This window comes from Psychrobacter sp. TPE 89C (assembly GCF_055522395.1).
Window position 1 is genome coordinate 1 of the sequence record NZ_JBVFXW010000022.1, and the last position, 53,541, is coordinate 53,541.

A 53,541-nucleotide genomic window follows, 5' to 3' on the forward strand; every position below is an offset into this window, starting at 1 on the left:
TTTAATCAAACTATATTTGCTGCTGCGGTGAGTCAATGGTTGCATAAATGGCTGTTGAGCCATCTTTGTTAAGCTGCATCACTTTATATGGCATAAATTTATCCTGGTATTCCATACCAGGGCTACCAACTGGCATACCAGGTACGGCAAGACCAATGGCATCACTTGGCGGATTCTTTAGAAACTGCGCCATGTGCTTAGCAGGGACATGGCCTTCAAAGACAAAGCCATCAGTCGTCACGGTAGTATGACAAGAGCGCATTTGCTGTGGTACGCCATAACGATCTTTAAACAAAGACACGTCGGCAACATCATGGGTAGCTGCGCTTAACCCATTGTCTTCTGCGTGGCCGACCCACTCTTTACAGCAACCACAATTGGCATCTTTATAGACAGTGGCTGACACATTTCGCAAAATAGTTGATTGGGTATCTGAATGAGCACTGACAGGTATTATTTCGGCTTGTGGTTGCTCTACTAGAGCGGTTTTTTGCGTAGCGGTAGTTGGCTCAGTCGCTGGTTTTGAGTCAGCAGTAGTCGCGTTAGGTTGACTACAAGCGGCAATCGTTAACGATAATGGCAATACCACAATCGCTGAGAGCACACGGCCAGATATCAGATTATGTGCATTAATAAATCTATTAGTATAGCGTCTCATAAAACCACTCCTGAGCGTCTGTCTGACGAGTAAATTTATAAAAATCAAAGCCGTATTACTGAGCCATGTAATACTGGTATCACTTAAAATGACAATCGCAAAAAGCAGCACTATTAAGCACTGCATCTTTTACGAAAAATCAATGTTGCATTCCGGATCCATCACCTGACATATCCATCTCGCCATCACCTGACATATCCATCTCACCATCACCTGACATATCCATCTCACCATCACCTGACATATCCATCTCACCATCAAATGACATGCCTAACATATCATCGTCTATCCTAGTCGTTAGCATGGTGTACTGGTTCTCATTTAATTCAGGTAACGATCTGATAAAAGCGACCATTGCCCACATTCTATCATCATCGTGCGAAGCGCCCCATGCTGGCATACCTGATGCCATAATGCCGTGTTTGATGGCCCAAAAGGCTTGCTGAGCACCGGCATCTGTTTTATAGCGTTCAACCAATTCAGTATTGGTAAAATTGGGCGGCTTTGGATATAAACTTGCACTAAAATCAGTACTTTCTACCTCAGGAGATAAGTGACAGCCTGCACACATATCTTTATAGTCTGCCCCGCCCGAGCTGATCATTTCTGTTTTTTCTAGGTTTGGAACCGCAATGTCCTGACTAGCATTTGCTATTGAACGAGTACGTGCCGTTTCTAAAAAATTGTAAACCAGCGGACTATGGGCTTGATCAGCACCGATATTTATCACGCCACTAGTCACCACAATAAAAATGCCCACAATAGCGACAAAGACAGTAAGCAGTATTCCTAGTAAAAACTTCATAGGTTTGTCCTAAAAATCCATTTTTGTTAATACCCAATTACTGCTCGACAAAACCATCTAACAATAATATTGATTTTCTACGATCAATGTCTAAGAATCACTTTTACTAGTAACACAGTGCTTTTGGTACATCGCTTTCATTTTTCCCATATTGGTCATCATAGCTTTCATAGCAGGATCCTTCATATCCATTTTACTATGATCCATTTTGCCCATCATTTGCATGTGCTTTTCCATTTTTTCACAATTCATCTGATCTTTTTCAGCATGCATTTTTGGGTCATGTGCCAAAGCAGAGGTTGAAACAACTAAGGCTATAGCAGTTGCTACGATTGATTTAGACAGTGGTATTGATTTGAATAGTGACATGGTAAATCCTTATTTTATTTGGTATGAAGTCGAAAAACTTTAAAATATTAAGTTACTTTAAAGCATACTTTATTGATTCTGACAGAGAGATGACAGCAAGATTACAATTCTGTCATCTTGCTATTTATGGTTTTTAATATTGTCATCAATCCTTTAGTATGACATCAGAGCTGATATTACTTATCGCTACCATATTTGTTAATGAAGTATTTTTCAGACTGTAGATGTTGATCTTTGTGTTCAATCTCACAAGCCACTCTAGCATCGATATAGCTTTTCATTTGGGCGCTAGAAAGCTGAGCATCGTTATGATCCAAGTTTTTTGCAAAGTCAGTAACAGCGTCGCAGTTATTGATGATTGAAGTACTTAGATCAGTAGTATGCGCATTAGCAGTAGTAATACCTATAAGTACAGATACCGACAGCAGTACTACTTTTTTGAATGAGCCGTGAATTTTCATATAAAGCCTCTTTTGCAAGTTGTTAAGTATTTAAGTTATTAGGTCATTGAATTAATGACCTGTAAAGATAATTCATAGCTGCTAGATATTAGGAACAAGCAACTATGTCTCATTCATATAGATTAGCAAAAGAAGACTGACAATCTGATTACGAGCACATGACATTTTTGTCAGTTACAAAACGTTTTTGTCATCTATATTGATTAGGATGTCAAATAATCATAATAACTATAATCGTATTGAGGGGTTACTATGAAAATACTTCTGGTAGAAGATGAGTTGAAGCTTGGCGAGTATATAAAAAAAGGCTTAACTGAAGCTGGGTTTATTGTGGATCATCACCTAACAGGCCTAGATGGCTATCATGCATTGATGACTGAAGAATTTAGCGTGATCCTAATGGATGTGATGCTGCCTGATGTTAGTGGATTTGAGCTGGTGCGCAATTACCGAGCAGCGGGTAAGCATACGCCTGTGCTATTTTTGACAGCAAAAGATGACTTAAGCGATAAGATAAAAGGGATTGAGATTGGAGGCGATGATTATTTGACTAAGCCTTTTGCGTTTGCAGAATTGATCGTCAGAATAAAGAGTCTGTTACGACGCGCCAATCAAGCCGATTATCAAAGTACGATCCTGCAAATAGCAGATCTCAAGATGGATATTGCCAAGCGCACGGTACATAGAGGCGGCAAGCCTATTAAGCTCACGGCAAAAGAGTTTTCCTTACTACAGTTTTTATTAGAGCGCCGAGGTGAAGTGCTACCACGTACCGTGATCGCCTCCCAAGTATGGGATGTGAATTTTGATAACGATACCAATGTGATTGATGTGGCGATCAGGCGTCTTCGTATAAAAATAGACGATGATCATGAAGCAAAGCTTATTCATACTGTGCGTGGAATGGGCTATCGATTAGAGGCGCTGGCTACTGAGGTCCAAAGTGATGCGGACGGAGACGATTCTAAATAGCATGAACCATACACTCAGAAATCGGCGCTGGTCACTGCTATGGCGAACGATTTCCTTATTGACAGTCTTCGTTATTATCTCTCAGGTCATCATCTATGCGTGGGTGCAGCGCTCTGTGAGTGGACACTTTGAGCAAATGGACTCAGAGATTATTACCCATGCGGCTTTTAATCTGCGTAAACGCATGGTTAGTGTTAACGAGCCTATAGAACCATTCACAGTATCAAAGTCTACTGTGTCAAAGTCCCAATCACTCATTGATGACAATCACTTGCATTCCTCTTGGCTGGATTATGATTTAAAAACCTTAGTAGCAGATAAAAAAGGCAAGTTATTATCCAGTGACCCCAGTAACTTCATTCATAATTTGCCAGCCGATTTTAGCTTGTTATCATTATGGCAGGAACATCACGATCAGCAGTTTATGATCAAGATAAACAATAGGCATTACCGAGCCATTATTATTCCAAATCAAGAGATTTTGGCGTTTATTGCCCTACCTACCGATGTGCATCATCAATATCTTCTCCAGTTTAATCGCCAGCTGAGCTTGATACTCACAGCCATCACCTTGTTGTTGGTTTCAGTAGCGGCATTAAGTGTGTATTGGGGGTTTGCGCCTCTGGCCACTATCGTACAAAAAATGAAAGGCATAAACCTGCAAAGGTTAGATGAGAGAGTGTCGGTTGGCGATATGCCGTTAGAGCTGCGGCCACTAGCAGAGTCTTACAATTCGATGATGGTCAAGCTTGAAAGTAACTTTGAATCATTATCACGGTTTTCAGACAATATCGCTCATGAGCTACGTACGCCAATAGCGACGCTGAGTACACAAACGCAGGTCATGTTAACTAAGCCAAGAGAAGGCGACGAATATATCGAGCAGCTACATCATCAGCATGATACGTTAGAGCAGTTATCCGCCATGATTAACAATATGCTGCTACTGGCAAAAACCCAGAAAGGGTTAAGTCACTCGCAAATCAGTCACGTGGATACGGATGGTTTAATCACCAAGCTTGTTGATTACTATGAAATGATTGCAGAAGATCGAGGGATAACTTTTGAGAAATCGGGTGATTTTGAAATGGTGTTGGGTGATGAAGGATTATTGCAACGGCTGTTTGCCAACCTGATATCAAATGCCATTTATTATGCAGCTAGTGATAGTACTATCATGATATCCGCTACCGCCCTCACCTCAACCACCTCACTTAATGTGACTAAAGACGAGGTTCGACCCTCAAAGCAGCAATGGTTAAGGATAACGATGACCAATCGTTTAGACAAACCATTAGAGCAGATTCAAGCCAATAAATTATTCGAGCGATTCTATCGTCATGATAAGACTAGTCATAAGTATGCAGGTACAGGATTGGGATTGTCTATCGTGCAGGCCATCGCTAATGCCCACAAAGGTAGAGTGAGTATTACTATCAAAGAGGAGTATTATTTTGAGGTTAAGGTGGAGTTGTTGATGGCTAGGTATTAACCCTCTTTGTACTATAAAGCTTGGGATTTAGAAACGATAAGTATTGATGGATCAACAAAATATTGAGATAGGTTTGCTTATATTGTGAGAACAATAGCGGTACCCTAGTGAGGGCTTGAAACTTAGGCTGTAGGCTAATGGCATCAACGTTTTAACTCGCTGAAATAGCCATGGTGTACTTCATGGTGTACTTACCATACATATTCTATTGATGATCGGTACGCTATACAGGAGCCGAACTAGCAGCTATTTCTCAGATTATTGGGTCTTCGATAATACCAGGGCGATTTAATTAAAAGTTTGGGTGGTGTGTCAAAAAGTATGCTGATTAAAATTTGAACAATTTTTGAAGCCTTGAAACCCCTATAGAATCAGAGAACTTAGCATAGATTTCTGATTGACTTTTATCGCCAGCATACTTTTTAGAACACCACCAAAGTTTGATTGAATAATAGCTTCAGCCTTTGAGACCAAATATCTTTCGATATTTACTGATAAATAAATCCTTACCTTTTATCATACTCGTTATCCAATCTCCAAACGTACCAATAACTAAAAATGAATTGCCTTTTTTAGGACCTAGCGGTAGAAATAACGGAGATTTTCCGTCTTTCCATGGTTCATAAGGTTTAATTTCTGCTAGTTGCTGTCCTGCTGCTAGTGCTTTGAACGTTTTGCTTAGCCAAGGCACCTGTCGGCCAACAGCTACAATCGTCATTGCATCACCCCCACTCGCCACATCACCTGCTGCAAATACATTAGCAAAAGAAGAAGGGCGTAAATAGTTATCGACTTTCACTCTTCCAGATTTCTCTATATTAATGTTAGGTAGTCTGGCTAATATGTCAGATACAGCATGTGAACCAACGGCTGGAATGATCAAATCTGCAATGACAGTCGTCCCATCTGACAATTCAAGAGTGCCTGAATAGGGATCTGTTAAACTCTCAAGGTTATTCACTCGCACACCAAATTTTACATCAACACCAGCGTCATTAAGTTTTGATGTAAGTTCAGCACCAAACTTCGGTGGCATTTGTAGAAACAGGCTCGCCTCGCTAGAGATTAACGTGACGTGTTTGTCAGGCATGCCATAGCTGATTTCACCCGCCATTTCCGAGCCAACCGTACCAGCGCCGACAATAGCAACAGACGATGCTGCTTTTAACTTGGCATGTAAACCTGTAATGACAGCACGGAAGTCATCGATACTATCGCCCGCAGGTTTGAATGCAGCGCCATTAGTGGAGCCCGTCGAGATCACGATATAGTCAGCATCGACCCGTATGCCATCCATTAATGTGACACCGCTTTCATCGACGCTAGTTACCTTGCCGTGCAACACCTTCCCTACTGAAAGAAGATTATCGTAAGGCATTAAAGCTCGATCCAACAGCGTTGGGTTAACTATGGCACGTATCATCGCGGGTGCATGAACGAAGGCTTTTCGTTGCTCTATGAGCGTAACATCTAGATGATTTTCTAATGATTTGGCCAGTTCAGCGCCTAAATATCCGCCACCGACTATTATAATTTTCTTTGTCATTCTTGATATCTCTTATTTTTTTGGGTAAACAATTTCATGCAAACCTTCTGACAGATAGGTCTGGGTGACACCATCACGAGTAACGATGAGCTCTTCCTTGGCTATGTAACGATAAGCATCTTCTCCGGGCATAAACTGTCCTGGCTCAACCATTACTAATTCTTTAAGGTCGATATTGACGATATAGCTTAAATCGCCTTTTGAGCCTGTCAGCGTCAAGCTTTTTGAGAAAGTGTAACCCATCGTTTGTTCGCTCATGGTGTCATTAATGACTGCCGTGGCTTTAACGTTCTCTGGGTCTGTTATCGATTCAGAAGGAGATATGATGAGATTTTCACGGTCAGTGACCAATGCACCAGTCTGCAATATAGTGTCATCAAAATTCATAATGACTGAATAATCAACGGAGATATCAGGTGAATGCACTTTTCCCCAGTACCAGTTTTTTACCATGCCTGCTAGGCTTTTTTCACCCCAGTTATGATCGTGATAGCCAGTGCCTTTTACTTGGATGGTTTCGCCATCCTTATAAAGCTCACCTTCTATATCACCAGAAGGAACTGCAACCGTCCAAGGCATAGGCGTGTCGGTACCTTCAGAGGTATACGGGTGATTACCTTTGTTGAGCGTTAACTTAGCTCCATAACCATCAATCATGGTATAGAACTCCAAATAGTCGCCACAGTCTTTGCAGTACTCTTCTTCACCAAAGGTCACATCGCATTTTTCATAACTCGTTGTGACATCTGCTTCTGTGTATTTTCTTATTCTAGCGATTTCAGATTGCCCCTTAGGGTAGATGTTTAATCTAATAGAAGGCTGCCTTGGTTTTAACCGAGTGTCATTTAGCGAGTACATAACGACAAGGTAGTCGCCATTATCAAAATGGGCGTCGAAGTACCACCACTCCATGTGTTCTTCTCGATTGGTTACTGGGAAATCGATATGTGTTGCGTCTGCTTTAATATAATCCGTCATTTACGAACCTCTTTTAAGTAGGAATTTTACCTAGAAATATCTTTTGGTTAATGAGTGTGGTTCATCGCTTTTAACTAAGGCTGTTTTTGTCACTAAAGAGCATTAAAACATAGTCAACATGTCGCTCTATAACCTCATCAGAAAAAGCATCTTCGCCTGATAATCGTTCGAACTCAGGTGCAAAAGTGAAGATAGAGGTCGCAGCACCAATAAATAAATACCGTATGTGCAGACCATTACCTTGCGGAATTAATCCCAACTCTTGAGCTTGACGCAAAATACTTAATTCAGCTTCAGAACCTGACGTCAGGAATCGATCGGCCAGCCAGTTCAATCGCTCAGAACCATTTTGATTTGCCTGCACCATGAACCGATTAAAATCTGGAACGATGGCGCAAAACTCTATGAAGTTTCTGAGGAGTACACGAATCATGGCATGAGGTTCTATTCCTTTCAGTGCCATAATTCGTTCTTTAGATAGCCTATCGTATCTTTCAAAAACCCATTCCGCTGTGGCCTTCCAAAGTGCTTCCTTACTTCCAAAATGATGAGAAATAAGGGTGTGATTCACGCCTGCTCGGCTAGCAATCACTCGGACAGAGACGCCCTCAAAACCTGAAGAGGCGAACTCAGATAATGCCGCCTCAAGAATTTTTAACTTAGTCTCTTGGGATCGCTCTTGTTCGGAGCGTTTTTTTATTTGCTTCTCATTTTTAGTGTTCATAGTTACCTCAAGATGACCAACTCACTAAACTAAACGATTGGTTAATATATATTACTTCGAAAAATAAAATTTTAGAATCAACGGTCTATAACATCTAGTTCTAGCCTCATCCAGAAAACTGCCTGTTCTTGGTGATCGGTTAATGCACTCCAAAGAGCGTCTTCACTGATGATGGAACACCTATTATCTGCGCAATCAACCATCAGGTTGCCTTCATGACCGTCTCTCCACTGCTCACTTTGGTAGTAAGTTTGTAGCTCAGACAATAATGTACAGGCTGCCACCCATTTTTTCTGCGCACCTTTTATCTATTCATGTAGCTCATGCTAACGCTCATATTTTTTTGTAGCGTTTGGGCATCAAAAACATTCATTACATTACTCCAGCTTATAATTATAAAAAAACCAATGAAACCGCTCAGATATATTCATAGCAGCGTCATTGGTTGTATTTTATTAAAAGTTAATATGTTAGCCAAATACTTTCATACGATCTTCAACGGGCTGGAACTCTTTGTTGCCTGCTGGCTGCTCAATAGCACCGAACACCATTTGCGCATTCAACTCCCAATCATCAGCAATATTCCATGCCTCAGTAACTTTCTGATCGATGACAGGATTATAATGCTGTAAGTTGGCACCGATATTAATACTTGCCAATGCCGTCCAAATCACGTATTGATGCATAGCACTGGTTTGATGTGCCCAGATTGGGAATTTATCCGCATACAAAGGTGCTGCTTCTTGCATGTTTCTCACAACGCCTTTGTCCTCGAAGAACAATACTGTACCCGCACCCGCTCTAAAGCCTGCGATTTTATCTTTAGTACCTTGGAACTTCTCGTCATCACCGACGATAGCCTTAAGTGTCTCTTCAGTGATGTCCCATAATTTTTTATGATCCTCACCGAATAACACCACGATACGTGCCGACTGTGAGTTAAAAGCGGATGGCGTATGCAAGACTGCATGCTCAACCAGTTTAACCACTTCATCGTTAGAAACAGGCAGCTGATCGCTTAGTGCATAGATAGAACGGCGCTTTTCGGCTAGTTGTTGTAAGTCTTTTAAATTTGACATAATTTTCTCCAGTGATTATTTATGAGTCTAAGAACTAAGTTATACAGCTAAATGGTAATCAACCTTTAAAGCTTTGATGTGATTCAGGCGCTGGCAGACGTTGCATATCAGAGTCGACATTACCAAAACGCTTATGACCGTTATTCCAATCGACAATTGATCTCTTGCTTATTATCCGCGACGAAGTTCCACCAGAGCTATACCATACTGATAGCACGCGCCGCACCACCAGTGTCTGGAAAGATGCTTTGTTCCGTGCTCAGACCCATACCTACGGTCATGACACTGACTTGGTTATTAGTAGTGACTTACTTGTTACTTGAGCTATTTTTATGCAAAATATTACCTTGTGGATTAATCTCAACTCACTAAACTAAACGATTGGTTGATATAAATCAAGTAAATTAAACTAATGTACAATTTAAAAAAAGTTATACAAATTGTATAGATGTACACGGTATACCCCAGAGGAACCAGTTATTTCACCCTTCAAACCTATTAACAGACCACTTAAAACAGACTGCTATAATGGAACCCCTTATAACAGACTATTTTAGGTGTTTATGTTTATCAGAGCGTATCTACGAGCGTCTACCAAAGAACAAGACGCTAAGCGTGCCAAAAGCGAACTCATAGCATTTGCCAACGATCATGACCACAAGATTGCCGCCTTCTATGTCGAAAACAAATTAGGAGCCATCTTGGTGCGACCCAAGCTTATGCAACTGATTGAAGATGCTCATATCATAAGGGCGATGTGATCTTAGTTGAGCAAATTGGCCGATTGGCGCGTTTGAACCAAGCTGATTGGGATACTCTCAAAAGAATGTTATTAGCAAAAAAGCTATCTATCTTAAATAACTTTGATATTGAATGTTCAGTGAGCATCGTAAACGTCAGTCATCCGATGACAGTATGAAATAATAATGACTGGCAGTTCTGATGTAATTCGTTGGCAAAACGAATGTAATTATCCATAAGCTGCTGATTCGCTTGCCTATCAAGTATTCATTGTCGAAAATTCAGATTAAGTAGAACATTTCATTACATTATTCACGCTAGTATTTAACTAAGTTACAACCAATACAATTAGCTTGAGATGCGTTAAGCGACGTTTAATACACGTAAAATAATGGATTAGATATGACCGAAAGAGTAACCAACAAAGCAATTTTCAGTAGTAGAATTTTTTCAATTAATTATGTCACCTACCCTACTAACCACAGCGTTATGAAGCACTGTGATCCCGTGCAAAAAGGCCGTTATTACAAATTAAACTTTGTCTTAATTCAGCCTAAAGTTGGTGGTGTGTTCGAGTGTTCAAACTGCATTATAAACCTGTTTGACAGAGTTTATTTTTTTCGTCCCGATAAGTATGAGCACAGTGTTTCACGAATTCAGTCTGGTAAACGCGTGTTATTGAGTTTTGCTTTGAATATTTAGCCAAAGCTTATTAAAGCTGGGCGAACTGTCAAATTATTTTCCTTAAGATTTTTATTGGTAAAACCTGTTATGTTATACAGTGTTTGATCTGGCAATGTTATATCTGCTTTACTAAGCGCATAGGTCGCCGTCAAAGTGGCAAAATGGTTGTCATACTTAAAGCTACACTCAGGCGACAAGTGCCCCATAACTACCTCTATAGTCATCAATAAACTGAACCATTATCTGGGTGGGCGGCCCGTCTCCGCCTGGACGAAAAAAGCAGCAGCCTTACCTATAATCTTGTTGGCTTGCTTGAGTTCTCTATTCTCGCGTTCAAGCTCTTTGATGCGCTCTTTTTCACTTTGAGCTTGCACTGAGGCAGGAATGGTTTGATCGATGTGCTTTTTATGCCACGATCGTAAGGTTTCAGGTGTGCAGCCAATCTTAGGAGCTATGGTTTGAATAGCTGACCATGTGGAGGGGTAATCGCCAGACGCTTCAATCAGCATGCGAACGGCGCGTTCTTTCATCTCGGGGGTGTAGGTTTGTCTTTTCATTGTCGTATTCTCTCAGAATGTTAAGTCTCCGACAATCCCGGGGCGGTTCACATGACTGGTATCGTCGCATCAACAAGTAGTTTTAGGTACTAGCTAATTATCAGCACTTTTTTTATCCATGTAGACTTAATTTCATTTAAGTCTACTTTTTGAGCAAGCAGTTTATACGGCGTTTTGGAAATAATTATGAAAAGCATGAAGCATTTAGCTAATAAAGAATTAAGGTTGCCGTGGTCAAATAAATCTGCTCATGGTTCCGTAGTCTACCCAATATAACGCTTAAGCATTTTTTCTATTTGACCACTTGCGCCTATAATTAGTGTTTATTTATTTAAAATATTTTTATACCAATCGACAATACCTTCACCAATTTCGTGTGGATGTGACTCTTGTAGAAAATGCTTCCCTTCACCTAAATCTACTGCAGTAATATTTTTCCACGTTTCAGCGATATGCTCACCTAATTCTCGATTAATGATTAGTCCTGGCTCTGCATAAAATAACAACTTAGGCACATCTGAATTTTTGTGGTACTCATTATATGAATTAACAATGTCAGTGGTAAATTTTGGGACGCCATCAAACGAAATTTGACCAGGCCACATAAGCAGTGGTTTACGGCTCTTTTCTTCCAAATAAGGCGCTCGGTAATGGTCCATTTCTTCTTGAGTTAATTCTCTGCCCGCCATCATGGGTAGCATAGCCTCAATAAAGAAGTTGTTTTTAACAATCATTTCATGCCCTTCTGCAGGGTCACGAAATTTTTTAAATAATGTTTCTGTCTCTTTAGTCGTATTTTTCCAATAAGAAACTTGAGACATAGCTTCAAAAAAAACAATCCCTTTTATATTTTCTCTATGCTGATTGGCATAGTTAAAACCTAAAGCAGAGCCCCAATCTTGAATGACTAGAATGATGTTTTTCAGCCCTAAGTTTTCAATAAACGCATCCAAATAGGTAATATGGTCTTCAAATGTATAATCTATATCGGGCTTGTCAGACTTACCCATTCCAATAAGATCAGGAACAACCACACGACCTAAGGCACTTACATGCGGAATAATGTTCCGCCATAAATAACTTGAGGTAGGGTTTCCGTGTATGAGTAAAAAAGTATCTTTAGAATTTTTGTCTCCTTCATCTACATAATGCATTTTAGAATCTAATACTTCTTGAAATTTAGATTCAAAAGGAAACGCTGCTGATATTTGTTTGTTGTTTGACATATTTATTCCTTTTTAAATGTTTTTTTTGCGGTTTAAAACTCTTGCTGCTTTTCTAACTTGCTTCAGTTTTTCTCGTTTTGCTTTATCCCACTTTTCTGTACCTGCACTATATCCGTAAGCACAAATTTTAGTTGCGTTCTTAAATAGAAATTCTTCCTGCTCTTTAGGGTATATATTTCCTATTTCTCTAATAGTCCAACCCACGCCTTTCTCCACATAATAAGCGTTGTCAGAAATTAAAGGTGCTACCAAATCTATAAGTACCTGAAAAGGTAAATAGTGTTTTCTATAAGCGCTATAATAAAGTAAACCCACTATGCTTTGTCTTCTATGCCATGGGTTTTTAGACGTATTCCATTTTTTATATGTTGGCAAAATTAGTGCTGCATCATATTCTACTAATTGAGCATATATTTTTGAAATGCCATCGCTTGTTTCCCATCGATTAATTTTGTCTTGCCATAATTTAATCGTTGGCCAAGCGGCCAGCATTTCATCTTTGTTTTTAATATGCTCCTCCAAGAAATACAAACAAAACATTTCTGCTCTATACACTTTGGTGTTCGTCCAGATATAACTCCATATCGCTAGTTGTTCATAAAAAGACATGTGCTTAAAAGAAAAACCTCTTTCAAAAGCTTTTCTTTGTAAAGGAACGGTTTCACCTGCTTTAGAGGTGATTGTTTCTATTTCTTGAAGGTAGTTTTGCATATTATTTAAAACTCTAATGCAGATTTAAAGAAATTACCAACCGTTTGTGATTTTATATTTTAAATTCACCAACAGCTTTTTCACACCCATTCCAATTGATAGCGACATTAGATTCGTCAAAAAGTAGCTCTTCTGGCTCTAGCAAATTTGGAAAACCACTTATCCCTTCAGTTGGTCCATAAAAATCACCAGATTTCGCCTCTTTATCCATAGCAGCTCTAATAATTCCAGCGGCGCCATCTTCAGCAGACTGTGCTTGGCTCATAACGCCTCCGTTAACATCCATTCCACCTGTTTCAGCTGAAGTTGCTTGAAGGTTGGTTATGGCTACGCCAGGATGCACCAATAATGAAATAATATTTTTAACGTTAGCCTCTAAAAGTTTCTTTTTTAAACCATAGGTAAAAGTGGCATTTGCCAATTTAGTTTGGTGATAACGTTCCCATCTAGCGCCTTGAAAATTTGCGGTTTCTTCAGGTGTGCCATTACCTCCTAAATTACCTCCATTTTTCTCAAAATAGGCAGGTTCTAAAGGTCCACCTAATCTAGCTAACGACGTTTGGTTTATGACTCTAGCTTCACTACTGTTTTTAAGCAAAGGGTATAATTCTTTGGTTAAAAGAAAGTGTGATATGGCATTTGTTTGCATTTGAACATCATAGCCATCTTTAGTCGCTTCATCTTTTACGGCCATAATTCCAGCATTATTGACTAAAACATCGAGAACACTATATTCCGATTTAATTTGTTCAGCTGCTTTTTTTACACTTTCAAAATCTTGCAAATCGCACGCTATTGCTTCAAATTTTCCGCTTGGAACTGCTTCGGTTAACTGCTTATAGGCATTTTCTGATCTTGCACTTGTACGATTAAGCAGTAGGACTGTAGCCCCTTTTTTAGCAACTTCTCTTGCGAATACAAATCCCGTACCACTTGTAGTACCGGTAATGGCAACCACTTTACTTGTCATATCTTGAGAATGTTCTTCAAGTACTTTATTAAGATAGATTGTTTTATTTTGAGTCATGATTATCCCTTAGTTTGTTACATAATACTTCTGAGTGAAAAAATGAATTCAACACATTTACCTGGGAGGAGTTTAAACGACCTTCTAATTCGATTAGCCCAAGGTTAATGCTTGAATGACTATTATTAAGCGCCAAGTACATTAGCCATGTTGAGTCTTAAACTTTTAATACGCCAACCATTTGTCGTTCTAACATAATCATTATACTGGTGTTAAGTTTTTGTTTTGTAGAACAGAGTGATTCGCTTATTTTAAAGATTCACGAATGGATTCTTTCCCACTATATAGCTCAAACGTTTTTCCTTTAGTATTATCGGCGTTTAAACAATACGTAATTGTCGCTGCTACATCTTCTCGTGGAATGATTAACTCTTTAAAACTTTCAGCTCTTGTCGTTCTAACTAAACCCGTTCCATTTTCATTGGTTAAACTACCGGGACGTAAAATCGTATACTCTAAACCACTTTCTATTAAATAATAATCCGCAAAATACTTTGCCACCAAATAGGGTTTTATTTCTGATTCAAATTCGTCAGGGTCTTGTGCGCCTAAACCACTTACCATTACAAAATGTTGTATACCTTCCTTTAAAGAATAATCAACTGCTTTTTTTGCTGCCCATAAATCTATTAAAAGTGTTTTATCGTCGCCTGTATTACCGCCAGAACCAGCACTAAATACTACTTTATCGCAGTCCTTAAAAGCGTGTTCAAAATCAGTTTCAAGATCACCAACAACAACCTCTACACCCATATTTTCTAACTTCTCAGCTTGTTGTTTGCTACGAACCATTGCGACAACTGGGCGATCCTGATTGTGAAGCAACTCAACCACTATTTTACCAATCTGGCCATTAGCACCAATAACGAGTATTTTTTTCATTTTTTATACCTTTAAAGCAATTTTTTTAAATTGACCTGCCAAACGATATATAAAAAGGCAGGATCAACTCACATTAGATTAGAAGTCTTGAATTGTTGGTCTGATAATAATTTCGTTAATATCGACATCATCTGGTTGTTCAATCGCATAGGCGACAGCTTTAGCAATAGATAACGCTGGAATAGCGACTTTATAAATATCTTGAACAAATTGAGAGGTGGCTTCATCCGAACTACCGAATTTTAATTCAGAATCAATTAAGCCAGGTGATAATAGCGTTGTACGTATATTGCCACCCACTTCCGCTCTCAATCCTTCTGTTATCGCTTTAACCGCAAATTTTGTACCGCTATAGACAGCCGAACCCGGTGAAACTTTATGTGCAGCAACGGAAGCGAGATTAATAAAGTGACCACTATTTTGTTTGGTAAACACGGGAAGTGCAGCGGCGATACCGTAAAGTACCCCTTTGATATTAATGTCGACCATGCGATCCCATTCATCAACCTTAACCTCAGCCATTGGGGCAATCGACATCAAGCCGGCATTATTGACCATGACATCTAAGCGTCCAAAAGTCTCAATCGCCTTGTCGACAAGCATTTTAACCTGATCGGATTTGGTGACATCCATCGTGACATATTCAGCTTCGCCACCCTCAGCACGAATATCATTTACGATAGCTGCTAGTTTTTCACTACGACGCGCACCCAATACGACTTTAGCGCCTTTTTGAGCAAGAAAACGCGCAGTTGCTTCACCTAAACCACTGCTTCCACCCGTTATAACAATGACTTTATTTTCAATATTTGTATTCATTAGAGATATCCTATTTATTATTCATTCCGAAATGAACAAGCGCTTTTTCTGCAATTTCAACACCATATTCTTGAACAAAGTGTCCTGCTTCTGCAATTTTTAAGGGCTCAGGGCAGCCTTTAATAAAGCTTCTTAAGTACTCCATTGGGCCTTCGCCTAAAGCTGTATCTTTCATGCCAATCGCCATGAAGCTTTGACCGTTCCACTCTTTTGACCAAAACTCTCTTGCGCGTTTTCCAAGCTCAACACCATCCATTGTTGGCTCGACAGGCACCATGGCAGGAAAACGTCTAACGCCTGCTTTATAGCTATTATCTGGAAATGGCGCATCGTAAGCTATAACATCCATGATAGACACTGCTGGTCCTGCGTCACAGGCAAATAAACCACCTACAGGTATTTCAGGGGCATTTGCGCAGAAATCTCGCCACTGATAAAACCCTTCAGGGGCGGTTTCACCCACCGATATTGCCGTGTTCATAACAATCAAATTTTTAAATCGGTCTTGCATATCCATTGGGATCGTTAAGCCTAATAAGCCGCCCCAATCTTGACAGACCAGTGTGATATTTTTCAGATCAAGGCGTTCAATAAATTGCATTAAACTGTCACGGTGAAAATCAAAGGTATAGACCGATTCATCTACTGGTTTATCTGAGCGACCAAAGCCAAAAAGATCAGGTGCAACAACACGATGGCCTGCTCCTGTGAATATTGGGATCATTTTTCTATATAAGTAGCTCCATGAAGGCTCACCGTGTAAACATAAAAAAGTGTTTTCAGATGAGGAATCACCCTCGTCGATGTAGGCCATGCGTAAAGACTCAAAACCAGCTAAATCATCAATGTAGTTAGGTTGGTAAGGAAAGGCCGGTAATACAGAGAATCTTTCTTCTGGTGTTCTTAATGCTTTAATCGTCATAATATTTCTCCTGAAAGTAGTTTACTTGAGTTTGCTTAAGTTAATGTTATCAATGCTAAAATTATTAATTTATAAGTTACTGGGTTTTGCCTAAAAATAGCGATTTAAAAGACAGTCCAGATACGCGCATACTGCCAATGATGTAAACAAAGGCGGTAATAAGATCTATGACTGAAATAAAGATAAATACCTTTGGAGCCAAGCCTAATGAAGCGGCATATGTAACAATGATAAAGCCGACCATTCTTACCAATCCGTTCCAAACAATAAGAGGTGCACGGGTTTTAATGTCTGAAGTAGCCCAAAGTAACGCAGCGCCCATAAGCATAAAAGATACGCCCAATACCACTGTGATAATTAACGTGTCTGCTTGAGGTGCCATCAGCGCTGAAATAATCATGCCTAGTGCGATTGGAAAGTTGAATAGCGCCGTAATTTGTACGAATTTTTTAAACATTTTTAGTTCACTTATTTTACACTTATGAAGCGATCGCTTCAGAATTGAGTTGATTGTGAAGCGATCACTTTGTAATGTCAATAGGGTAAATTGACATTTTGAAGTGACTGCTTCAAAATAGGGTTAATTAATATTATTTTTAAGGGCCACAGAATGAAAGCAGGACGAAAAAGAGCGTTTGATAAAGAGGTCGTTTTAGATAAAGCGATGCGGTTATTTTGGGCCAATGGGTACTCGGGTACTTCTGTTGCTAATCTTTCTTCTGAGCTTGGCATTAATACGTCGAGTTTGTACGGCACGTTTGTCAATAAAGAGCAATTGTTCAAAGATGCTTTGGCACATTATCAAAAACAATATGTAGAAGTTAACTACAGACACCTAGTAGAGCCCTCAGATGCAACATTAAAAGCGCGGTTACAAGCTTGTTTCTATGGACTTATTGAGCTATTCACCAGCGATGAAACGCCCCGTGGATGTTTGCTTGTAAAGAGTTTTAATGAATCAGATAGTGTTGCGTTTCCAGAAGATGCGGTTGTTTATATGAAGAAATTAGGAACAGAAACTCAGCAAACATTGACAGGTTTATTCGCGTCTGACATTGCGAAGACGGATATGCCCCAAGGCCAAACAGCTCAAAAACTGACTAACTATCTTTTATCAGTAAGTTATGGGCTGGCTGTTCAAGCAAAAGTAGGTCTGGTAGAAGATGAATTAAAGTCAGTCCTTGATCATGCTTTGAATTCTATTTTTGGTTACTCTTAATTCAATAATTTAGATTGTTGCATGCATTACAGAATCTATTTTTTAATTAGCCATAAAAAATCAGAATAGACACGATATTTATGAATAACACATTCAAATTTAAGCAATTCATTGTCGTTATGTTACTAACGAGTATTTGGATCCACGTTGCCGAGGTAGCAAGAGCTATTTTAGTCGCATTTCCTATGATGGAGGCCTTCTATGCCGGAAAGTTAGTCGTTGGGCCAATGGCCGTAAGTAATGCTTTGATATGGGGAATATGGGATACGATACTGGCGAGTACCTTGGTATTTATTTACTGGTTGTGCGCTCAAAGCTTTGGTCACAATGTAAAAACAATTGTTATATCAGCCACTGTTACTTGCATGGCAACGCTGGGTGTTTTTTGGATAGGGTCTGTAAACTCAGGATTAGGAACGTGGGAAATGGCAGTTACTTTGGTCCCAATAGCATGGTTTGAAATGCTCATTGGCGAATTTTTAGCCAGTAAATTATATGCGCGTTATCGCTAAAATATAAAGCGAGCTCATATATTTATAAGTCCATATAATGGGCTCTATAGCCAATAGACTATACAAACGAAGATCGACAATATGAACTATAAAGAATTTAATGATTTCTGTCGCGCATTAGAAGCAACCACATATGTGGTCCAATGGCATAATTCTCATGTATGGAAAGTCGGCGGAAAGGTTTTTGCTATCGGAGGATTGGGAAAAGGTGACACCCCTGCATTTATTTTTAAAACATCTGAACTGAATTTTCATTTTCTCAGTGAAATACCTGGCTATAAGCCTGCACCGTATTTTGCTTCTCGTGGAATGAAATGGATACAACACTACGAAAGCATTGATGATAATGATAACGACTTATTATATTACCTTAAAGAATCTTATCGGCTTGTTTCATTAGGCCTGACAAAGAAAAAACAAAAAGAGCTCGGTTTAAACCAAACCCCTTAAAACAGATTTAGATTTGCGCAGATATTCGTTAATTATCGTTTAGGCCAAAATGATTAAAATTAAACACCCTCAAGAGCTAGCGCGTTTACGTCGCCTTGCCCTGTCAGCACAAGGTTTGCTACAAACACAAGCTTTTGGCAGTGGTTTGGCTGGTGCGTGTAATGCAATTAACCATATTGGTTACGTTCAGATTGATGCTATTTCGGTGGTAGAGCGTGCTCATCATCATATTCTTCATTCTAGAGTAGCTAATTTCAAACCCGCTATGACCAATCAGTTATTACTCAATAAGGACATTTTTGAGTACTGGTCTCACGCTGCCGCTTTTTTACCGATTAAAGATTTTCGCTTCTCCTTACCTTATAAACACGCGATTAAAAATGGCCAAATTCATTGGCATAAAGAGCGTGATAGCAAGCTGATGCAAGAATTATTAACACGCATACGTATCGACGGTCCGTTGCGATCTCGAGATTTAGAGTCCAATGCGACAAAACGTGCAGGTTGGTGGGATTGGAAACCTGCGAAAAAGGCACTTGAACAGTTGTATATGGAAGGTGACTTGATGGTTAGCTGCCGTGAAGGTTTCCAAAAAACCTATGATCTAACTGAACGCGTATTACCTTTAGGGGTAAATTTACAAATGCCAACTATGGATGAACTTGCCACACATATTGTTGATCAACAGTTCCGTTGTCTTGGTGTTACCTCGCTGAAAGGATTGACGTATTTACGTCGAGATAACGAACTGCGTAATGCAGTTAAAAACTTGGTCAATGAAAGATTAGCGCAGAACATTTTACAACAAGTGCAAATGAGTACGGGTGAAATATTATTAGTGGAAACCGAGTCGATTGAACGGCCCCTTCCTCGTCTGAATAGTCGAATGTTGATACTTTCGCCATTCGATAATAGTGTCATTCAACGTGATCGGCTCAAGTTGCTTTTTCAATATAACTATCAACTAGAATGTTATGTTCCTGCAGTGAAACGACAGTATGGTTACTTTTGCTTACCGCTACTTTATCGCGATGAATTTGTTGGTCGCATGGATTGTAAAGTGCATAGAAAAACGTCTCATTTAGAGATTAAATCACTACATTTTGAGCAACATAACGTTGATCAAGCGTTAGTCATTACCGCTTTTGTAGACGCCATTATACCATTTTGTAGTTTTCAGCAATGTGACTCCGTTTCTTTAACTGAAGTCTACCCGAAACCGTTAAATGAAAAGTTACAAAGTGCATTAAAATCTATCATTGACGTTAATATAGGACCCATAATATAAGTGCGTTGTTTAAAGATCTTTATTCAAAAAAATTCTATGATTTTTTTGCTCAAGCCTGCAATGAAATTCTTACTGATTTTGATACACAAAAATTTATAACACTGATTTTTTGTGAGCAGTTTGATGGTTATGAATTCAAGCAACGGGTTTCTCATACTACAACGGTTCTACATCAGTTCATGCCAGAACAGTTCGAACAAGCAGCTAAACTTATTCTAACTTTGGTTAAGCACTTTGAAGGCCTTGGTGTTAAAGCAGATAGTTTAGAATATCTGTTCTTACCAGAGTACATCGAGCGATATGGGATTAATGAGTATAGGAGTGCTGTTTCTGCCTTTGAAGTGATCACGCCATTTATCACATGCGAGTTCGCAGTAAGACCCTTTATCGTAAAGTATGAACAGCAAATGTTAGAACAGATGATATTGTGGACTACTCATAAGAATAATAGAGTGCGTCGACTGGCCAGTGAAGGTTCCCGACCAAGATTGCCATGGGGAATCGCATTAATTTCGCTGAAGAAAGAGCCGGCTCCGTTGTTACCTATATTTGACCAGCTAAAAGAAGATGAGTGTGAACTGGTCAGGCGCAGTGTGGCAAATAGTATTAACGACATCGCAAAAGATAATCCTGACTTTGTTATTCACTTTGCTAGGAAGCACTATGGAAAAAGTAAAAACACAGACAGGCTGATTAAACACGCTTGCCGAACGTTGCTAAAAAAAGGAAATCCAGATGTGCTCGAACTTTTTGGATTTAATAGCCGTGATATCAACATATCAGAGTTCTGCCTAAAACAACCTATAATTGAAATTGGCTCTGAACTTGAATTTTCCTTTTCAATTCAAAACAGGAGTTCATTAAGTAAAAAGCTAAGGCTGGAATATGGTATTTACTATCAGAAAAACAACGGAAATTTATCGCGTAAAGTGTTTAAAATCAGCGAGCGGAATATTAGGGCCGATGAAATATATTCGGTAACGAGGAAGCAGAGTTTTAAAGTGGTAACAACCCGCAAGTTATACTCTGGTGCACATCAGGTTTCACTTATCGTCAATGGCAGTGAATTCGAAATTCTGGATTTTGAACTAATAGAGTGATTGTTGTGGTCAATGCCGCTCCTGCTGCTATAGGATCAGCCCCTAAATGTGGCATGGCTGCATGAGTGCCTTATAGTTCCGTTATTGACTGCAATCTCTCCCACAGGTAGGCCTGGCCAGTTATGTAACCCGTAGACGGCGTCCATAGGAAACTTGTCAAACAACCCATCATCAATCATGGCCTTTGCAACACATAAGACCTCTTCAGCAGGTTGAAAGATAAAATAAATGGTGCCGTTAAATTCTTTATGCTGGCTAAGATGCTTTGCCGTACCAAGCAGCACTGACGTGTGACCATCATGACCACAGGCATGCATACAGTTTTCATGAGTGGATTTATAATCAATATCGTTTTGCTCTTTTATTGGTAACGCATCAATATCAGCTCGTATGCCAATAGTAGGACCTCAGCTGTTCTTTAGGATACCGACAACCCCTGTACCACCCAATCCTTGATGCACCTCAACCCCAAAGGATTTTAACTTATCAACAATAAATAATGAGGTATTGAATTCTTTAAAACCAAGCTCTGGTTGACTATGAATCTGCTGACGCCACTGCTTCACTTCACCTAAACTGGATACGGTGTCAGTCTCTCTTAGTCTACTGTTTGTAGCACTTTCACTTGGCTGCCTTGTATCCAAATTAGTTGACCACTACATGTCATATGCCCTGAAAATCTTGCCAATCCCAACCAAGCACCCTGCTCTTTATGATAACCAAGGATTCCTTTAACTATTTTTTCGCACTGTTCGTTATTATAATCAGTCATCACCGGTGCTAATGAAGATTCACGTAATACCAATACCAGCTGATTAATTGCATAAAGCTATGTTATCGGAATAGGCTTGATGCGCTATGCAGACATTAAACGTCTAGGCCACTGTTTGTTTTTATTAAGGTATACTTTTTGATACACCACGGGCACTTCTGCAGAACCAACTAAATAATATACCGACACTGGATTTTATTGCTCCATCATGGGTCAAAGTGCTGCACTTATTCAATGAAACCAAAAACAGAGCAAGAGGAAGCAATGAAAGAGATTAATGGAAAGCGGTTATCCTATCTTTATGAGGCTGTGACTATGGGTACGATCCGAGCTGCATCAGATAAGCTGGATATTGCTCCCTCGGCCATCAGCCGGCAGATATCTCTGTTAGAAAAAGAATTAGCATGCATTCTTATTGAACGGCACCGAAAAGGAGTAACACCCACAGAAGCTGGTAGTATTCTCTTACAGTTTTATCGGGAATCAGTATCCGCTGAAGAAACTTGTGTTTCCAAATTACAGTCGTTGTTGGGATTACAGCGGGGTCATATAAAGTTAGCAATGGGTGATGGTTTTGTTGGGGATTTAATGTTGGGCCCATTATCTGAGTTTGCCTGTCTATATCCGGCGCTAACACTTTCGATCAGTACTGGTGGATCAAACGAGGTGATTCGTCAGGTTGAGGAGGATGAAGCGCACATCGGGCTAGTATTCCATCCTAGCAGTCATCCGCGCATCCGATCACAGGTTATCAGTTGTCAGCCAATGTATATTATTGTTTCGCCCGACCACCCATTGGCCGATCGAAGTAAACCTATGCAGTTAAAGGAGCTTTTGGAATATCCAGTGGGGTTGGCTGAAAGTCATTTTGGCGTGCGTCAGTTACTAGCGATGGCCGAATTTCAACAAAAAATTCGATTTGACCCTATCCTAACCACTGACTCATTCACGGTGCTAAAGAACTTTGCTCGCTCAAATATGGGATTTACCTTTCTACCGTATTTTGTAGTGTCCAAAGAAGTGAAAGACGGACATTTGATAGCAATCCCTATAGACAATACGCTACTGTCAAGCGGTGAAGCTCATATCGTCACTCGATTGGGTCGTCATCTATCCCAAGGCCCTCATGAATTACTACAGCATATGAAGTCATGGATGAAGGCTTTGTAAGCGGGCTACGCGCCAGCAACGTTGAGTTGCTGGACGCTGTTTTGAAATAGCTATTAACATCGAACTGAACGACTTCGCACCTTTTACAGCATAGCCTGGGCTATCATGGCAGAACCCAAGAAAGTGCCTGTAAAAGTAAGCAGCGCAACCACTGCGATTTTAAATCCAGATTTTTTAAACAAAGTCACCTCCATCTGAGAGATTGCAAACCCTGCATAGGCAAGCACAGGCGTAATGAGTTGTAATACGCCAAGCTTTTCTGTTTCTACTAAGACATATTCGCTCATTGGAAACTGTGGCAAAGATATCAAAATGGCCACAATTGATATCCAAGCAATAGCAGGAACATTGACAGGAATGACTTCTTTTAATAAAACGCCAACGATACAACACGCGAACAGAATTAACATGGCAGGTAGAGCAGATATTGGATCAACGCCTTGACCCACCCAATTGCTTAGTAATAGAACGATACAGATAACCGCTAATAGGGATAGAGACTGCTTTACTGATAAAACAGATTGCTCTGGTACCTTTAAACCAAAATCTGTTTGTGTGGCAGTACTGATATCATTATTCTTCTTAAATTTGTTAATAACTTTATATAAAAACTCTGTGAATGGCAGGGCAACAAACAAACTCACGAATAGCCCTGTGGCGTAAGTTAATAGATTAGAGGTCGCTGCAAACGCAGTAATAGTTTCCGCTTGAGCAGGTACCGTTTCTGCGAGCGCTGCTGAACAGGCACCCATCATACTACCACTACCAATACCACAAGCCATAGCGAGCGCTCGAATATCCATGATATCCATAGAAGCAATAATACCCGCCATTAATGAGAAGTAAATCGCGCCAAATAAGGTACCCATTACATAGACACCCATGACACCGATACCTTCGGCGCTCTGTAGTCCATACTTATCAGCAATGAGCGCAATATTTGGTTCACGAGCAATTGAGTGAGTGGCACCAATAGCTTCCCTCCCCATTCCAAATACCAATACCGCAACGGGTAAAGCGATAAGAGCAGTCATTACATTGCCCAATTCTTGTAGTAAAAGAGCGGGACCTGCGGCTATGATTTCTTCAACTTTAGGACCGACACCAACACCAAATTTTGCAATGAAGGGCATGATACTTAAAAGGACGGCGTAGCTTGCAAATTTTGCTCTATCCTTGGAAATTACCGCTTTCATTGAAGGTGTAACGTTGGGGTTCAATAGTAGTGTAAATATGAATGCGTATAGTAAAGGCAGTAAGACTAGTGTACCAATACCAATAGGTATCTTAATGATCCCTATCCATTCTGCAAATAGCGATGTAATAATTACTAGTAAATGCAGTTTCCAATCAAATAAGTGCTTCGTCATTGTACTTGATAGTATAGTGGTATTATTCATAGCAGTTCCTTTTGCATTTGATGATTCCTACGTTTTTTGATTATTTGGTTTATGCAGAAATTTTTGGTAGCTGAGACTCAACTAAAGATACCCATACTTTGATTCCTGTCTCAATAGCATCATCATTAAAATCATAAGCTGCATTGTGTAGTGGTTTGGATGGGCTATTACCATCAACACCTAACCAAAAATAAGCGCCCTTGACGACTTGACTCATGAATGAAAAATCCTCAGAAGCCATTGATGGCTCTACATCAGTGTTTACCTTATCAGCACCCAGCACTTTAGTAGCAGCCTCTTTAATTTCAAGATAGGCTTGGCTGTCATTAGTGGTGACTGGATAGCGAATGTGGTAATCCATCTCGCCTGTGACACCATATAAAGGCGGTAGTGTTGTCACCATTTCTGTCAGCATATCCTGCAGGGACTGGCGTACGTCCATATCAAAGCTACGAACGGTTCCTTTTAGAATGGCGTAATCAGGGATAACATTGGTCGTATCACCACTATTCATCTGCGTGACGCTAATAACACCTGATTTGAGAGGAGATATTCGACGAGAGATAATAGACTGAATATTGGTAATCAATGCCGCTCCTGCTGCTATAGGATCAGCCCCTAAATGTGGCATGGCTGCGTGAGTGCCTTTACCAGTCAAAGTAATCTCAAAGGTATCAAAAGACGCCATCATAGGTCCGTTATTGACTGCAATCTCTCCCACAGGTAGGCCTGGCCAGTTATGTAACCCGTAGACGGCTTCCATAGGGAACTTATCAAACAACCCATCGTCAATCATTGCCTTTGCACCGCCCAAGACCTCTTCAGCAGGTTGAAATATAAAATAAATGGTGCCGTTAAAGTCTTTATGTTGGCTAAGATGCTTTGCCGTACCTAGCAGCACTGAAGTGTGACCATCATGACCACAGGCATGCATACAGTTCTCGTGAGTGGATTTATAATCAATATCGTTTTGCTCTTTTATTGGTAGCGCATCAATATCAGCTCGTATGCCAATAGCGGGGCCTGAGCCATTCTTTAAGATACCGACAACCCCAGTACCACCCAATCCTTGATGCACCTCAATTCCAAAGGATTTTAACTTATCAACAATAAATGATGAAGTCTTGAATTCTTTAAAACCAAGCTCTGGTTGACTATGAATCTGCTGACGCCACTGCTTTACTTCACCTATTAGGGTTTCGTTAATTAACATCTATTTTCTCCTTTAATATAGACAGGTAACACGGTGATATATCGATTGAATCTTTGTTATATTTCCAAACGGAAAACAATAAAATCTGAAACTTGAAAGCTAATTTGAGTAATCTGTTTAAGAAAGCCTAATGCCTGACCTTAAAGCGCCATTAACCAAATGTACTATTGGATTGAATAACCAAATTGAATAGCAGAATCTTTTGCTGTTTCGATCCATACACTTTTGGTCTGTGTATATTCGAGTAAACCTTCGTAGCCACTAGATCGTCCATAGCCGCTCTCACCAAAGCCACCAAACGGCGACATTACATTGATTGCCTTATAACTGTTCACCCAGAACGTGCCCGCATTTACTTGAGCGGCCATCCGATGCGCACGGCCTACATCAGCAGTCCAAACAGCGCCCGCTAAACCAAACCGACTGTCGTTTGCTAACGCTACCGCTTCTTCTTCATCATCAAATGAAATGACAGAAACAACAGGTCCAAAAATCTCTTCCTGTGCAACTCGCATATTATTTTTCACGTTGGCCAATACGGTTGGCTGATAAAAATAACCGTTTTCACCGCCAAAAATTTCACTTGGTTTTCCACCTGCGGCAACAACAGCGCCTTCAGCAATACCATCCGATACTAACGAGTGTACGTGATTGAACTGTTTTTGATTATTGATCGGTCCCACCATCGTGCCTTCCTGCCATGGCAAGCCCACGGGCAACCTACTGGCTGCTGAAGCAACCCGATCCACTACTTCTTGATAGACGTCGCGATGAACCAATAGCCGAGAACCTGATACACAGCTTTGTCCAGCAGCAGCAAACACCGCAGCTTGCGCACCCACTACCGCACGATCAAGATCGGCATCTGGAAAAATAATATTTGCTGACTTGCCACCCAGCTCCAATACGCAAGGGATGACACGTTGCGCAGCTGCCGAAGCAATGAGAGCACCAGTCTGTGGTGAACCCACAAAAACCACTTTTTTGGTTGCCGGATTAGCAATTGCGGCAGTGCCTGTGGTGTGTCCCAGCCCATTAATGACATTGACCAAACCACACGGGATACCTGCTTGCTCAAGAATTTTAACGAGTGCTGTTGAGCTTAGTGGGGTTAATTCAGATGGCTTTAGTAGTACGGCATTTCCTGCACAAATGGCTGGTGCGATTTGCCAGCCTCCGGTAAATATAGGTGCGTTCCAAGGGGTGATTTGAGTCACTACGCCATAAGGTTCATGACGGGTATAGTTCAAGTGAGTGGTTGGTACGGGAATAACCTGTCCCATGATTTTGTCACACCAGCCAGCATAATATTCAAACATCTCTGCAACTTTTGCCACCTCAACTCGGCAATCCCGAATAGGCTTACCTGCAGATATGCACTCTAGGCGTGCCAGAGATTCCGCGGCTTCACGTATTTTCATGCCGCACTTCCACATTAACTGACCTCGTACACTGGCAGTCATTGACCACCATAGTTTTTGAGCGTTAATGGCAGCAGCGGCCGCATCAGCAACAATATCTTTCCCCGCATCACGATAAATTAGAAATGTCTGGCCGGTTGCTGGGTTAATCAGTTCAATACCGTCTCCTTTACCTGTCACCAGCTCTCCATCAATCCAGCTGCCAAATTCAGAAGTACCTAGCAGTTCATTAAGCAATAGTTCAACTTGCTGCTCACCATTTCCTTCTACTATAAAACTCATGATCTACTCTCCCAAGCTGGTATTTTTGATAATGCAGTTAAAATCATCCTGATCAGGTATGTTTTCTTCGCTCTGCGCCCAAATCTCAGCTACCTGTTCGGCCAAAGGTAATTCTAATCCCATCTCACCGATCATATTTTTTGCCAAACGCACATCTTTGCGCATCAGCTGCATCGTAAAACCGGAATCAAAACTTTGATTGAGAATCCAACGAGGGAAGTTAACCTCACTGATTGCGCTACGACCTGAACCAGCGTTCAAACCAGCAATAAGGTCTTCAGGATCAAGTCCTGCCTTGGTGCCCAAAGCGACTGCTTCGGCAGTGGTCACTAGATGCGCAGCACAAAGTAGATTATTGATCAGTTTGGCCGCATGTCCGTTACCAGACTTTCCCATGTAGACCACTTTTGAGCTTAGCGCATCCAAATACAACTTGGCACGTTCAAGTGAACTCCTTTCACCACCAACAACCATCACCATAGTGCCGGCTTCAGCGCCCGCTGGACCGCCACTAACAGGGCAGTCTAATAACTGATGGCCTAACTGATTCAGCTCTACCCATAGTGCACGTGTCACCTCTGGTTCTGAGGTAGAAGTATCAATAATCAGGGTATTGGGCTGAGCACAGTCAATAATGCCATCTTTGCCTTTAACAACTGCTTGTACATGCTTTGCCATAGGCAGAGATAGAATGATGACACTAGATTCAGCACACAGCGCTTTAATGTCTGCAACAACAGTCACGCCGATATCCTTGGCAGATTGACGTTGGGCTTCTCCTATGTCCGTGCCGAACACACTAAAACCCTCGCGGAGCAAAGACTGAGCCATACCGTTACCCATACGGCCTAATCCGATGATGCCTAAAGTATTTTTATTCATACCTGTCCCTTTATTTTTGTATCTTTTGTCAGTTTTATTGTAACCAATCAAACATTAAGAAGAACTACAGTGAATAGAGTTTTGTGTTCTAAAAAAGGCAACACTAACGTCAGCAACGAGACAGTTTTCTCTTCACTTCATTTTGTTATTTATGGAAATTGGTGAGACGTTGCTAAAATAGCTGGCATAGATTTACTTTAACGGATTAATGACTTGGCTTTGGTAACGCTGTCCTTTCGGTCTTGGTGGGCGGATTTTTTGTGTGGATGAGGTTGCCTAGATAAATACGGAGACCGAGTACAAGATCCAGAGAATTACCAGCTCAGTTGCCTTAGTTAGCCAATCAAGGTAATGACACATCTCAAATAGTATAGAGGTACGGCGGGATGATGAAGAATCTTAAAGGTGGGACGAAGCCCTTGGTTGCGGTTGTATTCAGGGAGATATTGTGGATCGTCCATATGGTGAGTATTTTTTCCAGCGTATTCCTCTCACAAAGCTTATTGGGGTAAACGATAGTTGTGACAATTTTGGAAAATAATCGAAGTCGACAAAAACCTATTTTCGAGACTTACGACTTAATATTCGATTTTCATAAAGATAGTTGGCGTTATCACTCGTTTGCCAAAGCTGTTTGGGATTCAAAGGATCATCCTTATCCATCGATATATATTCACTTAAATGCAAGATAAACCTGAATTCTTTAATAAAATTTGAGCCTCAATATAGTGGAGAGTTGGTTTTTGAGCATAATTAAGTACTTTTATTCATATTATATTTCGATAGAGGGTCACTATCTCATAGCTCATACTACGTCCTGAAGCCTCAGATTATCTTTGCATCATCCCCTTCTCTATCAAATCATTAAATCTTGTAGTAACTAATTCTCTCATCACTGTAGAAAACAGGCTAGACCATAGTCTATTTTTTGGTCCTCAAACTATAGATATCTAATACTATCACCGACTAAATAGTCTCCATTTCTGTATCAATCTCAAAAGTAGCAGCTAGTCCTCCTGTCACCTTTCTCTGAATATCAAGCAAGAGAAGGCTCTACTTACTTATCATTTAGGGATTCACTTTCAATATTTTGGTCTAATCTGATAGTAGAGTGGAGGTAAAAATACTATAAAAATGCAGTGCCCAAATACGAGTTAAATATTAATTTACATCAATATAATACCGATATATAATTACCAACATAGGCTACATCCCTTTATCTACGGTTTATGTAGAATTAAATCATTTAAAATAATTTGGTCGATCTACCTTGACATGATAGAGGTCAGCAGTTCGAATCTACTTATGCCTACCAAATTTAGAAAGCCCCGATCTCACGATTGGGGCTTTTTTTTGTCTGTAATATATACGGAACTTCAAACCCAAAAGACATAATCCAATGACTTTATTTGCTTTGTATTACCTTCCAACTCAGTTAGCTACATACGGACTTGCCATTTTGGCTGCATAACTTGTTACTTCATTACTTTTGATACAGTATAGCCAACAGTTGAAATGAGCAACCAAGATGAGCCGTGATATAATGCCTTAATAATCGATATTTTATGAAAGGCTTACATTATGGCTCGTACCGCTAGCGCATTACACATTTTAGTAAAACACAAAGAAGTGGCTGAGGACATTATTGTCAAGCTCAAAAAAGGTGCTAAGTTTGATGTGCTGGCTAAAAAGCATTCAAACTGCCCATCAGGTAAGAAAGGTGGCAGCTTAGGCGAATTTCAAAAAGGCGACATGGTGCCAGCATTTGATAAAGTCTGCTTCAACAGTGAACTCTACACCCCGCATTTAGTAAAAACCAAATTTGGCTGGCACGTGGTTAAAGTGCTTTATAGAACATAAGTGTTAGAGTCGGAGCTTTGATTGCAATCTAACTGAAGTATGTCCTGAACATCATTCAGACCCATATTTCAAATAACTGTATTTAAAATGTCTGTATTTAAAATGTCTGTATTTAAAATGACAGTAATCTTCTGATTGCATATCAGTTATAAAAAACTAATGAACCCGCTATGATATCTATTCATAGCGGGTTCATTAGTTTTTACGGTCTTCAAAGCTAAGATTTATTAGCCAAACACTTTTAAGCGACTGTCTACAGGCTTAAACGCTTTGTCACCTGCAGGCTGCTCGATCGCACCAAATACCATCTGTGCAACCAACTCCCAGTCCTTATCCACATTCCAAGTGTTGGCAACTTGACTATCAATAATAGGATTATAATGCTGTAAGTTTGCACCGATATCTAAACTGGATAATGCCATCCAGATCATATATTGATGCATGGCACTGGTATGTTCAGACCACACTGGGAATTTGTCAGCATATAACGGTGCTGCTTCTTGTAAACCTTTAACCACTGCATGATCTTCAAAGAATAATATGGTACCTGCACCCGCTTTAAAACTATCAATTTTTTGCTTAGTTGACACAAACTTCTCATCGTCATTAACGATATCACGTAAGGTATCTTCCGTCATTTGCCATAGCTTTTGATGCTCATCACCGAACAACACGATAACGCGCGTTGACTGTGAGTTGAACGCTGATGGCGTGTGCAGAATAGCATGCTCAACCAATTTTACTACTTCATCATTCGATACTGGCAATTGATTGCTTAGCGCGTAAATAGAACGGCGTTTTTCTGCTAATTGCTGTAAATCTCGTAAATTTGACATGGTTTTCTCCAGTAGTTTTTATGAATTAAAATTAAATATTGGTGCATTAGGATAAATAGCCATTAGCCTTTGAAACCAAGATGCCGTATTCAAAGCCTGGTGCTAGGTTCAATCTCGCCATTTAACATTTTGTGTATTATAAATAATGAGCATAGAAAATTATTAAGCAGTTATCGGTACTTCCATGAGTAACACTTTGGCGTCTTCTTCGATATCCACAGTGAACTGCTGAGTACCCCAAATACCAAGCGCATCTCTAGTGTCTAATGTCTTACCATCTACAGTGGCTTTTCCACTAATGACAAAGAGATAAACCCCATTATTAGCATCTTTTAGCTGATAAGACGCTGTCACGCCGTTATCAAAGTCACCCATACTGAACCATGCATTTTGGTGAATCCAGACACCTGCATCGTCAGCGTTTGGCGATAGCACTTGGTTGAACATATTCGGCTGCATGATATCACCCATGCGCATTTGCTGATAGCGAGGGGTGGCGTTAATTTTATTAGGGAGCACCCATATTTGCAAAAACTGCACAGCCTCATAAGCATTACCATTCATCTCACTATGAGTAATGCCCGTGCCAGCTGACATGACTTGTATTTCACCCGTTGCAATAATGCCTTCATTACCGATGTTATCGCCATGACTGAGCTTACCTGATAAGGGAATAGTAATAATTTCCATATCACGGTGTGAGTGCTTACCAAAACCTTGCCCGCCAATCACAAAGTCATCATTAATGACACGTAGCGCGCCAAAGCCCATACGTTCTGGATTGTAATAATCAGCAAAGCTAAAGGTATGGTTGCTTTTTAGCCAGCCATGATTGGCATTGCCACGAGAGTCTGCTGCATGATAGATGGTTTGCATCATTTATCCTTAGTTATTAACTTATTGATTAACTGAGTTATTCAGAAGTTAAATAACGATAAATACTGATTAGTTAACTTATTTAAGTTATGAATATATTATAATTGTTGTCTAGCCATAGATAAACATCGATAATTGCAAATGTAAGTTCTCATTTAAAGAACAATTAAGGGGTGGCTAAAATGGGACAACTAGAAGACATGGCAATTTTTGTACGCATTGTCGAAGCAGGCAGCATTACCAAAGCCGCAGAGCAGTTAAATATCGCCAAGTCCGCTGTCAGCCGCCGTCTCAAGGAGTTAGAGACGCGCCTAGGCAGTCAGTTAATCAGCCGAACCACACGCCAATCGAAATTGACGCAAGCAGGTGAGCAGTATTACCAAAAGGTGAGCAACATACTGAATGAGGTTGATGCACTGAATGAAGCGTCTAGTGGTGCGCCGACTCGTATCGAGGGCACATTAAAGATGACCGCACCATTATCATTTGGCTTACTTCATTTAAAGGATGTCATTGATGAATACGCCAATCAACACCCCAATCTCAATTTTGAGTTGGATTTTTCGGATCGGTATACAGACTTAGTTGAAGAAGGGTTTGAGCTGGCCATTCGTATTGGAGAAATGCAAGATTCTAGCTATCAGGCCAAACGTCTATCATTAATTCGTCATACCCTATGCGCCAGCCCTGAGTATCTAGATAAAATGGGCACACCTAAAACGGTAGAAGATTTAGCGGATCATGAATTTTTGCAATACAGTCTGAGTAAATCCAACACAATAGAATTGATAGATGAGCAAGGCAAAAGGCATCAAGTGGAAATGAATTCAAAAATAAAAATAAATAATGGTGATTTTATGCGTGAAATGGCAGTAAAAGGCCATGGCATTATCTTTTTGCCAACCTTTATCGCTTACCAAGCCGTAGCTAGTGGCGAGCTAAGGCCCATCTTGCAACAATATGAGCTACCCACGCTAACTGCCTATGCAGTCTATCCGAAAAACAGATTTTTATCTCAGCGATGCCGCTATTTTATTGATTTTATTGCTGAGCGTTTCGGTGATAATCCCTATTGGGATGAGTGCTAGCCTTTCCAGTTCATCAAGTTAAAGCACAAGAAGCTCAATAAACTTAAAGAAGACAATTCGAATTTGTAGTAACTTCTAACTCAAAAACATCTTGAATGTAGGTGAATTCAAATAAGTTCAACACAAGGAAACCGAGTGCAAGTTATATATTAGTATGGTTAGCAAGGATGACGATGGAGCGGATTTATATGGATTTGACTTTGCTTAGATGCGATTTGCTATTTTAAGCGGATTCGTATTCTTTGCAGACACGCCAGATATGATTTATTTAATTGGAGTGGTCTTAATTATTGTAGCGGGGATTATCTCTGTACGACAGTTATTGTCTTATTCACTTGAGCGTTTTTTAAACAGGTCTATAACTGGAGGTAGACCATTTTTGGATATTTAAGCTTACGTCAGTTAGATCAACATCGAAGGCATCCGCTGTTGGTTGACTGGCAACAGTTATAAGATCAATAGCGGATGCAGTGGTGTCTTCAGTGCTATCAACCCTAATACCTCCTATTGTTAAGCTGGTTTTGTCGTTTGCAAAAATATATCCCGAGATGGTTCCCAAATCTTCTTGCATAGATGAGATAGCGTTATTAGCCGCTAACTTGGCAGGTACATCATCAAAGGTTACAGTAATCTTGTCTGTGCTGCCATTGCCAACGGTCACAGTATAAGTCAGGTTTGGTACAGTGCCTGCGTAACCATCGTTTGGCACAAAGGTTAACGTGCCATCATTGGTAATAGTGATGATGCCGACATTTGGAATAGTCGCCGTATCACCTGTTTGATAAACTGTGGTATAGCCTTCAATCGTAAACCCCTCTACGCTTAATGGATTACTTTCTGAATCGGTATTATTGCCAAGAAGTTTTATCTCAACTGGCATATTACGTGCCGTCGTCACACGGTTACCATTGGCAACTGCTGATTGTTTTGAAGCTGCAGATACGTCATTGAAAATTATAGTGCCTTTATCGCGGTCTCCGTGGCCACCCGTCATAGTGTAGGTCACGTCTGGTACAGCGCCTGCGTAACCTTCATTTGGCGTAAAGGTTAGCATGCCATCAGTGGTAATGCTTAAGGTGCCAATGTTTGGAACCGTTGCCGTGTCACCTGGTTGATAAACCGTGGTATAGCCGTCAATCGTGAACTCCTCTATGCTTAATAGATCGCTGTCTGCACCAGTGTCGTTGCTAACTATGTCTGTCAAAACTGGCCTATGACAGGTGGTCGTCACACTGTTGTTACGAGAAAACAGCGTATTATTGTCATTAAAATCGTTGCTATTGCTATGACTGCTATTAGCGACTAAGCCTACTGGCTCAGTCGCAGCTGCTGTCTGCATCCGCCAAGGTATCGCTGCCGCAGGACATTCTATATCCCTTAATGCCTGCCCTTCTTCACTACCTATTACCAGCTGTGTTAGGCACTCAAAGGTATCACCGATATCTGATATATGGTAATACTTGCCATCTTCGGTCATTAGTTGTACTTGGTCTACAATCTGAGTCCTGTTATTAGTTTTGACTATAGTATTCATATACTTATATTTACCTTTTATTTTTTAAGTCAAATAATACAGATTAAGATATAGCTGAATTCAAATAATTTCGACACAAGGAAGCCGAACGCAAGCTATACACTAGTATGGTTAGCAAGGATGACGATGGAGCGGATTTATATGGATTTGACTATATATTCACATTAGACAATCAGCTGCGGTATCTTATTAAGCCGCTTGCATAAGTCATCATCAGTTCTGATAACTCTACTAGCATTAGTCAGTGAACGAATGTTTTCGTGAAAGTATGGATTATAAGAGACGTACTACTACTTGATAACCTCTTTAATACAAGTTAACTCGCAAGCGGACAACGCCATATTATATTGACTCGAAATGCAACAAATAACTGAAAAATCCCAGTAGTAAAGAAGCAACACTACAATCAATATAAGTGACGTTTGTCATGTTTTTATTGTCAGCATAGTGAAACTTATTATTAAAAACCCCATTAAAAAAGCCACTTAAAAATAAGTGGCTTTTTTAATGGGGTTTTACGCAATTTGGATCAATCAAGGTGTCTTGGCGTGAATACTGATTCAATCTACTGTCGAACCACTGTTATCCATGTCTTGCACCAATACCAAACATGCTTAGATGTTATCTTCTATATGACTTAGCTGGTTGCTTTGATACGTTTTCGGTGTTATCCCAAACCAAGTTTTAAAAACTTTAAAAAATTGACTGTGGGATTTGTAGCCCAATAGATACGCAACGTCCGTTGTTGAAATCTTCCTTTCAGTTAGATACAGTTTGGCCAATCGCTTTCTGGTTTCTTCTAAGATCTCTTGGAACGTAGCTCCCTCGTCATGTAGCCTTCTTTGTAGCGTACTGACGCTTATATTCATTGAGTCTGCGACCTGAATACGAGTTGGCGAGCTCACACCCATCATAGTATCGATAATTATCTCACAGCGCTGTTTGTAACTAATTTCAGAAAATTGAGTAAACAACATATTAAACAAAGGATTGATATAAAACTTCCTACCAAGCTCCTCTTCAGCTTTTATCAATAAGCTGGCAGCGTTTTTATAATGATCTTTACACTTTAAGGCATAGACCAAACTCGTTTTATTAGCAGACTCAGCAGGTGCCCCAAAGACAGATTTATAGTACTCTAACTCATAAGCAGTATGACGCTGTGCAACATATAGTTTCTGCAACATACCTGAACAAAAAGCTTCTACGATTCGATATACCAGTACCATAGCGCCATCAATCTGATGCTTATTCATCATATCTGGCGCGTTGGAGATAAAATCAAATCGAAGCAATCCTTTCTCTACAGAAAGTTTGAGGGTAATAGACTGTGTAATCAGGGGGAAAAAACGATATACAAGCCGACTGACCAACAAGAAAGGCAGCTCATTATTTACATTGGCAAACGGCCTGACACATTCGCTGATAGCTTTATAAGACGGTAATGATTCAATGTTAACCAAAAAATTTAAGCTCAATCCTAAATAGTTGTCTTGCAAGGTGTTGCATAAGTCGTTTACTTCTTTCATAACAGCCGACATAGGCACTCTATCACCGCCATAACTGTCCATTGATAAAAAAATCTCTGCAATTTTAGGAATGTCTTTTTCACGTTTTTTATCAAACAAATACAATGTCATTGCTTCTCTTATGGCAAACATCATACTCTTATGGGTACTGTATTCGGCTTCTATCATTTTTGACTCAATTACGATTGACTATATTCAATCTATCTTTTGACGAGACTAAGGCCAATGTTATTTGGGCCATAGATTCCTGAAACACATAATCATATTGGTTTGTCTGGCTGCTATAGCTCCTTACTTTAAATAACTTTGGTTATCTAAAAAAGTGCCGTCTTTTGCTCCTTGATAAACTATAGAACCAGCTAATAACTAAGGCTCTTTCTTTATGTACCAGTTTTTTTGATGAGCGAATTATCTAGAGTTTTACCTGAAAGAACACAGCCGAACCTAACTTTGACTCATATTACTACACAATAGTCATAGAATACCTTTAAAAAAACTTATATCTCCGATTGTTATCACGTATTCTACGACATATCAGACAACATCATTTAAGGTCAACATTTCTAGTCTATTTATGCTTAACAACTCAAAAGCCCCAATCTCACGACTGGGGCTTTTTTCTCGATTTTACATAAGAGCTGTAGCGGAAATTATGCTCAAATCAGTCTATAATCAAAATTACTCAATCAGCTACAATTGATAAAAAATCGAACCATCCATTAAAGCATTTAAACCAAAGACACTGTTTTGAACCTCTACTTCCACATTGCATCATTTATAAACGTATAAAACGGTTTAAACCAAAACATGTTAGATTAATAGTCTCGACTCATATGAGGGCGTTCTTCTGAACACGCTAATATTTTATAACTGGTTTGAAAAACTCCATGCAGATATTCAAGAGGACATTCGTTCAGCGATGACTCAACGAACGCTATCTGACGGCGAGGCATTATCCCGTATACAAGAAGCATCAAACGAGCTTTACCAAGTAGTATCGGGTAAAATAAAATGCAATATATATAGCCAAGATGGCACAGAAGTTGTCATCGGTACGCTGTTGTCAGGAGAGACATTTGGTGAGCAGGGACTGATAGATGAGTTGCCTAGAGCGACCAATACCTATTCTGTAGGTGATTCTGTCGTCAATGTATTGAGCAAGAGGCATTTTTTTCGACTTAACCATAAGCACCCTGAAATAAATACTCAGCTCCTAATCATGTTCTCTCACCGAATGCGGGTGGCCTTTGAAATAAATACTGACAATCTGACGCTTCCCTTACATCAAAGATTGTCACGATGTATATATAGGATAGTGGTCAATCAAAGCTCAAAAATGGCACAAAACAATGAGCTAGAAATCACTATCTCACACGCGGACTTGGCAAGAATGGTAGGTGTCTCTCGGCAGAGCGTCAGTAAAGAGCTCAAACAAATGGAGAGGGACAAGCTTATCTGTATTCAATACGGAAAAATCGTTATCAACAGTATGGATGCACTCTCAAAAGCTTATCACAATGCTAATTAGACAGTCGATTAAAGCGATGCTAAATCATCCATAATTAGCGCAATTTTTTCGGCTTCTGTGTCAGATAGACTTGGTAAAGGTGCTCTGACCGTTCTTTGGATAGGCAAGCCCTTAAATCTTAGAGCTTCTTTGATTTTAGCGTGAGAGCTGGTCACATTTTTTATCAGCTTCACTGGGCTAGCACTAAGCAGACTTAACGCCAGATACTGGGTTTTTTCCGATAGATTTAATGTATTCACAATCGGCAACATACGCTTCAATGGTGCTCTGTATTTTGTGAAATTTTTATCGCTGTTTTTAATGGCACAAAAATACTCATGTGCTTGCTGTGGCAGTACCGAGGCAATAGGACAAATCGCACCTACTGCGCCTAGCTTTATTAAAGGCTCTAATAACAAGCTAAGCCCGCTAAAATAGAGTGTGTCAGGTACATCAGACAAGATGCGTTTGGCCGTTGGAATATGTACAGAGCTGTCTTTGATACCAATAATATTGTCAATTGAAAGAATGGCAATCAACTGATCTGACGTAAATGACTTTTGGGTGATTTGCGGGAAATAGTAAAACAAGATAGGTGTTGCGCAATGCATTCTAGTGTTTGCAGATAATCTTCAAAAGTGCTTTGATAATAATCAGGAACCAATAACAATATGTAGTCAACGTAAGTGCTATATGAGGCTATTTTTTCTATCGCCTGCGTACTGCTATACGCATGAACACCAGCAATAATCACCCTGCTACCGTCTAGATAATTAAAAGCTGCCTTAATAATCTCATATTGCTCACTGTCTGAAAAATAAGGCAACTCTCCACCGCTTCCAAGCAAAATAATGCCCGGTAAATCTGTTTGATTGTAATACTCTAAGCACGCTTTTAAACCATCAAAATCAATACTTTCATCTTCATGTAATGGCTTATGAACAACGGGATATATGCCATGTGTCATGGTCTTAGTAGTCATGCAAGTCATGTGGCTTCTCCAGATAGAGGGTATTTAACTGAGCGGATTATTAAGTGATTGGTTGATTGAATCGCTCGATGACATCACTATTGAGCTCTTCGATACGACTTACCCCCATCAATCCCATCGTTGCAGCTATCTCCTGCTGATAGAGAGCCAACAGCTTGTTCACGCCAGCCTCTCCTTGAGCTGCCATGGCATATACCCAAGAGCGCCCTATCAAGACACTGTCTGCCCCAAGTGCTATGGCCTTCACGACATCGACACCATTGTGTATGCCACCATCCAATAAAACTTTGGTTTGCTGCCCGACGCTGTTCGCTATGCTCGGCAATTTATCAATGGTAGACGAGACACCATCTAGCTGACGGCCACCATGATTGGAGACAACAATGCCATCTGCACCTGCATCGACCGCTGCTTTCGCATCATCTGCATCCATGATGCCTTTGATAATAATATTGCCACTCCAGTTATTGCGAAGCCATGCAATATCTTTCCATGTGGCGCTTGGATCAAACTGGCTTTCTACAAACGCTTTGTATCGATCAAGGTCACTTGCACTCTCAACTTTGTGTTTCAGATTGCCTAAACTATGTGGTTTTCCCAAAATGCCAATATCTAGCAGCCATCCTGGCCGCATGAATAACTGCGTTAGATAAGACATTTTTCCTTTTGTAGAACCGCCTAACATGCCATTTCGATAGTCTCTTAATCGCATGCCAGGCAGCGCCAAATCAACCGTAAATACCAGCGTTTTACACCCTGATGCAGCAGCACGATGCAACATATCTAGCACAAGTGCCCTATCACGCAGCATATATAGCTGAAACCAAAAAGGCTGATTGGTCGCACTTTTTACTTCTTCAGACGAACATATCGCTACGGTAGACAGCGTAAATGGTATGCCATTCTTTTCTGCTGCCCTCGCCGCCTGCACTTCTCCGCGCCTTGCAAACAGTCCAGCCATGCCGACAGGTGCTAGTGCCAACGGCATAGACAGAGACTCTCCAAAAAGAGAAGTCGACGTATCGACAGCAGACACGTCTCGCATGACTCGCTGTCTTAGCGTATATCTTTTAAAATCTGCTGTATTCGCTTGCAATGTTTGCTCAGCATTTGCGCCGCCCTCTATGTAATCGAACAAAAAATTGGGCAAGCGCTGTTTGGCCTGTCTTTTATAATCATTGGTCGTAACAGCCACGACATCATATTTACTCATTGTTTTTCTCCCAAGCTACCTCTAAAGTCAGCCATCTTTAAAATCAACTATCTTTAAAATCAGCCACTAAGTGAGCATTGCAGATTCAAATAATGAACTGCAATGCCAAGTACTTGCGCTGTTATTTTTTATCTTTGAGAAATTTAATCATGATGTCATTCACCGCTTTTGGCTGCTCTTGTTGCACCCAGTGTCCTGCGCCTTTTACAAAGTGAATCTCTAGCTGTGCGATACTCGCCTTCATCGCTTCAAAGTTGCCATAACTTTGATACGGCCCCCAGTCTTTTTCACCTGCTATAAATACCACGGGCACATCTATAGATTTACCGCTGAAGGTTTTTATCGCATGGAAATATTTTGGATTGGTGGCACAGCGATAAGAATTCATAGTGCCTTGGAATTGCGTGCGGGTGAATTCGTCAGAGAACACTTTTAGCTCGTTATCAGGTAACCATTCACAGGCATCTATTTGCGCTTGGGTTGGCATAAACTCCATGACTTGCTCAGGCATGCTTTTATCCAGATCCATCACATAGTATTTTGGAATTTTAGAAAACGCTTCAAGCGTTTTAGCTTGTAGATTGTGCGGATTGTTCTCTTGCCAATCGCCACTCTTGGCATGATTGTATGCCCGCATAAAATCATGAATTCCCTGAGGTGCATTCATAATTTCATCGTTAGCATGAGGTGAGGCAAAATACATCTGATAGTGTTTGCGGGGTGGTACTAAAGAGCCTAGTTGCTCTTCCATACTTTTGGTCAAGGTTGGATCATAGTTTGTGGCATCTTTTGGTAGATTGGCTGAATTAAATGGAAATTGCGGCGTGCCTGGCCAAGGCGTACTCATGATGATTAGAGACTTGAAAATATCAGGACGGATAAAACTACATAAAGCTGCCGCAGGAGAACCAAAGTCATGGCCTGCAACGGCAGCGACTGATTTATAGCCTAATGCATATACCAGCCCAATCATGTCTTGCACGTTATTGTATAAACTAAACTGGTCAAGATTACAGTCGAAACCTGTCTCCCACCCTGTCGTTCTTCCACTACCGCGTAAGTCAGGCGCAATCACATGAAAGCCTTGGTCAGCCAAAGGCACCAGCTGCTTGCGCCAGCTATAGGCCAGCTCTGGATGACCATGCAAAAGCAGCACGACTGGTCGGCTTCCTTTCTCAGACTCCGCTTCTTCAAACCCTGCTTCTAAAATATGAACATTCAAGCCGTTATTGTTATCAATAAAACGCGATCTGATTTTTGGATCAAGCGTATCGGTACCATAAGCATTTTGATTACTATTCATCATTCATCCCTGATTAATTCATTTAGTGATAAGTTAAGGTTTGTCGTCGAAGACATTCCTTGCTTACAGACTATAGTTTCATAACAGCGCTTAGAAGTTTGTCGCGCACACGACAATTCCTCAATAAATGAGAGATAAATAAATTTAATATTTGAAAATAAGCCTATGCGTTATATTTTTACGCTTAGCTAATTTGCCAATGTTCCTAGTGATAGAATGGCTGATGATATGTTCTCGAATATAATTCTAATAACCAGTCATCATTTTTTAGGCCAATTATATGACCCCTTTATATACTGCATTAGCTGTACTGGTTACCTTTATTTGGGGTGTGAACTTTACCTTTATTGCGTGGGGGCTCGACAGCTTTCCTCCACTGATGCTCACGGCCCTACGTTTTTTCTTTACCGCTATACCACTGGTGTTTTTTCTTAAGCCACCTAAATTTAACCGTACGTTATTTATCTATGCCATCGGTACGTTTGTCATGCAATATGCTTTTGTATTTACTGCTATGCATTTGGGTGCGTCGGCAGGATTGACGGCGCTATTGCTACAAATTCAGATTTTTATCACCGTGCTGCTAGCATGTGTCATGCTGGGTGAGGCAGTAAATCGCATGCAAATCATCGGTATGATAGTTGGCGTACTAGGATTGGGGGTGATTGCGCTAAACCTTGGCGGTGATATGCCATTGGCTGGATTTGTCTGTATATTGATTGCGGCAATAGGCTGGAGCTTTGGCAATATCGCATCAAAGCAAGCATCGGCTCAAGCAACCTTAAAGTCCGCGCAGCATGAATCAAGCGTGTCTAACATCTCGCCTACCACTGGTAAAAACAAAGCGTCTGCATTATCTGCGCTAGCACTAGTGGTATGGGGTGGTCTAATTGCTTGTGTAATCTTGACGCTGTCTTCTCTCATATTTGAGACTGACGCATGGCAGTTGGCGACATTTACAGACGCCTCGCTCAAGTCATGGTTATCACTTGGGTTTATCGTGTATATCTCAACCTTGATTGGTTTTGGACTGTGGGCACATCTACTTAGCCAAAACACAGCCTCTAAAGTTATGCCGTTTGCTCTATTAGTACCCGTATTCGGTATGACAACGTCAGTGCTGCTCACAGGGGAAGTGGTGACATGGTGGAAGATGCTGGCAATGATACTGATCTTGTCGGGTTTGTTATTGGCAAATATAAAGCTAAAAAGGAAGCTTCAATCGGTATAAAGCGGTAGCAAGCCGTTAGCCAAAATTGCTGATATATTAGCTCAACGTGAGGATGAAGGTTGGTCCAGGTTGTTAGGGTGTTTAAAAAAGGTAAGAGCTTTGGCAATGCCTCAAATAGGTATCTTAGTAATAATTTCATCTCTGCTTGATTGATGTGAATGGCTTTTTTGGTCTATGTGATTGAAACGCCATTCACATTTTTTTAATAATAGAAAAATTCTTGTCAGTTCTCCTAATTGAACTGTCTATTATACTTTTACTTATTAAATTGGCTTTCAATGGATAGCCTACATAGACGCTTAATCCATTGCTATGATTCTTATTGGATTAATAGCCGTCTTATAAACCACCTACAATATGCCAATACCACTTAACAGTAACTGTCCACCAGCCACTAACAATAATAGGCCAAAGGCACGCTTAAGCATCAAGGCCGGTAATACATGGGCAAGCTTTGCACCAACTTTTGCCATCGCAAAGCTCGCCACCGAAATACATAAGAAGCCACTAATATGCACAAAGCCTATTGTACCTTCAGGAAGGTTGGCCACGTCTTGACCAAACCATGCAAAGCCTACCGCACCAGCTAAAGCAATCGGTAAACCACAGGCAGCGGAAGTCCCAACTGACTGCTTCATTGGCAAGCCTGCCCAATTTAAAAATGGAACGGTCAAACTACCACCGCCAATACCAAAAATAGACGATGCCATACCAATACCGGTACCCGCCCCAAACTGTACACTAGCAGGTGGTAATGGCTTCTCTACTGACTCTTGATTAGAGAAGAACAACATTTTTAGCGCCATTAGTAATGCACCAATACCAATAATAATTTGTAGCATCTGACCTTCAATCATATCAGCAATGCCTGCGCCAACCAGACTGCCAATAACTAGACCCAAGGCCATATGACGCCAGACCTCCCAGCGTATACCACCACGTTTATTATGAGCCGTTAGTGAGCTGATAGAGGTCACAACAATCGTCGCAAGAGAAGTACCAATCGCTAGATGAGTAATAACTTCAGGAGGAAAATTATACGCCGTAAAAATCCATACGAGTACTGGGACAATAATCATGCCGCCGCCCACACCAAACAAGCCAGCGCTAACGCCTGCGAATGCCCCTGCAATAATAAACCACACATATAACATCTAGATCCTACCTTTTGATTATGGTCAAAGTAAATCATTAAGATTTACTTTGACCTGATAGCTTTATTAACAATATTCTAAAAACCAGATATCTGGCTCTGTATTCTAAAATTTACGGCTAGCACATTAACGATTTCTTTCTATCCAGTCTTTTAATCCATCTAAGTTACGAAAATCATCCCAACTCCTACAAGGTACATGCGGTAGCAAGTTATTTACCATTCTGGACAAAGCATTTCCCGGGCCTATCTCTATCACCATGCTCGGCTGATATTCTTCAATACTTTCCATACAGCAGTACCAATCTAATGCATGATCTATTTGACGTGACAAGATATCTAAACCTTGATTTGTCTCACTGTACCTTATACCTTCAGTTGCACTAACAATCGGTGTTGTCATAGCAGATAAAGCTAATGACTCTGTATATTTACGGAACTTCGCCGACGCACCCTGCATCATTACCGTGTGCGACGGCACTGATACATTTAGCAGTTGTACATTTTGCGCACCCAATGTCTGGGCAATTTGTGTAGCCTGTTCAAGATTTTTTTTGTGACCCCCTATAATGAATTGGTCTCTATTAATCTTGATAGATAGATAGGTTTTACTTTCTTCAAGCAATTGATTCAGCTTACTATCAGGCACACCTTTAATTGCTAATAACCCGCTAGACTCTGTCACTTCTTGCTGCATGAGGTTGGCTCTTTTACTAACTAAATCTAACCCGTCCTCAAATGTGAGTTGGCTACTACAACAAAAGGCACTTGCCTCTCCCAAAGAATACCCAGCAAAAGCCGTTGGTGCTGCAATCAATTGACGTAGCTGATGCCATCGATAATATTGCAAAGTATAAATAAACGGTTGTGCAACTTTGTTATCAAATAATTTATCACTATCAGAATTTTTATCGAAGAGCTCTGGTGCCATAGCACTTAGAATCGCTCGCTCGTGCTCCGAGGTATAGGTCAGTATTTCATTCACGTGCTTTTGGCTTTGTAGGCCTTGCCCACTAAATAGGATAATTAAATTCATTTTCCACCTTATAAAAAAATATCGTGACGGCCAATAGATCAGCACTACCACCTGGGCTGAGGTTATTATGAATAAAATACTGATTGATATTACTTACTTTTTGGCGCCAATCTGATTGATGTACGCCCCCTGCTTGCAAAAACTGTTTCGCCAACGATTGCGCATTTTCTAAGTCTTTTATTCCGCCTCGCCACACGATATTAGTATCTGACAATACGGATATCAGTGTCATTAATGACTGCATACTGGCTTTTTCAAAATCTCGAGTGCTATAGATAGTGTCATAGAAGCATGGCAAAACGTCAGTTAAAATAATCTCAAAGCCATTAGAAACCATCTCAATAGCACCAGTTATGCCGTGCTTCTTAAACATTTTTTGACCGTGGCTATCTGGCTCACGCTGCAGACTAGTCGTTAAATCAAACTGCCACCGATCCACAAGTTGCTCACAGATATTCTTAGCGGTTAATGGTATTTCTGCTTGTATACATCTACCAATCGCTGCACAGACAAAACCTAAATTAAATATTGCACCCTTATGAGTATTAATATTTTTGGTCGCCTCTCTCATTTTTGCTTCTTGATAAATTCCCATATTTTTTAAATCATCAAATGGTCTGTCATCATGGCCAAACTGACTTAACGTAGAAAAATACCCTTTCAAAGAAGTGATACTATTAATAAAGGTAAGGTGGTTCATATCTGTATGGCTGCCATTGCTAGACGGACAGACCAATCCTGGTTTATTCTCCAGACTTAATTCATCATATAAAGCTTCACATGCTAATTCATCAATCTGCTGCCAGACTGCCTGTGTGGGCAATAAAGGCTTGTTTGTTCGATCTAATAAAGTGTTCAAATTCATCAGTATTCCATCCTAGTAATACGTCTATTTTTTGAAGTTTGATATCACAAAGGGTTTTTACTAAAACGGTTGGGACATCAAACATAATGGCGTAGATTAGCTCATTAAAAGATACGTCGTTACATCCATGTAATCTTATCTCCCCATCTATCTTTAAACCCACGGCAGATTGCGCAAGCAGGTTAAAGGCTCCCACTGCTAATAATATTTGTGCAATATTATTGCTGTGTGCAACGATTAAAATATCCAAATCTGATGTTGGTTTCACAAAAGGCAAACCCGTAAAGTATTGATTGGCAAAGGAGCCATAGACACGCACATCGCAATTTAAATCAGCACAGCGTTCGATAAATTGTTGAGTAGGTTTTTGAATCGCTTTCGGTAACTGAGGTATTAAAGCCTCAAGCGCTAAAGGTGGCTTGATAACGTCAGGAGTTGTAGATAGCGTTAGTGCCAATCGATATTTACGACCGTCCTCTATATAACTGGTCGCAACCTTGATGACATCGCTTATATCTTGTCTACAAGCCGTCAGTGGTTGTTGAGACTCAATCATCTTATCAACAGCCATGGTCACCGATAAAGGTAGAGATGCATTCATAAAGTCATATGGCTCATGGGCCTGTAAGTAAACTAAATCATGACGTTGCATACATCTCACCTCTATAAAGACCTGTGTAATATTAAGCGGTCAAAACCGACTGAACAATATCATTGCATAACAAACGCCCTTTTCTTTCTTCTGCCACTTGCCGGCGATTATCTATAAGAAAATCATCAATATGTGTCAGTTGGGATTCAAGAGCGTTTTCGACCAAATGTTCATCAAGCACTTTCCAGATATCATTAACGGCGCCCATTGCATAGTAGTTCTCTACACCTGGGGCAAAAATGGCTGATGTCTGTGATAACGACTTCAGCTTATCTAACGGTATCTTAGTCACCCTCGACATCGCATTTAAATCCATCACTTTCACTTGGCTGGATTGCATAGCAAATACTTGATTTGCCATGAGACCATAAGACAAGAATCCACCACTGACCGCCTCACCCAAAACAATGGCTAAATTTGGATGACCGCTGCGTTTGAGCAGATCAACACAAGATGCCAGATGAGCAAACGTTCTATTGAGACATAACAGCTCGTCAGCTCTCGATGAGTCTTGCCCCATCGTATCTACGATAAATACGATAGGCGTTTTTTTACCTTGGGCTATGACATCTAATATCTCATTGGCGAGCGTCATTGCAATCAGTTGGTTCATAGCAGCGGAATCAACGGTACCAATGATTTCAACCTTGCCCATTTTGGTTTCTGCACTACCTCGTATCATTGAATGCTCAATGTGATACTCAAGCTCGTTAGGAAACAACGCTTCTAAAATTGTTTTCGTTTGCATGATATTATCCTTTTTTAATAGCTCTAATCTGTTGAGCGCTAAGCATGGAAATAGATTCAGGGTTGTCTATATTCATCGACTGCCAAATTGGTATGCTGTCTTTTTCACCAAACCATTTATCATATTGGCTTTGCAATGAGGCTTGCTGTTGCTGTAAATACGCTAAGTCCAAATCAATAGCAGGCTGCTGCAGAGCCTCAACAATCCCTTGAGTAATATCATTTACATCGTCTTCTACCAAAAATTCGACATGATTGAGCAAATAACGTGTCTTACCACCTGTCACTCGCCATACTAAAGCTCTGTCTTTAGAATCAAACTCTTCTACACCTTTAATGGTTTCAATCACTTCAGGCCCTGAAAGAGCCAGACGCCCCTCCTCTGTCATAATGACATGTGTACTTAGACACGCACATATACCCATACCACCGAAGGCACCATTCGTACCACCGATGACGGTAATAATAGGAATGCCCGCATTGCGAACCTTTAACATCGCACGCATAATCTCAGAAATCGTAATCAAACCAGCATTTGCCTCGTGAAGGCGAACACCACCTGAATCAACCAAAAATATGATGGCTTTAGGCTTTTCTTGAATAGCTTTGAGTAACATGCCGACAATTTTTGCCCCATGTATTTCCCCTACAGCACCACCCATGAATTTGCCTTCTTGAGCAATCATGTATATTGGCTCATCTTGAATTTTTGCCTGCCCAATAATGACACCATCATCGAAACTGCCTACAATATCTAACGAGGCAAGATTAGGACTCACAGGGATGCTACCGGGCTTAAGAACTTCTTGAAAACTGTTCTTATCAACAATACTGGCGATTCGATTACGTGCCGTCTTTTCATAAAAGCTTTGTTGAATATGTGAATTATCCATGTGATTCTTCCTCTAAGATATTAATCGCTTGGCTTAAGCGTAGACTCACTACTGCGGGAGTCGCGCCCATGTCATTGACCTTAAACTCCAATCCGCCTACGGCATAACGACTAGAGAAATCCTGTAACACAGTCTCCCAAATATGATCAAAGCCTGCGACTGACGTATCAATAATGAATTTACTACTTTCATTATTCGCTAGCGGTGTTACTAATACTTCTAAGTTGCCTGACCCAACCACACCGCAAATAACTTCTTTTCTGATATTTTCGATAGGTTGTGAAATGAAGTCGAAATTAAGTACATTCATAGTTATATCCTTAGTATTATTTTTACCAGTTTCTAAAACGGCTTGGTGGAGAGTAAGTACCATTGGACCACTTCACTAAATCTTTGACAGATTTGGCTGCCAATAGATCTCTCGTCGCTTTTGAAGCATCTACGCCAATATCCTCTGGTCTTTGGATAATCCCACGCTGTCTTAATTCTTTGACCTTTTCATGATCTCGTTGCATACCGATAGGTGTGTAACCCGCTACGCCGCGAATCGCTTGCTCTCTCTCTTCTGGAGTGCGGCACAATAGTAAGTTTGCAATCCCTTCTTCAGTCACGATATGCGTGACATCATCGCCATAGATCATAATGGGTGGAAAGTCACTTCCCATCTTTTCTTGTAGTTGCCATGCATCAAGCTCTTCAACAAAGACAGAATCCATATGCTCACGGTAAGTTTCTACCATCTGCACCACTAGCTTCCGACCTTTTACCACGCGTCCGTCTGTCGCTTCTTGACCTGCTTTGAGATATGCATAGCTAGAATGTCTACGTCCATGTGGATCTGACCCCATATTAGGAGCGCCACCAAAACCTGCAATGCGGTCTACCGTCGCGGTCGAACTGTTACCTTGTAAATCAATCTGTAAAGTTGCCCCTATAAATAAATCACAAGCATACAAACCTGCCGTTTGACTAAAAGCACGGTTGGATCTCATACTGCCGTCTTTGCCCGTAAAAAACACATCAGGGCGACTTTGAATGTATTCGTCCATCCCTACTTCTGAGCCAAAGCTATGAATGCTGTCGACAAACCCGCTTTCTATTGCTGGAATCATAGTCGGATGAGGATTGAGCGCCCAATTAGTACAAATTTTACCTTTAAGATTTAATTCTGCCCCGTAAGTAGGTAACAGCAATTCAATGGCGGCTGTATTAAAGCCGATACCATGATTCAGGCGTTTGATTTGATAAGGTGCATAGATACCTTTTATGACCATCATTGCCATCAGTATCTGTACTTCAGTAATTTGAGCAGGGTCACGTGTAAACAAAGGCTCTATATAGTTGGGCCTAGGTGCAACAATGAAAAAATCCACCCAGTCCGCAGGAATATCAACGCGTGGTACGCTATCTACTAGCTCATTCACTTGTGCAATGACAATACCGCTTTTGAATGCTGTGGCTTCTACAATTGCTGGCGTATCTTCGGTATTTGGGCCCGTATACAGGTTGCCTTCTGCATCTGCAGAATGTGCCGTGATCAAGCACACGTTTGGTATTAAATCGATGAAATATCTACCATATAACTCTAGATAGGTATGGATGGAGCCAATTTGAATTTTTTGTTGCTGAACCAGCTTTGCCAGTCTTAATGCTTGTGGACCAGAAAAGGAAAAGTCGACCTTACTCGCAATACCTTTTTCAAAGATATCGATATGACTCGGAAGTGCTAAAACCGACTGTAATATGTGCAAATCATTCAGTACTTCATTATTACACTGAGACAAACACTCCGATAAGAAGTCAGCTTGTTTTTGGTTGTTACCTTCTATACAGACCTTATCTTCAGGAACCAGTACCGTTTCCAGTAATTCAATCGTTCTATTACTCGGTACCAGTTTTTCTAAGCCTTTATTCTTCGCTTCATTCAGCTTTGTAGCCCGTCGCTTTTTTTGTATATCCCATGTTTTTTCTTCGATATTCGTTTTCATAAGACTTCCTTTATCTACTTATTAAAATATGGCATTTAAAGTTAGGAAAAATATAGATGGCCCTAATAAACACCCTAGCCCTGTGTAGAACGTAGCCACTAATGCGCCATAGGGAACTAATCTTACATCTGTACCTGCCAGCCCAGCTGCCACACCACTCGTCGTACCCACTAAGCCGCCGAAAATCATGGCTGAACGAGGACTTTTAAGCTGCATAAACTTAGCAAGCAATGGCGTTGAAATCATAAAAAATACGGCTTTGATTAAACCAATCGCAATAGACAAAGCAATCACATCAGAGCTTGCACCAACAGCAGTACCTGTAATTGGACCCACAATATAGGTCATCGCACCCGCACCAATAGTCGTCATAGAAATAGCGTCTCTATAACCTAATGTCCATGCGACACCAGCGCCTACCACGAAAGGGATAACGCAGCCTAATAACAAGGCAATAACGCCAATTTTTCCAGCACGTTTTAGTTCTTTAACATCTACCTCAAATGCAGTGGATGAGATGGCAAGATCTCGAAGCATCGCTCCGCCTAAGAGGGTGAATCCAGAGAAAATTTCAATATCAGAAATGCCTTTGCTGCCAGTTGTATATAGACCTGCAAAGTAAGCAGCAATCAAACCAAGAGTGATAGCAATCGCCGATGATTGTAGTTTGCCTTTAGTTAGGTATTTGGATAGTACTTGAGAGAAAAGCATCACTAGGCCTGTTACTGCGATAGCAGTGACAAAGGCATTCTTAGTGAGCGTCTGTATAATTAAGTCCATTTAATTACTCCATTTCGCGCTTTAATTAGTTGCGTAGTTTTTCGTATATTATTAATAGCTCTCATTTATAGATAAGAGCTATTCGACAGTTACCTCTTTATCGTCGTCCCATGTGAATGTATCGTAATCGTTGGCTATGTTATTAAGCCAACGTACAACGAACACAGTGGCAGTCAGCGCAATAACAGAAACAACAGCTGCTACCATTCCACCAGATAACGCAGCAACAACGTTTTGGCCTGCTGCCATTGCGACTACGATAGGAATATACATTCCTGCCCAATACAAAATTCCAAACTGCGTGGATTTCGGCAGCATGCCTTTTTTGGCAAGCAGCTCTTTACCAATAATTAATAGAATCATTGCGATTGCTACACCGCCGACGTTGGCATCGACACCTAATATTTGTCCCAATAGCCCACCGAGGAAGACCCCGAGTAGATAACAAACTGCTAGCAAAGCAGTACCATATATGATCATAAAAACCTTCCTTGGATATGAATGACAGCCGCTTTAGTAGTATCCAACTTGATACACGGCCTGTTTAAAATAGAAACCTCAATTAATAACACCAGATATAGACACAAGTACGAATAACTATCGCTGGGTAATACCTGTTGAGGTTCTTTAACTTTCCCTATCTACCCCCTCCCCTTACAAAAAATATCAGCCTTGATAAAGCTCAAAACCTTTGTAAGGATCTACCATGTACTACCCACTTGTTTGATATAATCTAATACAGTTGGTTTGAAAGTGCAACCATATTGTATTTATTAAATCACTTATTGTATACAAATGGAGAATTTATGAGTTTAATTGACGACTTACCTTTATCTGTACAAGTTAGTAAAAAGATAGAAGATGAAATTATTTACGGTCGTCTTCCACCTGGTACTAAACTTGACGAGGCAAAACTTTGTGAAAAATATGAGGTGTCAAGAACACCTATCCGTGAGGCTCTAAAGCTTTTAGCATCTGAAGGTTTGGTAGAAATCCGCCCTCGTAGAGGCGCAATTATCCCTACACTAAATATCGTGACGCTGTTTGAGATGTTTGAGGTGATGGCGTATCTTGAAGGTATGTGTGGACGGTTGGCTGCTCGAAGAATCAATGAGGAAGAGAAAGTTGAGCTATTGGCGCTGCATAATGAATGTAAAGCGTATTTGATGGAAGGGAATACAGAAAGCTATTATGAAGCAAATAGAAAGTTCCATTTTTTTCTATATCAACTCAGTCATAACAGTTTTCTGATAGAGCAAGCCAGCAACTTACATAACCGACTGCACCCTTATAGACGACTACAGCTGCGAGTGAACAATCGGATGCAGCATTCCTTTGAAGAGCACCAAAGCATCGTGGATGCCGTTATTAATTCTGATGAAGATTTGGCTGAGCGTTTGATCAAAGAGCATGTGTCAGTTCAGGGAGAGAAGTTTACAGACCTGGTGGCAACGATGGGTCCTGATAATACTAAAGACTAGACGACTTCATAACTTTTCTGGGAAGAGACTACTGCATTTCTGCCAAAATCATTTCAAAACCACTTTCATTATCCATATAACAGAAACCCGAAGATTTAAGTTCATTAAATCCTCGGGTTTTTTAGTTTGAACGATTACTCTATAGTCGATTCAATATCAGATCTAAAAGTGAGTACTTACTACAGCATCACTTGTGCAATCATAGCCGAACCGATGAACGTACCTGTAAAGGTCAGTATCGCAACCACTGCAATCTTAAATCCAGATTTTTTGAACAGATCCACTTCCATTTGCGAGATAGCAAAACCAGCATACGCAAGCACAGGTGTCAGTAATTGCAACACACCCATTTTTGCAGTCTCTTCCAACACATAGGCGTTAAACGGAAACTGTGGCAAGGATATAAGGATAGCCACAATCGATATCCACGCAATAGCAGGTACGTTGAAAGGGATGACGTGTTTGAGTAATATGCCGACCACACAGCAGGCAAACAGAATCAGCATGGCAGGCAATCCATCGATTGGATCAACGCCTTGCCCTACCCAGTTACTGAGTAGCAGCACCACACATATCACGGCTAGCAAGATAAATGTTTGTCCCATCGACAATACGGCAGGCTCTTCCATAACCGCACCGAAATCTGTGTCGGTAGTAGCGTCTGCAGTATTCTTTTTAAATTTGCTAACGACCTTATATAAAAACTCTGTAAAAGGTAGCGCGACAAATAAGCTAACGAATAATCCGGTAGCATAGGTCAATAAGTTAGACGTTGCTGCAAATGCTGTAATGGTCTCAGCTTGATCCGGCACTGTCTCTGCCAACGCAGCAGAACACGCACCCATCATACTGCCACTCCCAATACCACAAGCCATAGCGAGCGCTCGAACATCCATGATGTCCATAGAGGCAATGATGCCTGCCATCAACGAAAAGTAAATGGCACCAAACAAAGTACCCATTACATAGACGCCCATCACACCGATACCTTCGGCGCTTTGAAGACCATATTTATCAGCAATCAATGCCACGTTAGGCTCACGAGCGACCGAGTGTGTTGCACCGATAGCCTCTCTTCCCATACCAAAGACCAATACCGCAACCGGTAGTGCAATCAGCACGGTCGCTACATTACCCAGCTCTTGTAATAGTAATGCCGGACCTGCTGCGATGATTTCTTCGATATTCGGGCCAACACCCACACCGAACTTTGCAATGAAAGGCATGATGCTTAATAAAATTGCATAACTGGCAAATTTGGCGCGTTTTTTGGTTATGACCGCCTTCATAGAAGGAATGACATTTGGGTTGAGTAGAATTGCAAAGATAAAAGCATAAAGTAGAGGCAGTAATACCAAAATACCAATGCCGATAGGAATCTTAATAATACCGATCCATTCTGCCAGTAATGACACAGCAATGACCAATAAATGCAGCTTCCAATCAAGTAGGTGCTTTGTCATTGTCGGTGACAACACGCTATTATTATTCATATCAATTCTCTTTGTATATGATTACTGTATATTTTAATCGTTCAACTTTCGAAGCGATTTTTTATGAAGAAATTTTTTACGAAGACGCTTTTTATGAAGCAACTGTCCATCAAGAGTTTTTAT

54 protein-coding genes and 2 pseudogenes are annotated in these 53,541 nt (G+C 40.5%); 15 read left to right on the top strand and 41 right to left on the bottom strand.

The annotated features are described in order from the left end of the window. Positions 1 to 10 precede the first annotated feature (10 nt). From ACZW67_RS08085 to ACZW67_RS08100, 4 genes are all read right to left on the bottom strand, one after another. The gene (locus ACZW67_RS08085) at positions 11 to 658 is read right to left on the bottom strand and encodes a DUF411 domain-containing protein (RefSeq protein ID WP_465182846.1); all 648 of its coding nucleotides are present in this window, start codon (positions 656 to 658) and stop codon (positions 11 to 13) included. Between the two features lie 139 nt (positions 659 to 797). After that, positions 798 to 1,463: a c-type cytochrome gene (locus ACZW67_RS08090; RefSeq protein WP_465182847.1), complete on the bottom strand. Its 666-nt coding sequence runs from the start codon at positions 1,461 to 1,463 to the stop codon at positions 798 to 800. Between the two features lie 90 nt (positions 1,464 to 1,553). After that, complete coding sequence (locus tag ACZW67_RS08095; protein WP_197102714.1) at positions 1,554 to 1,832, bottom strand: hypothetical protein; 279 nt, start codon at positions 1,830 to 1,832, stop codon at positions 1,554 to 1,556. 176 nt (positions 1,833 to 2,008) lie between these two features. Next, entirely contained in the window at positions 2,009 to 2,293 is a 285-nt protein-coding gene (locus tag ACZW67_RS08100; protein ID WP_102093213.1) for a hypothetical protein, read from the bottom strand. Positions 2,294 to 2,545: 252 nt separating this feature from the next. Between ACZW67_RS08100 and ACZW67_RS08105 the strand changes: the two genes are divergently transcribed. Together ACZW67_RS08105 and ACZW67_RS08110 are read left to right on the top strand one after the other, a co-directional pair. Beyond that, positions 2,546 to 3,265 carry a heavy metal response regulator transcription factor gene (locus tag ACZW67_RS08105; protein WP_465182848.1) on the top strand — a complete coding sequence of 240 codons (720 nt, stop codon included), beginning with the start codon at positions 2,546 to 2,548 and terminating at the stop codon, positions 3,263 to 3,265. 1 nt (position 3,266) lies between these two features. Further along, positions 3,267 to 4,757, top strand: coding sequence for an ATP-binding protein (locus tag ACZW67_RS08110; protein ID WP_465182883.1), 1,491 nt, complete (start codon positions 3,267 to 3,269; stop codon positions 4,755 to 4,757). Between the two features lie 457 nt (positions 4,758 to 5,214). On the opposite strand, the gene ACZW67_RS08115 is transcribed toward ACZW67_RS08110, so the two are convergent. The 5 genes from ACZW67_RS08115 to ACZW67_RS08135 form a co-directional block, all read right to left on the bottom strand. After that, a complete protein-coding gene (locus ACZW67_RS08115; protein ID WP_465182849.1) occupies positions 5,215 to 6,303 on the bottom strand; it encodes an NAD(P)/FAD-dependent oxidoreductase in 1,089 nt (362 codons plus the stop codon). 12 nt (positions 6,304 to 6,315) lie between these two features. Then, the gene (locus tag ACZW67_RS08120; RefSeq protein WP_465182850.1) at positions 6,316 to 7,281 is read right to left on the bottom strand and encodes a hypothetical protein; all 966 of its coding nucleotides are present in this window, start codon (positions 7,279 to 7,281) and stop codon (positions 6,316 to 6,318) included. 70 nt (positions 7,282 to 7,351) lie between these two features. After that, the gene (locus ACZW67_RS08125) at positions 7,352 to 8,005 is read right to left on the bottom strand and encodes a TetR/AcrR family transcriptional regulator (protein WP_465182851.1); all 654 of its coding nucleotides are present in this window, start codon (positions 8,003 to 8,005) and stop codon (positions 7,352 to 7,354) included. Positions 8,006 to 8,082: 77 nt separating this feature from the next. Beyond that, entirely contained in the window at positions 8,083 to 8,289 is a 207-nt protein-coding gene (locus ACZW67_RS08130) for a DUF4298 domain-containing protein (RefSeq protein WP_197217081.1), read from the bottom strand. Between the two features lie 186 nt (positions 8,290 to 8,475). Further along, complete coding sequence (locus tag ACZW67_RS08135; protein ID WP_110923015.1) at positions 8,476 to 9,084, bottom strand: nitroreductase family protein; 609 nt, start codon at positions 9,082 to 9,084, stop codon at positions 8,476 to 8,478. 164 nt (positions 9,085 to 9,248) lie between these two features. Between ACZW67_RS08135 and ACZW67_RS08140 the strand changes: the two genes are divergently transcribed. Together ACZW67_RS08140 and ACZW67_RS08145 are read left to right on the top strand one after the other, a co-directional pair. Then, positions 9,249 to 9,407, top strand: coding sequence for a hypothetical protein (locus tag ACZW67_RS08140; RefSeq protein WP_181416263.1), 159 nt, complete (start codon positions 9,249 to 9,251; stop codon positions 9,405 to 9,407). 240 nt (positions 9,408 to 9,647) lie between these two features. Beyond that, complete coding sequence (locus ACZW67_RS08145) at positions 9,648 to 9,845, top strand: recombinase family protein (protein ID WP_465182852.1); 198 nt, start codon at positions 9,648 to 9,650, stop codon at positions 9,843 to 9,845. A gap of 865 nt (positions 9,846 to 10,710) precedes the next feature. On the opposite strand, the pseudogene ACZW67_RS08150 reads toward ACZW67_RS08145, so the two are convergent. The 8 genes and pseudogenes from ACZW67_RS08150 to ACZW67_RS08185 form a co-directional block, all read right to left on the bottom strand. Then, a pseudogene (locus ACZW67_RS08150) lies at positions 10,711 to 11,066 on the bottom strand (transposase); the annotation flags it as partial. Positions 11,067 to 11,389: 323 nt separating this feature from the next. Next, positions 11,390 to 12,292: a haloalkane dehalogenase gene (locus ACZW67_RS08155; RefSeq protein ID WP_110924237.1), complete on the bottom strand. Its 903-nt coding sequence runs from the start codon at positions 12,290 to 12,292 to the stop codon at positions 11,390 to 11,392. 12 nt (positions 12,293 to 12,304) lie between these two features. Beyond that, entirely contained in the window at positions 12,305 to 13,003 is a 699-nt protein-coding gene (locus ACZW67_RS08160) for a DNA alkylation repair protein (RefSeq protein ID WP_465182853.1), read from the bottom strand. Between the two features lie 52 nt (positions 13,004 to 13,055). Next, positions 13,056 to 14,030 carry an SDR family NAD(P)-dependent oxidoreductase gene (locus tag ACZW67_RS08165; protein ID WP_465182854.1) on the bottom strand — a complete coding sequence of 325 codons (975 nt, stop codon included), beginning with the start codon at positions 14,028 to 14,030 and terminating at the stop codon, positions 13,056 to 13,058. A gap of 246 nt (positions 14,031 to 14,276) precedes the next feature. After that, positions 14,277 to 14,912 (bottom strand): SDR family oxidoreductase, encoded by a 636-nt coding sequence (locus ACZW67_RS08170; RefSeq protein WP_465182855.1) that lies wholly within the window; start codon positions 14,910 to 14,912, stop codon positions 14,277 to 14,279. Positions 14,913 to 14,990: 78 nt separating this feature from the next. Beyond that, positions 14,991 to 15,731 carry an SDR family oxidoreductase gene (locus tag ACZW67_RS08175; protein ID WP_465182856.1) on the bottom strand — a complete coding sequence of 247 codons (741 nt, stop codon included), beginning with the start codon at positions 15,729 to 15,731 and terminating at the stop codon, positions 14,991 to 14,993. A gap of 10 nt (positions 15,732 to 15,741) precedes the next feature. Next, on the bottom strand, positions 15,742 to 16,653 hold the full coding sequence (locus tag ACZW67_RS08180; RefSeq protein ID WP_465182857.1) for a haloalkane dehalogenase: 912 nt from the start codon (positions 16,651 to 16,653) through the stop codon (positions 15,742 to 15,744). A gap of 76 nt (positions 16,654 to 16,729) precedes the next feature. Next, positions 16,730 to 17,110, bottom strand: coding sequence for a hypothetical protein (locus ACZW67_RS08185; protein ID WP_133011389.1), 381 nt, complete (start codon positions 17,108 to 17,110; stop codon positions 16,730 to 16,732). A 153-nt stretch (positions 17,111 to 17,263) separates the two neighbouring features. Between ACZW67_RS08185 and ACZW67_RS08190 the strand changes: the two genes are divergently transcribed. From ACZW67_RS08190 to ACZW67_RS08210, 5 genes are all read left to right on the top strand, one after another. Then, positions 17,264 to 17,872 (top strand): TetR/AcrR family transcriptional regulator, encoded by a 609-nt coding sequence (locus ACZW67_RS08190; RefSeq protein WP_110924244.1) that lies wholly within the window; start codon positions 17,264 to 17,266, stop codon positions 17,870 to 17,872. 80 nt (positions 17,873 to 17,952) lie between these two features. Next, positions 17,953 to 18,384: a hypothetical protein gene (locus tag ACZW67_RS08195; protein ID WP_465182858.1), complete on the top strand. Its 432-nt coding sequence runs from the start codon at positions 17,953 to 17,955 to the stop codon at positions 18,382 to 18,384. An 81-nt stretch (positions 18,385 to 18,465) separates the two neighbouring features. Beyond that, positions 18,466 to 18,834, top strand: coding sequence for an MmcQ/YjbR family DNA-binding protein (locus ACZW67_RS08200; protein WP_465182859.1), 369 nt, complete (start codon positions 18,466 to 18,468; stop codon positions 18,832 to 18,834). A gap of 49 nt (positions 18,835 to 18,883) precedes the next feature. Then, positions 18,884 to 20,122, top strand: coding sequence for a winged helix-turn-helix domain-containing protein (locus ACZW67_RS08205; protein WP_465182860.1), 1,239 nt, complete (start codon positions 18,884 to 18,886; stop codon positions 20,120 to 20,122). 5 nt (positions 20,123 to 20,127) lie between these two features. Then, on the top strand, positions 20,128 to 21,222 hold the full coding sequence (locus ACZW67_RS08210; RefSeq protein WP_465182861.1) for a DNA alkylation repair protein: 1,095 nt from the start codon (positions 20,128 to 20,130) through the stop codon (positions 21,220 to 21,222). A 35-nt stretch (positions 21,223 to 21,257) separates the two neighbouring features. Here the strand turns inward: ACZW67_RS08210 and ACZW67_RS08215 are convergent, their stop codons facing one another. Next, on the bottom strand, positions 21,258 to 21,620 hold the full coding sequence (locus tag ACZW67_RS08215; RefSeq protein WP_425450614.1) for a M20/M25/M40 family metallo-hydrolase: 363 nt from the start codon (positions 21,618 to 21,620) through the stop codon (positions 21,258 to 21,260). Between the two features lie 9 nt (positions 21,621 to 21,629). Continuing rightward, on the bottom strand, positions 21,630 to 21,866 hold the full coding sequence (locus tag ACZW67_RS08220; protein WP_245905731.1) for a hypothetical protein: 237 nt from the start codon (positions 21,864 to 21,866) through the stop codon (positions 21,630 to 21,632). Positions 21,867 to 22,258: 392 nt separating this feature from the next. Between ACZW67_RS08220 and ACZW67_RS08225 the strand changes: the two genes are divergently transcribed. After that, the gene (locus ACZW67_RS08225) at positions 22,259 to 23,164 is read left to right on the top strand and encodes a LysR family transcriptional regulator (protein ID WP_465182862.1); all 906 of its coding nucleotides are present in this window, start codon (positions 22,259 to 22,261) and stop codon (positions 23,162 to 23,164) included. Positions 23,165 to 23,247: 83 nt separating this feature from the next. Here the strand turns inward: ACZW67_RS08225 and ACZW67_RS08230 are convergent, their stop codons facing one another. The 4 genes from ACZW67_RS08230 to ACZW67_RS08245 form a co-directional block, all read right to left on the bottom strand. After that, entirely contained in the window at positions 23,248 to 24,564 is a 1,317-nt protein-coding gene (locus ACZW67_RS08230; protein ID WP_465182863.1) for a DUF3100 domain-containing protein, read from the bottom strand. A 49-nt stretch (positions 24,565 to 24,613) separates the two neighbouring features. Next, positions 24,614 to 25,777, bottom strand: a complete 1,164-nt coding sequence (locus ACZW67_RS08235; RefSeq protein ID WP_465182864.1) for a M20 aminoacylase family protein — start codon at positions 25,775 to 25,777, stop codon at positions 24,614 to 24,616. 164 nt (positions 25,778 to 25,941) lie between these two features. After that, positions 25,942 to 27,480 (bottom strand): aldehyde dehydrogenase family protein, encoded by a 1,539-nt coding sequence (locus tag ACZW67_RS08240; RefSeq protein WP_465182865.1) that lies wholly within the window; start codon positions 27,478 to 27,480, stop codon positions 25,942 to 25,944. Between the two features lie 3 nt (positions 27,481 to 27,483). Then, a complete protein-coding gene (locus ACZW67_RS08245; RefSeq protein WP_281269563.1) occupies positions 27,484 to 28,413 on the bottom strand; it encodes an NAD(P)-dependent oxidoreductase in 930 nt (309 codons plus the stop codon). 1,530 nt (positions 28,414 to 29,943) lie between these two features. Between ACZW67_RS08245 and ACZW67_RS08250 the strand changes: the two genes are divergently transcribed. Next, complete coding sequence (locus ACZW67_RS08250) at positions 29,944 to 30,222, top strand: peptidylprolyl isomerase (protein WP_110924258.1); 279 nt, start codon at positions 29,944 to 29,946, stop codon at positions 30,220 to 30,222. 227 nt (positions 30,223 to 30,449) lie between these two features. Here ACZW67_RS08250 and ACZW67_RS08255 read toward each other — a convergent pair whose 3' ends face one another. Continuing rightward, positions 30,450 to 31,058, bottom strand: coding sequence for a nitroreductase family protein (locus ACZW67_RS08255; RefSeq protein WP_465182866.1), 609 nt, complete (start codon positions 31,056 to 31,058; stop codon positions 30,450 to 30,452). Between the two features lie 162 nt (positions 31,059 to 31,220). Further along, positions 31,221 to 31,934, bottom strand: coding sequence for a pirin family protein (locus ACZW67_RS08260; protein WP_465182867.1), 714 nt, complete (start codon positions 31,932 to 31,934; stop codon positions 31,221 to 31,223). 182 nt (positions 31,935 to 32,116) lie between these two features. Here ACZW67_RS08260 and ACZW67_RS08265 point away from each other — a divergent pair, with 182 nt between their 5' ends. Then, positions 32,117 to 33,022: a LysR family transcriptional regulator gene (locus tag ACZW67_RS08265; protein ID WP_465182868.1), complete on the top strand. Its 906-nt coding sequence runs from the start codon at positions 32,117 to 32,119 to the stop codon at positions 33,020 to 33,022. Positions 33,023 to 33,368: 346 nt separating this feature from the next. Here the strand turns inward: ACZW67_RS08265 and ACZW67_RS08270 are convergent, their stop codons facing one another. Further along, complete coding sequence (locus ACZW67_RS08270) at positions 33,369 to 34,556, bottom strand: Ig-like domain-containing protein (RefSeq protein WP_465182869.1); 1,188 nt, start codon at positions 34,554 to 34,556, stop codon at positions 33,369 to 33,371. A gap of 614 nt (positions 34,557 to 35,170) precedes the next feature. Beyond that, positions 35,171 to 36,253: a helix-turn-helix transcriptional regulator gene (locus ACZW67_RS08275; RefSeq protein WP_465182870.1), complete on the bottom strand. Its 1,083-nt coding sequence runs from the start codon at positions 36,251 to 36,253 to the stop codon at positions 35,171 to 35,173. A gap of 751 nt (positions 36,254 to 37,004) precedes the next feature. Here ACZW67_RS08275 and ACZW67_RS08280 point away from each other — a divergent pair. Continuing rightward, positions 37,005 to 37,613 carry a Crp/Fnr family transcriptional regulator gene (locus ACZW67_RS08280; protein WP_465182871.1) on the top strand — a complete coding sequence of 203 codons (609 nt, stop codon included), beginning with the start codon at positions 37,005 to 37,007 and terminating at the stop codon, positions 37,611 to 37,613. An 8-nt stretch (positions 37,614 to 37,621) separates the two neighbouring features. On the opposite strand, the pseudogene ACZW67_RS08285 reads toward ACZW67_RS08280, so the two are convergent. The 3 genes and pseudogenes from ACZW67_RS08285 to ACZW67_RS08295 all read right to left on the bottom strand — a co-directional run bounded on the left by ACZW67_RS08285 (position 37,622) and on the right by ACZW67_RS08295 (position 41,099). Beyond that, positions 37,622 to 38,583: pseudogene (locus ACZW67_RS08285) on the bottom strand (dihydrodipicolinate synthase family protein). 40 nt (positions 38,584 to 38,623) lie between these two features. After that, a complete protein-coding gene (locus ACZW67_RS08290; RefSeq protein WP_465182872.1) occupies positions 38,624 to 39,796 on the bottom strand; it encodes an L-lactate dehydrogenase in 1,173 nt (390 codons plus the stop codon). 121 nt (positions 39,797 to 39,917) lie between these two features. Beyond that, on the bottom strand, positions 39,918 to 41,099 hold the full coding sequence (locus ACZW67_RS08295) for an alpha/beta fold hydrolase (RefSeq protein WP_465182873.1): 1,182 nt from the start codon (positions 41,097 to 41,099) through the stop codon (positions 39,918 to 39,920). A 280-nt stretch (positions 41,100 to 41,379) separates the two neighbouring features. On the opposite strand from ACZW67_RS08295, the gene ACZW67_RS08300 reads away from it, so the two are divergent. Further along, a complete protein-coding gene (locus ACZW67_RS08300) occupies positions 41,380 to 42,330 on the top strand; it encodes an EamA family transporter (RefSeq protein WP_465182874.1) in 951 nt (316 codons plus the stop codon). Positions 42,331 to 42,680: 350 nt separating this feature from the next. On the opposite strand, the gene ACZW67_RS08305 is transcribed toward ACZW67_RS08300, so the two are convergent. From ACZW67_RS08305 to madL, 10 genes are all read right to left on the bottom strand, one after another. Next, positions 42,681 to 43,484, bottom strand: a complete 804-nt coding sequence (locus ACZW67_RS08305) for a sulfite exporter TauE/SafE family protein (protein WP_110924269.1) — start codon at positions 43,482 to 43,484, stop codon at positions 42,681 to 42,683. A 126-nt stretch (positions 43,485 to 43,610) separates the two neighbouring features. Then, a complete protein-coding gene (gene mdcH / locus ACZW67_RS08310) occupies positions 43,611 to 44,519 on the bottom strand; it encodes a malonate decarboxylase subunit epsilon (RefSeq protein WP_465182875.1) in 909 nt (302 codons plus the stop codon). After that, positions 44,497 to 45,384 carry a triphosphoribosyl-dephospho-CoA synthase MdcB gene (gene mdcB / locus ACZW67_RS08315; RefSeq protein WP_465182876.1) on the bottom strand — a complete coding sequence of 296 codons (888 nt, stop codon included), beginning with the start codon at positions 45,382 to 45,384 and terminating at the stop codon, positions 44,497 to 44,499. Before mdcB ends, mdcH begins: the two co-directional genes overlap by 23 nt. After that, complete coding sequence (gene mdcG, locus ACZW67_RS08320; RefSeq protein WP_465182877.1) at positions 45,311 to 46,036, bottom strand: malonate decarboxylase holo-[acyl-carrier-protein] synthase; 726 nt, start codon at positions 46,034 to 46,036, stop codon at positions 45,311 to 45,313. The genes mdcB and mdcG overlap by 74 nt, the downstream gene beginning before the upstream one ends. Positions 46,037 to 46,067: 31 nt before the next feature. Beyond that, positions 46,068 to 46,784 (bottom strand): biotin-independent malonate decarboxylase subunit gamma, encoded by a 717-nt coding sequence (gene mdcE, locus ACZW67_RS08325; RefSeq protein ID WP_465182878.1) that lies wholly within the window; start codon positions 46,782 to 46,784, stop codon positions 46,068 to 46,070. Between the two features lie 4 nt (positions 46,785 to 46,788). After that, the gene (locus ACZW67_RS08330) at positions 46,789 to 47,676 is read right to left on the bottom strand and encodes a biotin-independent malonate decarboxylase subunit beta (protein WP_465182879.1); all 888 of its coding nucleotides are present in this window, start codon (positions 47,674 to 47,676) and stop codon (positions 46,789 to 46,791) included. Then, positions 47,669 to 47,986, bottom strand: coding sequence for a malonate decarboxylase acyl carrier protein (mdcC, locus tag ACZW67_RS08335; protein ID WP_465182880.1), 318 nt, complete (start codon positions 47,984 to 47,986; stop codon positions 47,669 to 47,671). The genes ACZW67_RS08330 and mdcC overlap by 8 nt, the downstream gene beginning before the upstream one ends. Before the next feature lie 22 nt (positions 47,987 to 48,008). Next, positions 48,009 to 49,664, bottom strand: a complete 1,656-nt coding sequence (mdcA, locus tag ACZW67_RS08340) for a malonate decarboxylase subunit alpha (protein ID WP_465182881.1) — start codon at positions 49,662 to 49,664, stop codon at positions 48,009 to 48,011. 21 nt (positions 49,665 to 49,685) lie between these two features. Further along, on the bottom strand, positions 49,686 to 50,444 hold the full coding sequence (madM, locus tag ACZW67_RS08345) for a malonate transporter subunit MadM (protein ID WP_197131901.1): 759 nt from the start codon (positions 50,442 to 50,444) through the stop codon (positions 49,686 to 49,688). A gap of 78 nt (positions 50,445 to 50,522) precedes the next feature. Then, positions 50,523 to 50,924 (bottom strand): malonate transporter subunit MadL, encoded by a 402-nt coding sequence (madL, locus tag ACZW67_RS08350; protein WP_197131903.1) that lies wholly within the window; start codon positions 50,922 to 50,924, stop codon positions 50,523 to 50,525. Between the two features lie 326 nt (positions 50,925 to 51,250). On the opposite strand from madL, the gene ACZW67_RS08355 reads away from it, so the two are divergent. Further along, positions 51,251 to 51,925, top strand: coding sequence for a GntR family transcriptional regulator (locus ACZW67_RS08355; protein WP_197099927.1), 675 nt, complete (start codon positions 51,251 to 51,253; stop codon positions 51,923 to 51,925). Between the two features lie 179 nt (positions 51,926 to 52,104). On the opposite strand, the gene ACZW67_RS08360 is transcribed toward ACZW67_RS08355, so the two are convergent. Continuing rightward, positions 52,105 to 53,418, bottom strand: a complete 1,314-nt coding sequence (locus ACZW67_RS08360; RefSeq protein ID WP_465182882.1) for a DUF3100 domain-containing protein — start codon at positions 53,416 to 53,418, stop codon at positions 52,105 to 52,107. Positions 53,419 to 53,541: the final 123 nt, after the last annotated feature.

Coding starts and splice junctions, on each gene's coding strand:
- ACZW67_RS08225 (WP_465182862.1), top strand. CDS start 22,259: ATGAAAGAGATTAATGGAAAGCGGTTATCCTATCTTTATGAGGCTGTG.
- ACZW67_RS08145 (WP_465182852.1), top strand. CDS start 9,648: ATGTTTATCAGAGCGTATCTACGAGCGTCTACCAAAGAACAAGACGCT.
- ACZW67_RS08275 (WP_465182870.1), bottom strand. CDS start 36,253: ATGATAGAAGCCGAATACAGTACCCATAAGAGTATGATGTTTGCCATA.
- mdcA (WP_465182881.1), bottom strand. CDS start 49,664: ATGAAAACGAATATCGAAGAAAAAACATGGGATATACAAAAAAAGCGA.
- ACZW67_RS08265 (WP_465182868.1), top strand. CDS start 32,117: ATGGGACAACTAGAAGACATGGCAATTTTTGTACGCATTGTCGAAGCA.
- ACZW67_RS08235 (WP_465182864.1), bottom strand. CDS start 25,777: ATGTTAATTAACGAAACCCTAATAGGTGAAGTAAAGCAGTGGCGTCAG.
- ACZW67_RS08135 (WP_110923015.1), bottom strand. CDS start 9,084: ATGTCAAATTTAAAAGACTTACAACAACTAGCCGAAAAGCGCCGTTCT.
- mdcH (WP_465182875.1), bottom strand. CDS start 44,519: ATGAATTTAATTATCCTATTTAGTGGGCAAGGCCTACAAAGCCAAAAG.
- ACZW67_RS08175 (WP_465182856.1), bottom strand. CDS start 15,731: ATGAATACAAATATTGAAAATAAAGTCATTGTTATAACGGGTGGAAGC.
- ACZW67_RS08155 (WP_110924237.1), bottom strand. CDS start 12,292: ATGTCAAACAACAAACAAATATCAGCAGCGTTTCCTTTTGAATCTAAA.
- mdcE (WP_465182878.1), bottom strand. CDS start 46,784: ATGCAAACGAAAACAATTTTAGAAGCGTTGTTTCCTAACGAGCTTGAG.
- ACZW67_RS08330 (WP_465182879.1), bottom strand. CDS start 47,676: ATGGATAATTCACATATTCAACAAAGCTTTTATGAAAAGACGGCACGT.
- ACZW67_RS08230 (WP_465182863.1), bottom strand. CDS start 24,564: ATGAATAATACCACTATACTATCAAGTACAATGACGAAGCACTTATTT.
- ACZW67_RS08110 (WP_465182883.1), top strand. CDS start 3,267: ATGAACCATACACTCAGAAATCGGCGCTGGTCACTGCTATGGCGAACG.
- ACZW67_RS08170 (WP_465182855.1), bottom strand. CDS start 14,912: ATGAAAAAAATACTCGTTATTGGTGCTAATGGCCAGATTGGTAAAATA.
- ACZW67_RS08360 (WP_465182882.1), bottom strand. CDS start 53,418: ATGAATAATAATAGCGTGTTGTCACCGACAATGACAAAGCACCTACTT.
- ACZW67_RS08160 (WP_465182853.1), bottom strand. CDS start 13,003: ATGCAAAACTACCTTCAAGAAATAGAAACAATCACCTCTAAAGCAGGT.
- ACZW67_RS08085 (WP_465182846.1), bottom strand. CDS start 658: ATGAGACGCTATACTAATAGATTTATTAATGCACATAATCTGATATCT.
- ACZW67_RS08305 (WP_110924269.1), bottom strand. CDS start 43,484: ATGTTATATGTGTGGTTTATTATTGCAGGGGCATTCGCAGGCGTTAGC.
- ACZW67_RS08200 (WP_465182859.1), top strand. CDS start 18,466: ATGAACTATAAAGAATTTAATGATTTCTGTCGCGCATTAGAAGCAACC.
- ACZW67_RS08270 (WP_465182869.1), bottom strand. CDS start 34,556: ATGAATACTATAGTCAAAACTAATAACAGGACTCAGATTGTAGACCAA.
- ACZW67_RS08165 (WP_465182854.1), bottom strand. CDS start 14,030: ATGACTCAAAATAAAACAATCTATCTTAATAAAGTACTTGAAGAACAT.
- ACZW67_RS08090 (WP_465182847.1), bottom strand. CDS start 1,463: ATGAAGTTTTTACTAGGAATACTGCTTACTGTCTTTGTCGCTATTGTG.
- mdcC (WP_465182880.1), bottom strand. CDS start 47,986: ATGAATGTACTTAATTTCGACTTCATTTCACAACCTATCGAAAATATC.
- ACZW67_RS08280 (WP_465182871.1), top strand. CDS start 37,005: ATGACTCAACGAACGCTATCTGACGGCGAGGCATTATCCCGTATACAA.
- ACZW67_RS08205 (WP_465182860.1), top strand. CDS start 18,884: ATGATTAAAATTAAACACCCTCAAGAGCTAGCGCGTTTACGTCGCCTT.
- ACZW67_RS08185 (WP_133011389.1), bottom strand. CDS start 17,110: ATGTTTAAAAAATTCGTACAAATTACGGCGCTATTCAACTTTCCAATC.
- ACZW67_RS08250 (WP_110924258.1), top strand. CDS start 29,944: ATGGCTCGTACCGCTAGCGCATTACACATTTTAGTAAAACACAAAGAA.
- ACZW67_RS08240 (WP_465182865.1), bottom strand. CDS start 27,480: ATGAGTTTTATAGTAGAAGGAAATGGTGAGCAGCAAGTTGAACTATTG.
- ACZW67_RS08120 (WP_465182850.1), bottom strand. CDS start 7,281: ATGACGGATTATATTAAAGCAGACGCAACACATATCGATTTCCCAGTA.
- mdcB (WP_465182876.1), bottom strand. CDS start 45,384: ATGAATTTGAACACTTTATTAGATCGAACAAACAAGCCTTTATTGCCC.
- ACZW67_RS08300 (WP_465182874.1), top strand. CDS start 41,380: ATGACCCCTTTATATACTGCATTAGCTGTACTGGTTACCTTTATTTGG.
- ACZW67_RS08295 (WP_465182873.1), bottom strand. CDS start 41,099: ATGAATAGTAATCAAAATGCTTATGGTACCGATACGCTTGATCCAAAA.
- ACZW67_RS08190 (WP_110924244.1), top strand. CDS start 17,264: ATGAAAGCAGGACGAAAAAGAGCGTTTGATAAAGAGGTCGTTTTAGAT.
- ACZW67_RS08195 (WP_465182858.1), top strand. CDS start 17,953: ATGAATAACACATTCAAATTTAAGCAATTCATTGTCGTTATGTTACTA.
- ACZW67_RS08290 (WP_465182872.1), bottom strand. CDS start 39,796: ATGAGTAAATATGATGTCGTGGCTGTTACGACCAATGATTATAAAAGA.
- ACZW67_RS08260 (WP_465182867.1), bottom strand. CDS start 31,934: ATGCAAACCATCTATCATGCAGCAGACTCTCGTGGCAATGCCAATCAT.
- ACZW67_RS08115 (WP_465182849.1), bottom strand. CDS start 6,303: ATGACAAAGAAAATTATAATAGTCGGTGGCGGATATTTAGGCGCTGAA.
- ACZW67_RS08125 (WP_465182851.1), bottom strand. CDS start 8,005: ATGAACACTAAAAATGAGAAGCAAATAAAAAAACGCTCCGAACAAGAG.
- ACZW67_RS08355 (WP_197099927.1), top strand. CDS start 51,251: ATGAGTTTAATTGACGACTTACCTTTATCTGTACAAGTTAGTAAAAAG.
- ACZW67_RS08255 (WP_465182866.1), bottom strand. CDS start 31,058: ATGTCAAATTTACGAGATTTACAGCAATTAGCAGAAAAACGCCGTTCT.
- ACZW67_RS08095 (WP_197102714.1), bottom strand. CDS start 1,832: ATGTCACTATTCAAATCAATACCACTGTCTAAATCAATCGTAGCAACT.
- ACZW67_RS08100 (WP_102093213.1), bottom strand. CDS start 2,293: ATGAAAATTCACGGCTCATTCAAAAAAGTAGTACTGCTGTCGGTATCT.
- madL (WP_197131903.1), bottom strand. CDS start 50,924: ATGATCATATATGGTACTGCTTTGCTAGCAGTTTGTTATCTACTCGGG.
- ACZW67_RS08105 (WP_465182848.1), top strand. CDS start 2,546: ATGAAAATACTTCTGGTAGAAGATGAGTTGAAGCTTGGCGAGTATATA.
- ACZW67_RS08180 (WP_465182857.1), bottom strand. CDS start 16,653: ATGACGATTAAAGCATTAAGAACACCAGAAGAAAGATTCTCTGTATTA.
- mdcG (WP_465182877.1), bottom strand. CDS start 46,036: ATGCAACGTCATGATTTAGTTTACTTACAGGCCCATGAGCCATATGAC.
- madM (WP_197131901.1), bottom strand. CDS start 50,444: ATGGACTTAATTATACAGACGCTCACTAAGAATGCCTTTGTCACTGCT.